The organism is Raoultibacter massiliensis, from assembly GCF_900199545.1.
GTDB classification, from domain to species: domain Bacteria; phylum Actinomycetota; class Coriobacteriia; order Coriobacteriales; family Eggerthellaceae; genus Raoultibacter; species Raoultibacter massiliensis.
In genome coordinates this window covers 2,611,373-2,663,586 of sequence record NZ_LT962671.1, presented here as the reverse complement: position 1 = coordinate 2,663,586, position 52,214 = coordinate 2,611,373, and the positions used below count along the sequence as shown (strand labels likewise).

Genomic DNA, 52,214 nt, shown 5'->3' with positions numbered 1-52,214 from the left:
AGGCTCTGGCGGCGGCGAGGCAGGCGGTTCGGGCGGCGGTGATTCCGGCGGCCAATCCGGCGGCGAAGCGAGCGGAATTTCGGCGGAGGCTGCATAACGCGTTCGCTGATGCATTTCGAAAAGCGGCTGGCAAACAATCAAAACGACCCCGTCATCAACTGCGATGACGGGGTCGTTCTCTTACGACGAGCAGTGCTGCGGCTCGCTAGTCGGCATACCCGTTCGGGTTTCCCGATTGCCACCGCCAACTGTCCGCGCACATGCGATCGAGATCGTAGAGGGCGGTCCAGCCCAACTCGTCTGCCGCTTTTTTGCACGCTGCGTAGTTTTCCGCGATGTCGCCTGCGCGTCGAGGCTTGATTTCGTAGGGGATCTCTTTGCCACAGGCTTTTTCGAAGGCGTGAATCACTTCGAGCACGCTTGTGCCCGTGCCGGTACCCAGGTTGAAGATTCCCACACCGTGACGCGTGCCGTCGGCATCGGCTTCGCCTTCGATGCTGCCGAGTCCGATGGCCTTGCCCGTGCCCACTTTGCCGCCCATCCATTCGAGCGCTTTCGCATGGCCGCGAGCAAGATCGACCACGTGGATGTAATCGCGGACGCCCGTGCCGTCGGGGGTGGGGTAGTCGTCGCCGAACACGCCGACTTTTTCAAGCTTGCCGGTGGCCACTTGGGCGACGTAGGGCAAAAGGTTGTTGGGGATTCCCTTGGGGTCTTCTCCGATGAGGCCGCTTTCGTGGGCTCCGATCGGGTTGAAGTAGCGCAACAGCACGATGTTCCATTCGTTATCGCCGATATAGAGATCGGTGAGGATTTGCTCGAGCATGCTTTTGGTTTGCCCGTAGGGATTGGTTGCCTGATGCTTCGGGCAGTCTTCGGTGATCGGGATGAACTCGGGATCGCCGTACACGGTTGCGCTGCTTGAAAATACGAGGTTCTTCACGCCGTGTTCGCGGGCGACTTCGCAGAGCACAAGCGTTCCCGCGATGTTGTTCCAGTAGTATTCGAGCGGCTTTTGCACGCTCTCGCCAACCGCTTTGAACCCGGCAAAATGGATGATCGCCGCGATGTCGTTTTCGGAAAAAATACGTTCGAGCGCCTCGCGGTCGAGAATGTCTGCTTCGTAGAAAGCAATGCGCGCATCGTCGGCCCCCGTAATCGTTTTTACGCGATCGACGGCCTTTTCGCTCGAATTGCTCAGGTCGTCGACGATGACCACGTTGTAACCCTGGTCGAGCAACTCGACGCAGGTGTGGCTGCCGATGAAGCCTGCGCCCCCGGTTACGAGAACGGTGATATCGCGAGGTTCCTTCGCCAAGCTCATGTTTGCCATGGATATCCTTTCGTGCAGCTAATCTGCAGTTTTCAGACTGGCTCCATGGTAGCAGCAGGAAGGCCCTTTCGGGGGTTCGTCAAAAAACGCTCATGTGGCCGGAGGCCATTCTTCGGAGCTCGGGAGTCGGGTGCGAAACATACGGCAAGTCGGCGTTTACGATGTGCGAGGAGGTGCATCGGCGTTTTCGAGAGCAAGCTTTCGAACTGTAATTAACCTTATCCAAGACTATTCTTGACAAAGGATAAATAGCAGGATATACTGCATTCCAGTAGACCGGTATCCTTCCTTTCTACTCGTCTTGCAGGAACCGTCATCCCCCTGGCGGTTCCACTTCGTCCAAAAGGAGCCCTTCGGGGCTCCTTTCCTTTTCGCGTGATCTCCCTTGCTTGGCATGCCCATGAATCCTCGATGCTTTTTGAGCGCGCTTCGCACGTGGTGGCTATAATGTTCGAGGTGTTTCAGCTATAGCGAACGAAGCCGCGCCGAACCGATTCGATGCGGTTGCGCTCGCGTTCATGTTGAGGAGACAAGCATGGCAGATGCAATACATTTCGGAACCGATGGTTGGAGAGCCATCATCGGCGAAGATTTCACCAACGAGAACCTTGTGCGCGCGGTCGATGCTGCTGCGACCGTGTTCAAACAAGAGGCGCTTGCAGCCGGCCGGCCGGCTGATAATCCGGGAACGATCATCGTCGGTCACGATTGCCGGCAAGATGCGCACGCCTACGCGCAGCTTGCTGCCCAGGTTGCCGCATCGCACGGATTCGCGGTCAAGCTCACGGCTGATTACTGCCCGACGCCCACGCTGTGCTGGTCGGTCAACCAGGACCCCGAAGCGGTCGGCGGCATCATGCTTACGAGCAGCCACAATCCCGCCGAATATCTCGGCGTCAAACTGCGCATGTCCGATGGCGGCGCTTCTTCCAAGGAGTTCACCGATCGCGTGGAGGCCCTTCTTGCAGACGAGCCAACCGAAGCGCGCGGAGCCTATGTCGAAGTCGATCTCGTCTCGCCGTATCTTGAGGCGCTGAAAAGCCGCGTTGACCAGGATGCCATCAGAGCGGCGAAGCTGCGCGTCGTGGTCGATCCCCTGTACGGGGCGGGGCGCAGGCATCTTGCCGGGCTGCTTGAAGATCTTGGCGTCGAGGTTGTGGAAATCAACAACGCCGAAGACCCGACGTTTGACGGCTTGCACCCCGAGCCCATTCCGCCATGGGTCGATCGCGGCATGGCGAAGGTGACCGAGCTCGGGTTCGATGCCTGCTTCATCAACGACGGCGATGCCGATCGCATCGGCGCGGTGGACGAGCACGGCAACTTCGTCAACCCCCATCGTATCATCACGTTGCTCGTATCGCATCTCGCCGAAGACAAGGGCGAAACGGGTACGGTCGTTTCCACCATCACCGCTTCCGCCCTGCTTGCCCGTCAGTGCAAGCGCCTCGGGCTCGAGCTGATAAGCACGCCGGTGGGATTCAAGTGGATCTACGCCGAAATGGAGAAAGGCGGCGTGATGATCGGCGGCGAGGAATCAGGTGGCATCGGCATCCCCTCCCACGTCATGGAGCGCGACGGTCTGCTTATGGCGCTGTTGCTTGCCGAAACCATGGCGCAGCGCAACATGAGCCTTGGCGAGCTTGTCGACGACATGTTCGAAAAGCTGGGGCGCCTCGAGTTCGCCCGCCGCGGCTTGGCTCTTTCCGAGGAGCAGATGAACGCGTTTCGCACCGACATCATGCCGGTTTACGAAACCGGGGAAATCTGCGGCAAAAAGGTTGTGGACGTGGATCGCCGCGACGGCGTGAAGTTCCTGCTCGAGGGTGATGCATGGGTCATGATGCGCCCGTCGGGAACCGAGCCCCTCGTGCGCGTGTACGCCGAGGCGGCAACGACCGAAGAGGTTGAGGCGCTGCTCGATGCCGCCGCAACGATAGTGGGCGCATAGGCGCCGTTGCGCGACGGTTTCGGTATGCACGGATAGATGCGGATAGAACTAGTTGCGCGTTGGGCCTGGGAGGCGCTTGAGCAAGCCCCAGGCCCGTTGTTTTTCTTCGGGTGAGGCGAGCATGGATTCGAAATCAGCAAAGCCGATCACCGTGCGTCCGAGAACGCGGCTTTTATCGGGTACGGGAATATCGCAGTGGTAGGCGCGTGCGCACGCCTGGGCGCTTGCCTGGTCGGTGATTACCATAGCAAGGGGATCGAGCCCCTCAACGGCCGAGAAAACATCGGTATCGGAAAGATCGTTCGGAGAAGCGCCTTCGGCAACGGGGCCGGTAACGAAAAAGGCGCATGCTCCGCTTCCGTATCCGAGCGCTTCAACGGAGTTTTCAAGGGCATGGCGGGCTTTGTCGGAAAGAGGGGCATGGCTCACGATGAGCACGGGGCACGAAAACGCGCCATCGAGCCGCGCTCCGAAGCGATCCCACGTTTCGACAAGAGAAACCTCATACATGTTACTGTTTGCGGATTTTTTCACACCGCTCCTTGAACTTACCGAGCAATCGCCGTATAAAGAAGCATAATAGCAAGAAACGGGCGGATGCCGAAGCGGACGGACGGTTCGATCGGTGCATTCGCATAACAAAAGAAGGGAAGGCGCCATGTGCACCAACGGAGTTAACGTTTCCCAGTTCAAGATGATGCTCGAGCAGATGGACGATCAGGTTGCCCTCAACCGTCGCTGGACCCATAAGCTGTACCATACTGCCGCCGATGCGGAGTACGCGAAGACCGCGGAAACCCTGAAGGAGATCCAGGGCCTGCTCGACGAGGCTCGCGCGCTTCTAACCGATGCTCAGGACGCTCTCGATAAGGATGCGAACGGCGCAAGCGGCGTAACCGTGAACCTGGTGTAGCCATGAGCAACGACCTCATGCGGTTTTCGGTCGCGATGCCCGAGGACTTGCTTGTGCGGTTCGATCACCTTGTTGCACGCCGCGGGTTGGCGAAGAACCGCAGCGAAGTGGTTCGCGATCTCGTGCGCGATGCGCTGGTCGAAGACGAGTGCGCAACGCCGGGGGCGGAAGTGGTGGGAACGCTGACGATCGTGTTCAACCACCATGCAAGCGATCTTCAGGAAAAGCTCCACGCGATTCAGCACGAGTTCTTCGACATGATCATCTGCTCGACGCACGTTCACCTTGATCAGCACAATTGCCTTGAAGCCATCGTGCTGCGCGGCGAAACGGGGCTCGTGCAGGATGTTGCGAATATGATTCTCGGAACAAAGGGCGTCAAGAACGGCCGTCTCGTTTTGACGACGACGGGCCAGTTCATTTAACGCGCCTTCCGTTTTACGGTTCTTCGATAGAAAGCACGGGATTATGGACGATACGGTATTGCTCGGCCACGGCAGCGGCGGCACGATGATGAAGCGAATCATCGACGAAGTGTTTTTCGAGGCGTATGCAGGCGAAAGCCTTTTAAGGGGCAACGATGCCGCTGTTTTGGCACCGGCTTCCGAAGCGAAGCCCTCGGCCGAGGCGCTCGCCTACAGCGGTTCGCTTTCGTTTTCCACCGACAGCTTCGTGGTCGACCCTCATTTCTTCCCCGGCGGCGATATTGGGCGGCTCGCCGTATGCGGCACCGTGAACGATGTGGCTACCGCCGGCGCCGAGCCTCGGTACCTCAGCTGCGGATTCATCCTCGAGGAAGGGTTTTCGATGGATGATCTGCGTCGCATCTGCACCTCGATGGCCGAGGCCGCTCGCGAAGCCGGCGTCGAAATCGTCACGGGCGACACGAAGGTGGTCAACCGCGGGCACGGCGATGGCATTTACATCAATACGAGCGGCGTCGGCTACGGCTATGCGGGGATCGATTTGGGCGGCGAGAAGTGTGCACCTGGCGATAAGGTGCTCGTCACGGGAACGATGGGCGACCACGGCATAACCATCATGAGCTGCCGTGAATCGCTGAGCTTTGCGGCCGATATCGAATCGGATGCGGCTCCCCTCAACCATCTCATCGCCGAAGTGATCGAAGCGGCTCCCGATGTGCGCTGCTTCCGCGATCCGACGCGCGGCGGCCTCGCGTCGACGCTCAACGAGCTTGCTGCCCAATCCGGAACGGATATGACCATCGAAGAGGATGCGGTGCCGGTGAAGCCGGCCGTTCTCGGTGCATGCGAGATGCTCGGATACGATGTTTTCCAGGTGGCGAACGAAGGCAAGATGGTGTGCGTGGTGCCGGCGGGCCAAGCCGAGGCGGCGCTTGCCGCCATGAGGGCGAACCCCTACGGCAAAGACGCCGCCATCATCGGCGAAGTTTCCGCGATGCAGCCGGAGCGCGGCCCGAAGGTTTTTCTGCGCACGGCGTTCGGCAGTACGCGTATTCTCGACATGCTGGTGGGAGAGCAGCTTCCGCGCATCTGCTAAACCGTGTTCGCCGTGCGGCTCAGCGCGCTGGGCAGGCGTCGCGCGGCTACCGATAGAGCGAACTGCGAAGGCGCAGCTTACGGGTTGCGCCTTTTTCGTGCATGGGCGCATGGGCACCGATTGGATACCAAGGCACAAGCAAGTACCTGATTTACTTCGCTCGCTTCGCGGCTCATACTGAGGCATCGATCGCGCGGGCGAAGCGGTTGTTGCGCATCCGCAGCTCGATGCGCGCCGTCTGCCCGGCGGCTTATGCAGCAGGACGCGTTTTCGCGGCGGCGATCGATGCGTGACTGGGTATACTGATATCGAAGGAAGGATGCAATGGACGCAAAAGCGAAAAAATACGTCGACCTATTCCGATCGGTCAAGATCGCATCGGCGGCGACGGTCGACGAGAAGGGGCATCCCCGCACGAGGATCGTCAACGTGATGCTGGCTGATGATTCGGGAATGTATTTGGTGGCCAGCAAGGGCAAGCCGTTTTACAAGCAGATGGTCGAAACCGGTGAAGTGGCGCTTTCGGCCATGTGCCCTGAATGCCAGAGCCTTAAGTTCCTAGGGAAATGCCGCATCGCCGACAAGGAATGGCTTGACAGGGTTTTCGAGGAAAACCCTGGGCTTAACGAGGTGTATCCCGGCAAGACCCGCTACATTCTCGATGCTTTCCACGTTTACGAAGGGCAAGGCGAGTGGTTCGATTTGCTGCATCATCCCATCAGCCGCGAAGCGTTCTCGTACGGAGGAGCGGAACCGGAGCATTCCGGATTTCTCATCACCGAGGAGTGCATCGAATGCGGCTCGTGCCTCGAAACGTGCCCGCAGCAGTGCATCGAGGCGGGATCGCCCTATCGCATAGAGTGGCAGCATTGCCTTCAGTGCGGCGCATGTTTCGACGCGTGCCCGGCTGGCGCCGTTCGAAGGCTGCATCCCTGATATGGAATTTCTGCAAGAAGTAGCTGCGCTGTTCGTCGATCGAGCCGACTGGTTCGCCTCTCTTCTCGTCGAGCATATAGCGCTTTCCGCTATCGCCATCGCAATCGCAGGCACGCTCGGGCTGGCGCTCGGCATCCTCATCGCCGAGCATCGTCGATTCGCCCCGTTCATCATCGGCGTCTGCAACGTGGTGTACACCATTCCGTCGATCGCGCTTCTCGGCCTGCTCATTCCCCTGCTCGGCGTAGGTGGCACCAACGCCATCGTCGCGCTCATCATCTACGCGCTCATGCCGATGGTGCGCAATACCTACGTGGGCCTTACCGATATCGACCCCGATATCATCGAGGCCGCACGCGGCATGGGGTCGACCCGCATGCAGACGCTTGTCCATGTGAGGCTGCCCATGGCCACGAGCGTGATCCTCGCTGGCCTTCGCTCGATGGTCGTGATGACTATTTCGGTCGCCGGCATCGCCGCGTTCATCGGCGCCGGCGGTCTGGGCGTCGCCATCTTCCGCGGCATCACATTGTACAATCCTGCCCTCACGTTTGCAGGTGCGCTCATGATCGCGCTGCTTGCGCTTGCAGCCGATCTGCTTTTGGGGCTTATCGAGAAGCGCTATAAGAAGAAGAGGAGACTGACGGTTCATGAAAAACAGTAGAACGAAAGGCCCGCAGGTGCGCAGGCGGCTGCCGCTTATGCTGGCCCTTGCGATGGTTTTCGGCATTGCGCTCTTCGCGCTTGCGGCATGCGCTTCGGATGGCGGCGAGGGGGGATCGAGCTCGTCTTCGGCAGACCCGATCGAGATCGCCACCAAACCCATGACCGAGCAGTATATCTTAGGTGAAATGCTCAAGGCTCTCGTCGAGGATGCTGGCTACGAAGCAAACGTGACCAAGGGCATCGGCGGCGGAACGAACAACATCCAACCCGCCATGGAGCGCGGCGATTTCGATCTGTACCCCGAGTACACTTCGAGTGGTTGGGTTTTGGTGCTCGATCATCAGGCCGAAGGCGTTGCCGATGACGAGATGCTCGAAAAGCTCAAGGAAGAATACCAGACTAATTTCGGCATGACGTGGGTTGGCATGTACGGGTTCAACAACACGTTCACCGTTGCGGTGCGCGATGAGGTTGCGCAGCAATACGGCCTCAAGACCACGAGCGATCTGGCAGCGGCGGCCCCCGAACTCGTTTTCGGCGGAAACCCCGATTACATCGAACGCGAAGACGGCTTCCCTGTGCTCACCGAAACCTACGGCCTTTCCTTCAAGCAGGTCATGGATATCGATATCGGACTCAAATACCAGGCCTTGCGCAATGGCGATATCGATGTGACGAACGGGTTCACAACCGATGCCCAGCTGGCTGCGGGCGGCGTGACCACGCTCGAAGACGATAAGCACCTGCAGGTGAACTACTTCTGCTCGACGGTCGTGCGCCAAGATGCGCTCGACAGCCATCCAGGGCTCGAAGACGCCCTCATGAAGATGGACGGCATCCTGAGCGACAAGGAAATGGCCGAGCTCAACTACAAGGTCGAGGTGGAAGGCCAAGACGAAGCGAAGGTTGCGCGCGACTTCCTCGTTTCGAAGGGAGTTCTCGAAGGCTAGCCATGGGAAGCGATGCGGAGAAAACCACGACTGAGCGCGCGATGAGCGCACCCGATGACGTCGATGCGATCATCGAACTCGATCATGTGGAAAAATCGTTCGGCGATACGGCGGTGCTGCACGGCATCGATCTGGCGGTGCGCCGAGGCGAGTTCCTTACCATCGTCGGACGGTCGGGCTGCGGCAAAACGACGCTGCTTAAGATGGTGAACGCGCTCGAGTACCCCGATAGCGGCCGCGTTCTCGTAAACGGCGAAGAGGTCAAGGAGTCCAACCGCGTCGAGCTCAGGCGCTCCATCGGGTACGTGATTCAGAGCGTGGGCCTGTTCCCGAACATGACGGTGGGCAGAAACGTCGCCTACGTGCCGCGCCTTACCCGTGCATGGTCGAAAGGGCGGGAGCGCCTGGAAGTGGCGCGTCTGCTCGCCGCAGTGGGGCTCGATCCCGAGCTTGCCTCGCGCTACCCCAACGAGCTTTCGGGCGGGCAGCGCCAGCGCGTCGGCATCGCTCGGGCCCTAGCCGCCGAGCCGCTCATCATGCTCATGGACGAACCGTTCGGCGCCGTCGACGAGATCACGCGCCGCTCGTTGCAAGATGAGCTTCTGAACTTGCAGCGCCGTCTCGGTTTGACGATCCTCCTCGTTACCCACGACATTCGCGAGGCCCTCAAGCTCGGCGATCGCGTGCTCGTTATGGAAGAGGGTCGCATTGCGCAGCTCGCCGAGCCTGACGAGCTCGTATCCCGACCCGCCGATGCCTTTGTAGAAGAGCTCATCGGGGGGTAAGCGAAGCGTGCTTGCTTGCGGAATCGCCTGGCGGGTTTTCGACAACCCAAGCATGGTCCAGCCGGACACCTGGCTGGACCAATTGCGGTAACGGCGCTTCAGGGCGAGAAGCGCCGCATTTGCGTTGCGGCGGCGTTGCCATCGGAAGATGTGCGTTGCATTGCGGAAGGGAATTCATGAACGAGGGCGCCCTTGCTTTCGAAACGATGCGCTTGATGCCCCGTCGATCAGGCGGTATGCAACTTCTACCCAAAATTCGCGCGCTGTAAAACCATGTCGTTTGTCCGCAATATCAGCCGAAACCTGAAAAATCTGCATTTTGCCTTGCAATTACAGTGAGGAATGGTATCTTGCGGGCAGAAAGTTTTTGGTAGGCGAGGGTTCCTCCAATAAGAATTCTTTCAGACGAGAAGGAGAATAATATGTCCCATCCGGTTATCGAAGCCGACGAGTGCGTCGGCTGCGGGATTTGCGTTGATGCATGCCCGCAAGAAGTGCTTGAAGTCGTTGGCGGCGTCGTTGAGGTTGTGAACGAGGATGCTTGCATCGCCTGCGGCGATTGCGTCGAGGAATGCCCCATGGGCGCCATCCCCGAGGTTATCGAAGACTAGCCGTCGAAAAATCTGCTTGAAGCAAGCTCCCGGTTGCAGAGGCAATCGGGAGCTTTTGCATTAGGGCTTTAGCCCGTCGGCCGCGCAAAGCGCGGACGATATCAACCACCCGCTATGCGGGTGCGCGACAGATGTTATACAAAATCACCTTCCTATACAATGGCGATTGTTCAGGTCGTCCAGCGAATTAGGAAGGTGATTAATTTGGCGCAACAGTCGCATAGCCTGTCGCACACGAAGTGGATGTGTAAGTATCACATCGTCTTCACTCCGAAGTATAGGCGCAAAATTATCTACAATCAATTGAGGACTAGCATTGGGAGCATACTCCGCACACTATGCGGATACAAAGGCGTTGAGATACTAGAAGGGCACCTCATGCCTGATCATGTTCACATGCTAGTGAGCATTCCGCCGAAGATAAGCGTCTCTAGTTTTATGGGGTATCTGAAGGGAAAGAGTTCCCTGATGATTTTCGACAAGCATGCCAATCTCAAGTACAAGTTCGGTAACAGGAAGTTTTGGGCCGAAGGTTACTACGTAAGCACGGTAGGTCTTAATGAGGCCGCTATTGCAAAATACATTCGCGAACAAGAAAAGCACGACATTGCACTCGACAAGTTAAGCGTTAAAGAATACGAAGACCCGTTCATCAAAGGACAAGGCAAGCTGCCACTTTAAGTGGCTTGTTGCGAGTCAAAAGCTATACGGCCTGAACACAAGTGAAGGCCAGCGTCTTTAGGCGCTGGCTGGTAATCCTTGGGGTTATACCCCTAGAGCAAACCACCCGTTTTCACGGGTGGTTCTGATTTCGGGACATGTTTCTTTCGCCTGGCTTGCCGCTAGCGATTCGGGAGCCGTTGGCTATTCGGATTCTCAACTGGCAACAGCGGATATTCGGAAAAAGCCCGGGCTTCGGTTTATCGATAGGGGTCGGCATCCGTGTCTTGGTGGCGGTCTGCGCCAGACGGTCGCTGGCGCAGAAGAGATGCTCGCCCAGGAGAAGCACCCGTCGCAGCGCATGCCGTTCGCCAAAGCGCGCCGCCCGAAGGCAGGCCTCTCGGCGAGCGAAACGCCAAGAGGCCTCGATGTTTGTTACGCCCAGCTATCAAGCTGCCCGGCGTGTTCGGCGGCTAGATAGGCGAAAACCATTCCGGGACCGTTCGTCCCGCCTGCGCCCGTGTAGTACTTTCCCGGCGTTCCGCATCCGGTTGTGTTGCCGCATGCGTAGAGACGGGGAATGGGGTTTCCCGCCGTGTTGATCGCTTGGCCGTTCTCGTTGATCTGGATGCCGCCTTTTGTTCCCTGGTACGTGGGGACGATCTCGGCGGCATAGAAGGGGGGCTGCGTAAGGCCGCCGAGCGTCGGCCCGCTGTTCATCATGTTGTAGTTTTCGAACTCCGATTCGCCCCGATGGAAGTCGGTGTCGGTTCCGTTTTCCGCATCGGCGTTGAACTTCTCTACTTGGGCCTTCAGTCCCTCGGGGTCGATGCCTATTTTCTCAGCCAGTTCTTCGATGGTGTCTGCCGTGTAGCCCCATTCGGGAAGGTCTCCGTCAAGGCCGACGCCGAAGAATATGTCTCCCTTCGAAGGGTCAGCCAATGATTCGCGCACGGATTGGTCGCAGATATACCAGGCGGGTACATTGGTCAGCTCCATATCGCCTGTCGTCGATTGCCCTTGGAATCCAAACCAGAGAGAATCGTAATCGGAAGCCTCGTCGCAAAAACGCTTGCCTTGACGATTGACGAACATCGATCCCGGTTTAGTTTGATAGGCATAGAGGGAAACCTTGGTAGAGCATACCTTCTCTTCGTAATACTGCTCGCTCAATGCTTTGAAGTTTATCTGGCCCCAGCCCCATGGCATCATGGTCAGGTTGGCCCCAACGGCTTGCGCCATGAGAATGCCGTCCCCTGTAGACTCGGGGACGCACATGCAGCCCTTGACGGGGATGGGGTGATACGCGTTGAGCATGTCTTCGTTGTAGGAGAATCCACCTGTTCCGACAAGGACGCCCTTGTTGGCCTTGATGGCAATCTGGTTGCCCTTCGCGTCTTCGGCGATAACTCCAAGCACCTCTTGACCGCCGTCTGAGGTTGGGCGCGACACGAGTCGTTTGGCAGGCGTTTCGGTCAAAATTTTACCGCCGAGGGAAACTATCTCATCCGCTTCAGGCTGGGTGAAGTGCGCCCCGGAACGCACGCCGTCGATTACGCAGGAAAGCGATCGCATGTCGCGGCTGGCACCCTCCCATTGGGCATGGTAGTCGATGCGAGGGCTGACGGACCATTCGCAACCTGTTTTTTCTGCAATGAAGTTAACCATTTCGGAAGCTCTGTCGATGTACGCATCGATGATCGCTTCGGTTGATAGTCCGGCGGCGACTTTGGTCATGTACTTTTTAGCAAGGTTTCTATCGTCTTTCTCGGTGGAGAAATCGTTGCAGGGAACCCAGACTTGGCCGCCCGACAAAGCCGTGGTTCCCCCGATGGTTTTTGCTTTTTCGAGTACGATAACGGACATGCCGTCGGCAGCAGCCTTGAGAGCGCCCGTCAGGGCCGTTCCCGTTCCCAGTACGACGAAGTCCGCCTCTTCGTCCCATGTTTCTGGAATGGCCGAATCGGCCGATGCGGAAGCCGAGCCCGCATTCGCTCCCGGCCCCGAGCACCCGGCGAGGCCGAAAACGCTTAAAGCCGCTGCGGACAACCCCGCCGTTGTAATAAACTGCCTGCGATTGATGTCTTTCATAAATGCCCTCCTAGTATATGGCGTGATTCGCTATCCGAACCTGTTGCCATGCTAGGCGCGTTTCGAGAGCCGCCCATCGACCAGAAGGGCTAAACCCATCGACCCTTTTGGTCTATATTCAAATACTTCGCGGAACAATCGGAGACTTTGCTACACTGTGGGCGAGGGGGTCTCTATGGGAACGCATTCGCCAGAAAAAAGCGCAAAGACGATTGCGGCGGTTTCGGCTAGAACGGCGGTACCGGCCGGGTTCGCGATCGCCTGGCTGTTCGTTGTCTTTCTCTCGGCAACGCTATATCGAAACAGCGCAGATGTTGGATCGGCAACCCTTTCGACGGTGTTCTGTTCGATCTTTTTCTTCGCTGCGTCGGCGCTTGCTCTCGGTTTTTTCAATACGCAGAAGCTGAGCGAGCACAAGCGGAAGCTGCATGGTGCGGGTCTTGCTGTTTTAACCGGCGCATCGGTGCTTTTTCCGTTGCGCGGCCTTGTCGGAATAAGCGATTGGGCCGCCCTTGCCGTCTTCGGGCTGCTTGCGGGAATCGGCTTGGCGCTCGTGGTTCTCTTCTACGTGTCCGTCCTATCGACCATGTCGTTTGCCGCCGTAGTCTCTTGGTACCTTATTTCTCTGACTGCGGGGGTTGGGTTGTTCTTCCTTTATATGATCGCAGTGCCAACCGACCTCGTCGCTTCGTTTTTTTGGCTTTTGCCGGTTCTATCGGCAGGTCTGTCCTTCGCCTTATCGCGAAATCGGCTCGAGAGGCAGAGCATGTTCAGCACGTATGCCCGTTCGCTTGCCAAGAGCCAATTGCGAGCTATGTTCGACCATAGGGCGTTTCCGTACTTTATCGTTGTAAGCGGGTTCTTGTTCGGCTACTGCTATAACGTCTATCCTAAATCGACTCGTTTCGCGGGCGTCTATACCGAAGCCGCGTTCGGGCTTGTAAGCTTGGCTGCGGTTGCCCTGCTTGTCGTTTGCCTTGCTGTTGTGGGCGTTCTCATTCTCGTTGGGAGATTGGCGAAACGCAAAAGCGCCTATGTTTTGGGCAGCATGCTTCTCGTCGCCCTCGCGGTCATGTATTTTTGCCTACCGAACATGCCAAGCAGCTGGATGCTGTTCGTCATGCTCGACGGTGCGGCCGTTTCTACCGCGCTGTTCGCGCTTCTCGGGGTTCTTCTGCGCTTCTCTTTGGGCGATGCAAAGCGCTTTCGACAGTTTTTTCTCTTGCTTGCGGGAAGCGTAGTCGCGGGTGCGAGCATCGCGGCCCTCTTCATCGAAACGACGATACCCGATCCGATGATCGTCGTTCCCGAGTTTCTTCGCGATGCCGTGATCGTCGGCACCCCGGCGATAGGGTTCATCATCCTCGCCCTCATGTTCTTTCTCTTGTCCCAAAACGCTTTTTTCCCCGCTGCGACGGGCGCCCAACCCGATGCAATCGGGGTCTCCGACATACATGCTGCACGTGAAGTGATTGCCGAGCGCTTTTCGCTGACCCCACGTGAAGAGGAGATATTGGGGATGCTCCTGCTTGGGCGAAGCGGACCTTATATTTCCGAAGACCTGTATTTGTCGAAGAGTACGGTAAAGACGCATATTCGCCATATTTACGATAAAACAGGCGTGTCGTCTCGACAGCAGCTGATCGACCTTGCCCATGGCGTGCGCGAAGGCGAATCCGGAAAATAACAGAAACCTGGCGCGGCCATCGAAACCGACTCCCTTGCAATAAATCTTACGCGAGCGGAAACGAAGCAACGAAACTCTTTTAACACGGCAACAAAGCGGTGAACATCCTTGCGCGCTTTATCCAAAAGTATAAGGTGTAACCAAGTTCAAGCCGTCGGACTGAGCCTGCTTGAGCGAAAGGGCGCCATGAGTCATCCCGTGGAACGTTCACATATCCTATGAAATGTGTACGAAAGTAACGTGAAGATGACAATTGAGAAATTCTCAAAAGTAAAATGGCAAGAAACTTGACAACATCAGACTTAGATTATATAGTTTCAGTCATCGGAAAGGTTCGCATGCGCGGACCTTTGCATATATGAGATTACAGGTTAAGCAACAGACGTAAGCACATAACGAAGGCAACAAACTCAGAGTGAGAGGAAGCAATAATGGCAAAGATCATCGGAATCGACTTAGGAACCACTAACTCGGCGATGGCGGTAATGGAAGGCAGCGAGCCCGAAATTCTGGTCAACGCCGAAGGCGATCGTACCACCCCCTCCGTCGAAGGCTTCCGCAAAGACGGCGAGCGCGTCGTCGGCAAAGCGGCAAAGAACCAGGCGGTCACCAATCCGGAAAACACCGTTTCGTCCGTGAAGCGCTTTATCGGCCGTTCCTACAACGAAACAAGCGAAGAGCAGAAAACCGTCAGCTACAAAGTCCAGAAGGGCAAGGACGGCCGCGCCGTCGTCGACATCGAGGGCAAGGATTACACCCCCGAAGAGATTTCGGCCATGGTTCTCCAGAAGCTGAAGAACGATGCGGAAAAGCAGCTCGGCGGCCCGGTCACCCAAGCGGTCATCACCGTCCCCGCGTACTTCAACGACGCTCAGCGCCAGGCAACCAAAGACGCTGGCAAGATCGCCGGCCTTGAGGTTCTCCGCATCATCAACGAACCCACGGCTGCAGCGCTTGCCTACGGTCTCGATAAGACGAACAAGGATCAGCAGATCCTGGTATTCGACCTCGGCGGCGGCACGTTCGACGTTTCGGTGCTCGAGCTGGGCGACGGCGTCTTCGAAGTTCGCTCCACCGCAGGCGACAATCACCTCGGCGGCGACGACTGGGATCAGCGCGTCATCGACTGGATGGCCGACAAGTTCAAATCTGAAAACGGCATCGACCTTCGCCAGGACAAGATGGCCCTGCAGCGTTTGAAGGAAGCTGCCGAGAAGGCGAAGATGGAGCTTTCGTCCACCACGCAGGCCAACATCAACCTGCCCTTCATCACGGCAGACGCCTCGGGTCCGAAGCATCTCGATTACACGCTTACCCGCGCGGAGTTCGAGCGCATCACCAAAGATCTGCTCGATCGCTGCAAGAAGCCCGTCGAGCAGGCGCTGAAAGACGCTGATCTCAAGGCAGGGGACATCAACGAGGTCATCCTCGTCGGCGGCTCCACCCGTATGCCCGCCGTGCAGGAACTCGTCAAGCAGATGACCGGCAAAGATCCGAACATGTCGGTGAACCCCGACGAGGTTGTCGCCATGGGCGCAGCTGTTCAGGGCGGCGTGCTTTCCGGCGACGTCGAAGGCATCCTGCTGCTCGACGTGACCCCGCTGTCGCTTGGCGTTGAGACCATGGGCGGCGTTATGACCAAGATGATCGAGCGCAACACCACGATCCCGACTCGCAAGACCGAGATCTATTCGACTGCGGCAGACAACCAGACCTCCGTCGAGGTGCACGTCCTCCAGGGCGAGCGCGAGATGGCTTCCGGCAACAAGACGCTTGGCAAGTTCCAGCTCACCGGCATTCCGGCTGCGCGCCGCGGCGTTCCTCAAATCGAGGTCACGTTCGACATCGACGCCAACGGCATCGTGAACGTGTCGGCAAAGGATCTCGGCACCGGCAAGCAGCAGCAGATCACGATTTCCGGCTCGACCGCGCTGAACGACGACGAAGTCGATCGCATGGTCAAAGATGCCGAAGCGCATGCCGAAGAGGACAGGCGCCGCAAAGAAGAGGTCGAGATCCGCAACAACGCCGATGCTCTTGTGAACGCAACCGAGCAGACGCTCGCCGAGGTTGGCGACAAGGCTCCCGAGGATGTGAAGAAGCAGGCCGAGGAAGCTATCGCCGAGGCGAAGACCGCTCTCGAGGGATCCGATATGGATGCCATCAAGGCTGCAACTGAGAAAATGCAGGCTGCTGGATACAAGCTTGCCGAAGTGGTGTACTCCACCCAGGGCGATGCTGCGGGCGCCGCGGCAACCGCTGCGGAGACGACCCCGGCTGACGATACCATCGAAGCGGACTACGAGGTTGTCGAAGACGACAAAGAAGGGAAGTAATCATGGCTGTGCCCGATAAGGACAAGGTCGTAGGAACTTCTCGCTCACAAGCAAACCCGGGCGGTGGCCCTGCCCCCACCCATTCCCCCTCCCCCAATGGGGCTGCCGCCAAAGACGAAACCCGTCAGGCAGCCGGTTCGAAAGAGCCGGCTGCGGACGGGGAAGCGTCGAAGGATCAGCCGGCGCAAGCCGACGAGGCCGAGGTGCTCGATCCCGAAACCATCAGCGAACTCGAACTCGAGTCGGCGCTCGTGGCTCAAGCCAAGGCCGAAGCGGCGGAATGGCAGGACAAGTTCGTCCGTCTGCACGCCGAGTGGGATACCTATCGCAGGCGCACTGCCGACCAGCGCGCCGAGGAGAAGGCCCGTGCGGCTGAAAAGCTCGTCGAGAACCTTCTTCCGGTGATCGACGATTTCGAACGATCGATCGACTATGCGCAGAAGAACGGCGAGACGGGTCTTCTGAGCGGAATAGAAGCGGTTCACGCCAAATTCGTCGATGCCCTCAAGCGCGATGGAGTCGAAATCATCGATCCGAAGGGTGAAGCGTTCGATGCGCTTGAAGCTCAAGCGGTCGCGACGGTACCCGATGCGTCGGTGCCTGACGAAACGGTGGCCGATGTTTATCAGAAGGGCTACAAAATGGGCAAGAAGGTGCTCAGGCCAGCTATGGTAACGGTAACAACTGGCGGACCGAAGCGGGAAGTCCCGAAAGAGACCGAAGAAAAGAAGTAAGCGAGAGGCGGGCGAGCGGGTTACATGCAGCCCGCTTCTGCTTCTAGGACAAATATTTGACATGCCGCCGGATAGGCGGCGAAGAAACATGAAAGCGAGGTGGACGCATGGCGACGACAACGACACCGGATTATTACAAGACGCTGGGCGTTCCACGGAACGCAACGGCCGACGAGATCAAGAAGGCCTATCGCAAGCTCGCGCGCAAGCATCATCCCGATGCGGGCGGCGACGAGGCGAAATTCAAAGAAATCAACGAAGCGTACGAGGTTTTGAGCGACGAAAAGAAGCGCGACCTCTACGATCAGTACGGAACAGCCAACGAAAACCACATTCCGCAAGGATGGGGAGGCGCCCAAGGCGGCAACCCGTTCGGCGCAGAGGGTTTCGGCGGCTGGGGCGATATTCTCGAAAGCATCCGTCGCGGCGAAGGCGCATTCGGCACCGAGTGGGATTTCGGCGGCTTCGGAGGCTTCGGCGGGCAAGCCCAACCGCGTCCCCAGCGCGGCCAGGATATGAACGTCACGCTTTCGGTGAGTTTCGACGAGGCTTTCAAAGGCGTCGAAAAGCGTGTGAGCGTGCGGGTGCCGGGCAAAGCCGACAAAGAAACGCTGACGGTGAAGGTCCCGGCAGGCGCCGTGGACGGAGGCCGCTTGCGCTTCAAGGGCAAGGGCGGTCTCGGCGAAAACGGCGGGGTGAACGGCGACCTGCTTATCACCACCAAGATCGAATCCCATCCGTACTATTCGCGCCAGGGCGCCGATGTGAACGTGGCCCTGCCGGTCACGGTTGCCGAAGCGGCACTCGGGGCGAGCATCGTGGTTCCCGCGCCCGACGGCACGAAGGTCCGCGTGAAGGTTCCGGCTGGAACGCAGGACGGCACCGTGCTTACCATCAAGGGCAAAGGCGCTCCCAAGGTAAAGGGCGAAGGCAGCGGAGATTTGAAGATCAACGTCGACGTTGTGGTTCCGAAGGCCATGAACGACGAACAGAAACAGGCCATGGAAGATTTCCTGGCTGCAACGAAGGACGACATCAGGAGTTGGTAGTGCGATGACTGACAGGAATAGACCGCTCTACATGATCAGCGTGGCGGCAGAGCTTGCGGGCGTGCATCCCCAGACCCTGCGCACGTACGAGCAGAAGGGCCTTGTGACCCCCCAGCGCACGAGCGGCAACACCAGGATGTATTCGCAGGCCGATATCGAACGGCTCGAGCTCATCAACGAGTTGACCGGCGAGGGAATCAACCTCGCGGGCGTCATCCGCATCCTCGATCTTCAGGGAAGGTTGGAAGAGCGGGATACGGAGCTGGACGACCTGCACAAAAAGGTGCGGCGCCTTGCCGACCGCGTGCATGAGCTCGAAACGCGCGAAAGCGTGAACTCGCTGGTTCGCACGGAGCCGGGTTCGCTTGCGCTCCGTCGGCTTCCCTGAGAACGAATCTGCGCCACCGCCTCCCGGCGCGTGGCGCGTCTTGCCGGCTGCCTCGGCTTCCGTTGCGCCGGCTGCTGTAAACCGATTTGCCTTCATCAGAGAATGAGGGCGAAGGAGGAATGTTTTATGAACATGGGCAATTTGAACAAACTCGCCCTGACTGCGCAGGAGGCGCTGCAGCAGACCATCGTCATCGCCTCCGAGAACGAAGCATCGCAGGCGGAGCCCATCCACATGCTGAAGGCTCTGCTCGAGTCGAAGGAGAACAACCTTTCGGCTATCATCAAACGTATCGGCGCCGAGCCGTTCAATCTGCTCGCCAACGTCGATGCTGAAATCGCGCGCATGCCGAAGGTCAGCGGCAATCCCAACATGATGAGCGGCGTGCCCGGTCCGGCACTTATGAACCTCATCGACAACGCCGTGAAGATCGCCGAAAAGCTCGGCGATAGCTATGCGACAAGCGAGCACATGCTGATCGCCTTGTCAGAAGACAAGGGCGCTGCCGGCAAGATCCTTTCCGTTGCCGGAGTCACCCGCAAGAACATCGAAGCTGCCTACGAGGATCTGCGCGGGGATACCCGTGTAACCGATCAGGCGGCGAAAACGCAGTTCGAAGCGCTGGAGCAATACGGCCAGAACCTGACTCAAATGGCGCGCGAAGGCAAGCTCGATCCGGTTATCGGCCGCGCTGACGAGATTCGCCGCACCATTCAGGTGCTGTCGCGCCGAACGAAAAACAACCCTGTGCTCATCGGCGAGCCGGGCACCGGCAAAACGGCGATCGTCGAAGGCTTGGCGCAGCGCATCGTTGCGGGCGACGTACCCTCTTCGCTGCAGGATCGCGATATCGTCATGCTCGATCTTCCCGCTATGATCGCAGGTGCGAAGTACCGCGGCGAATTCGAAGACCGTCTGAAGGCCGTGCTGCGCGAGGTGAAGGATTCCGATGGCCAGATCATCTTGTTCATCGATGAGCTCCACACCATCGTGGGCGCAGGCTCCACGGGCGATAGCTCCATGGATGCCGGCAACATGCTCAAGCCCGCGCTTGCACGCGGCGAGCTTCACGCCATCGGCGCAACCACGCTTGATGAGTATCGCAAGTACATCGAGAAGGATGCGGCTCTCGAGAGGCGTTTCCAGCCAGTGCTCGTGGGCGAGCCCACCGTGGAGGACACGATCGCAATTTTGCGCGGCTTGAAGGAAAAGTACGAGATCCATCACGGCGTTCGCATTACCGACTCCGCGCTTGTCGCCGCGGCCGAGCTGTCGAACCGCTACATTTCCGACCGGTTCCTTCCCGACAAGGCGATCGACTTGATGGACGAGGCGGCGAGCCGCTTGCGCATAGAGATCGATTCCATGCCCGAAGAGGTCGATGCCGCCGAGCGCAAGCTTACGCAGATGCAGATCGAAGAGCAGGCCCTCATGAAGGAAGAGGACCAGCCCAGCAAAGAGCGACTCGAAGCGCTGCGGCAGGAGATCGCAACCGCACGCGAAGCGCTCGATAAGCGCAAAGCCGAGTGGCAAAACGAGAAGGACGCCATCGTCAACGTGCAGAACCTCAAGGCCGATCTCGAAGGAGCTCAGCTTGAGGAAGAGCGCGCAACCCGCGAAGGCGATCTTTCGAAGGCGTCCGAACTGCGCTACGCGCGCATTCCCGAGCTGCAGCGCATGCTGCACGAGGCCGAGGAAATGCTCAACGTGCGCCAGCAGATGGGCGCGATCCTGAAAGAAGAGGTTTCGAGCGAGGAGATCGCCGAAGTCGTATCGACGTGGACCGGCATTCCCGTATCGAAGATGATGCAGGGCGAAATGGCCAAGCTCGTCGATCTGGAGGACAGGTTGCACGAGCGCGTGGTCGGTCAGGACGAAGCGGTGTCTTCGGTGGCGGGCGCCATCAGGCGCAATCGCGCCGGGCTTTCCGATCCCGATAAGCCGATCGGCAGCTTTCTGTTCCTCGGCCCCACAGGCGTCGGAAAGACCGAACTTGCGAAGGCCCTCGCCGAATATCTGTTCGACAGCGAGAAGGCCATGATCCGCATCGACATGAGCGAATACATGGAGAAGTTCAGCGTGCAGCGCCTGATCGGAGCTCCTCCGGGATACGTGGGTTACGACGAGGGCGGTCAGCTCACCGAAGCGGTGCGTCGCAAGCCGTACTCGGTCATCCTGCTCGACGAGATCGAGAAGGCGCATCCCGACGTGTTCAACATCCTGCTGCAGGTGCTCGACGACGGACGCTTGACCGACGGACAGGGTCGCGTGGTAAGCTTCAAGAACGCGATCGTCATCATGACGAGCAACGTGGGATCGCAATTCATCCGCGAGTTTGCGGAGCACGGCGACGAGAAGGCGATGAACCAGGCCATCGAAGGCTCGCTGCGCGCGACGTTCAGGCCCGAGTTCCTCAACCGTATCGACGATACGGTGGTGTTCAACGCCCTCACGATGGGCAACATCGAGCCGATCGTCGATCTGCAGCTCGAAGAAGTGCGCGAGCGCTTGCAGGAACGTCGTATTTCGCTCGACGTGCGTCCTGCCGCGATGGAACGCCTTTCGATCGACGGGTACGACCCCATTTTCGGCGCACGTCCGTTGAAGCGACTCATCCAGAAGGTGGTCGTGGACGCGGTGGCCGAGAAAATCGTTGCAGGCCAATTGCCTGACGGATCGACGGTTGTCATCGACATCGACCGCGATGGCAACTACAACTCCGAGGTGGTCCAGACCGCGCTTGCGGAATAGGCGGCACGGCGCGGCGCGAAGCCGATGTTTCACGTGAAACATTTGTTCGTATTCAGGACGGGAGAAGCAAACCTCCCGTCCTGTTGTTTTTTCACAGAACCGCATATCGGGCGCACTTGTACTAGAATACCCTCATGCGGAAACGAACCCGAAAGATCGAGCGCAGCATCAAGGCCCCAATTTTGGGGTTTGGCGTGCTGTTGACGAGCATACTGGTGTTTCTGCTCTTCCTTTGCATCCTTATCGTGTTGGCGCGCGTGGTGCTTGGGTAGCTATGGGCGGTTTCGGCAGAAGGGCTGGGCAGCGGGCGGCGTAGGCGGCTCTTTGCGCAAGAGATATGTGGCAGCGTTTTTCTTTATATGATGTACGGGTTATCGGACACTATCTTGGTGTTCTGATCCTGTTCTTCTCGTTCGCGCTTCTCGTTCCCTTTGTGGTTGCCATCGCGTGCGGCGAATGGAAGCCGGCTACCCACTATCTTCTTACGATCGGCATCGCGCTCGTCGTGGGAAGCGGGCTGCGTTTTTTGCGCATCGAACCCGGCCGTTTGAACCGACAGCAGGCGTTGGCGGTAACGGGGCTTGCTTGGATCGTCATCGCTCTTGTGGCGGCGATTCCGCTTCACCTTTCGGGCCACTACGCCAATCCGCTCGATGCGTTCTTCGAAAGCGTTTCGGGCGTTACGACGACGGGGGCCACGGTCGTCCAAGACCTCAACCACCTGTCCGTTGCGGATAACACGTGGCGCTTCGTCATGCACTATATCGGCGGCCTGGGCCTGATTGTCGTCGCGATGTCGTTTGGGCTGTTTGGAAAGCGCGCAGGGGCGAGCCTGTATTCTTCCGAGGGGCGCAGCGAGCACGTGGTGCCCAACGTCGTGCAGACCACGCAGATCATCGCGAAGATTTCGCTCGTGGTCATCTTCATTGCAACGGCGCTGCTCACGATTTTGTGCATCTTCCTCGGCATGGAGCCGATACGGGCGATTTTCCAGAGCCTCTGGCTTGCCATCTCGGGATTCACGACGGGCGGCTTCGCCCCTATGGGGGAGAGCGTGCTGTACTACCATTCGATCGGACTCGAGATCGTGCTCATGGTTCTCATGATCATCGGCACCATCAACTTCGTGCTTTACACCGAAATCATCCGCGGTCGAACAGCGGCGTTTTTCCGCGACCTCGAGATCCGCACGATGGTCGTGTGGCTTTCGGTCATGACGCTCGTGTTCGCCGCCGCGCTCACTGCTACGGCGTCGTTTTCCGACTTGGGGGCAATGCTGCGGCGCGGCCTGTTCATGATCATTTCGGCGTTCTCGACAACAGGTTTCCAGAACATCACGTCGAACCAGCTGACCACGGTGTTCTCATCGGGTGCGTTTCTCGTCATCGCCGTTGTGATGGCGGTTGGCGGCAGCTCGGGCAGTACGGCCGGCGGCATCAAATTCCAGCGCATCGGCGTTATCGCGAAGTCGATCGTGGTCACCATCAAAGAAGCGCTTGCCCCCGATTCCGCACGCGTGGTCGTCGATTACAACCATATCGGCCGTAGGCTCATATCGCCTGAGCTTGCGAAAAACGCCATGACGGTGTTTGCGCTCTACATCATCACCTACGCGATCGGGGCGCTTGTCGGCATCGCATACGGCTACGACGCGACGCAGGCCATCTTCGAATCGGTTGCCATGACGAGCAACGCGGGCGTTACTTCGGGCATAGTTGCGCCCGACATGCCCAAGGTGCTCGAGACGGTCTACATTTTCCAGATGTGGGCGGGTCGTCTCGAATTCGTAACGCTGCTCGCGCTCATTGTCGAGATCATCGTGTCGTTCAAGCCCCGTCGCAGAATCGGGGTGAACGCATCATGATCGGGCTTTCGGCTCCAATGCGCCTGGCCTCGAAGGGCGTTGCTGCGCTTGCTCTCGCGTTGTCGCTGTACATGTCTCCAGCGGTTGCGCTTGCCGAAGGCGAAGATGAGAACACCGTCAATCCCCAACAGCTGCCTGACAGCTCGTTCATCTTCGATACGAGCATTGCAGATTTAAGCTCGGCCGATTCGTATTACGACAATCAGACGGTGCAGATCGTCGGCGAGGCCGTCGGCGATTCGATCGCCGTTGAGGGAGATCCCGACCATCGCTGGATCACGCTCATGTCGCGCGATCCCTCATCGAACGCATCGATATCGGTTTTTATGACCGATGAACAGGCCGAACGCATTGATGCGTTTGGGAAGTACGGAACGACGGGAACGATGCTGCAGGTTCGCGGTACCTTCCATCTCGTGTGTCCCGAGCACAGCGGATTGACCGATTTGCATGCCGAACACGTGAGCGTGGTCGATAAGGGCAAGCACCACGAAGAGCCGTTCAGCCTCGAAGCGTTCATTCCCGGCGCAGTTGTCGTTGCGGTGGGGCTCGTGGTTACCGGCGTGTTCTACTGGCTTCGGGAAAGGCGGCGTTAAGTGCTCGAAGGCCAGGTTGTCAAGCTCGACAGGGGTTACCCGCTCGTTCGCACGGAAGCGGGAGACGAGCTTCGGTGCAAGCATGCAACGGCTCTGGTCAAAGGAGAGAAGGTGCGCGCCGTTATCGGGGACCGGGTTTTGCTCGACATCCCCGAGGCGCATGACAAGGCGATCATCGCCGAAATCCTTCCCCGCAAAACCGAATTCGTTCGCAAGGATCCCACCGAGCGGGCGCTTCCGCAGGTTCTTGCCGCCAACTTCGATACGGTGCTCATCGCCCAGCCCATTGCGGATGTGAATCTCAGACGCCTTGAACGCGAACTGGTGCTTGCCCATGAAACAGGAGCCGATGTTGCGGTCATTCTCACCAAGGCCGATCTTGCCGAAAGCGACGAGGATATCGAACGCATCGCCCGCAAAGTCGGCGATCTGGTGGGTGCCCGGGATCGGGTGCTGGTGGTTTCGGCGGAAGAGCCCGAAAGCATCGATGCGGTGCGCGACCTCGTGGCCCCCGGTACAACCACCGTGCTCATCGGGAAGAGCGGTGTGGGGAAATCGAGCCTTGTGAACCTGCTCGTCGGATGCGAGGTGCAGGAGACGGCCGAAGTGAGGGAGGTCGACGGGAAAGGACGGCACACCACGGTGAGCCGCGAGATGATCGACGTGCCCGGCGGCGGGTGCGTCGTCGATATGCCCGGCGTACGGGGACTCGGCCTTTGGGATGCGGAAAGCGGAATCGAAGCGGCGTTTTCCGATATCGAGGAACTTGCCGCCTCGTGCAAGTTCAGGGATTGCCGCCACGAAGCCGAACCGGGGTGCGCCGTTCACCGTGCGGTTGAGAAGGGCGAACTTTCACAAAGCCGCCTCGATTCCTACCATGCCTTGCGCAGCGAAACCAACGAGATTCGCGAACGCCGTGAAGAGGCGTCCCGCATACGGTCGAGAACGGGCCACCCCCGACGCCGGGGATAGCCCGAACCTTGGTTGCTTCTAGCCCTCGATCTCTTCGGCGAAGCGGGCGATCTCTGCGGATGTGAGCACCGGCTCGGTTGGCTTGCCTTCGATGCGACGGAAAAAGAATCGCAGGTAATGGCCCAGAACATACAGCACCATGACGGTTGCGAGAATGGTTTCGATCGAAATGAGCACGTGGGCGGCCATGAAAACGGGACCTCCGAAACCCAGCCCTTCGAAATACGTGACCGCTTTGAGCAGGGCCGAGGCCGAGATGACGAATGGAAAGGTCATCGCCGCATAGCTCGGGTAGAACTTGATTTTGAGCAGCTTGGGCAGCTGAGTGAGCACGAGCACGAGGAACAGCTGTGCCAGAACGGCCATGATGCCGACCATGACGGCATTCGGTTCCGCAGCGGATGCAAGGTATCCTGCAAGCGAAAGGCTCATCGGCGCCGCGTAGATGCAAAAGAGGGGCTTCGATGGTTCGGGAACTTCATGCTTGATGTAGCGAAGGCCAACGATGACGAGCAGCGCGAGGTAGAGCGCGAATCCAAACCAGAAAATGACAGCGCCCACGGCTTCCATGCCGAAGGTCGGCGAGGTGAGCGATGCTACGATGATGCCCACGTAGGCGATGAAGTGCGTGGGGAAGACCTGCTTGAGATCGAAGTGCAAGGTGAAGGCGATGGTGAACCACGCCATAAGGCAGAAGTGGCCGATGACGGCGATGCTCCAAATGACGAAGGCGGCATCGTAGGCAAGCGGTGCCAGGTAGGTTGCCAGCTGCATGGTGGTCATGAAGAGCGTTGCGCTGACCGCGGCGAACACGGGGTTTTTCAGATCCTCTCTGACCATGGCGGGGAACAGGATGATCTTTGCCTCGAGGAAGGCGACCATGATGAGGGAAAGTACGCCTGCGATGAGGTGAAACGCTTCCGAGAGCGGCTGGAGCAGGATGCCAAGGGCAGCAAGGCCGAGCGCTACTCCGGCAGTTGGAATCGGAACCTTTTGGATGACGCTTTTCACGAACTATCTCCTAACCTGGCCAGCAGCCCGAATCGTTCATATTGCTCGGTATTGTCCCACTGCCCTGGCAAAAATAGAACTTATTAATTATTATGTATCAATAATAAATTCTTATACAGAAAACCACTGATAAGAGAAACGGATATCATGCAGGATTTTAGGACAGAGACGTTCCTCGACGTGTGCGATACGCTGAGCTACACACGGACGGCACAAAGGCTCAATATTACGCAGCCCGCCGTTTCTCAGCACATTTCCCATCTTGAAAGCGCCTACGGGGCAAAGCTGTTCGATTATCGCAACCGTCGGCTTTCGCTGACCAAGGCGGGCGAGGTGCTGCGCGACGCGCTTGCGGTCATGGTGCACGACGAGAGGTTGGTCAAGGAGCGCATCGCTTCGCTGTCGGGCGCTCGCCGAACGCTTGGCTTCGGCGTTACGATGACCGCAGGCGAATACGTGATAGCCCGCCCGCTTGCCCGATTCCTGCTGCAGCGTCCCGATTTGCAGGTGCGAATCGTTGCTTCGGGCACGGAGGACTTGCTTGCGATGCTTCACGAAGGAAGCCTGGATTGTGCGCTTGTGGAGGGATTCTTCGACAAGGGGGAATACGATGGGAGCGTCTTTTGCACGGAGGAGCTCGTTGCGGTGTGCGCGCCCGGAAGCGATCTTGCCGAAGCGCCCCGATCTCTTGAAGATTTGCTCGGCGAGCATCTTGTTGTAAGGGAGGATGGATCGGGAACGCGCGCGGTGCTCGAGCACGCGCTGGCAGCGCGCAACCTTTCCCTTGACGGCTTCGCCCGAACCACTGAAGTCACAAGCATCAACATCATTAAAACGCTTGTCGCAAACGGGTACGGCATCGCGTTTCTCTACGAATCTGCCGTACGGGCGGATTGCGAAGCGGGCGTCCTGCAGAAGATCGAGCTTGCCGAGCCGCCCATTTCCCATGACATGACGTTCATCTGGCTCAAAGGAAGCCTGTTCGAGAGCGAGTTCAGAGGGCTTGTCGGGGATCTGGCAAGCTGCGCGTATGCAAGCGAGTGCGGAGACGCCCCGTCAAGCTAGCCGAACCAAACCTGGAATTTGGGGATGTATCCCATGACGAGGATCACCACGATGAGGGTCGGGATGCCGAATTTCACCCAGAGGTAAGCCCACTTCGGGAAAGCGATGCCCTTTCCCGTATCGGCTTCGGCGATGAAATTCTTCCAACCCCAGCCGCGTCTGCTCGTGCAGAAAAGCACGTATATGAGGCTGCCGATGGGCAGGATGTTGTTCGATACGATGAAGTCTTCGATCGACTGGATATCTCCGATGCCGGGAATGGCTGCTCCCGACAGCACGTTGAACCCGAGGGCGCAGGGCAGCGACAGCAAGATGACGGCGACGCCGTTGACCAGTACGGCCTTCTTGCGAGACCAGCCCCATAAATCCATCGAGAAGCTCAGCAGGTTTTCGAACACGGCGATAATGGTTGAAAGCGCCGCAAAACTCATGAACAGGAAAAACAGCGTCCCCCAAAGCTGACCCATCCACATTTGCTCGAACACGCTCGGCAGCGTGACGAACACCAGGCTTGGTCCTTCGCCGGGGTTGACGCCGAACGCGAAGCATGCCGGGAAAATGATGAGTCCGGCCATGAATGCGACAAGCGTGTCGAGCACGCCCACGCTGAGCGCCTCGCCGGTGAGCCGACGATCCTTCCCGATATAGCTGCCGAAGATCGCCATGGCCGAGATTCCGAGCGAGAGCGTGAAGAACGCCTGCCCCATCGCCGCATAGACCGCTTCGCCGAAAGAGGCCAGTTGTTCGGCCGTTGTGGCGCCCGCGAACAGGCGCGAGAAATCGGGGATGAGATAAAACGCAAGGCCTTCGCCGCCGCCTTCGAGCGTGACGCTTCGGACGCAGAGAACGGCCATGATGACGAAGAGGCAGGCCATCATGGCTTTGGTTATACGCTCAACGCCCTTCTGGAGGCCAAGGCTGCACACGAAGAATCCGATGATGGTGACAACGAGTAGCCAGCCGATCAGCCCGATGGGGTCGGCGAGCATGTTCGAGAACACGCCGCCCACCTGCTCGCTTGAAAGCCCGTTGAATTCGCCGGACGCCATCTTCACCACGTAGGCGAGCATCCAGCCGCCGACGGTGGTGTAGAACATCATGAGCAGGTAGCAGCCGCCGAATCCAAGCCACTTGTACCAGTGCCATTTCGTCCCTGCGGGTTCGAGCGTATCGAAGCTTTTCGCGCAGCTTTTCTGGCTGGCACGGCCGACGGCGAATTCCATGATCATGACGGGAAGGCCGAGTATGATGAGAAATACGAGGTACAGCAGGACGAAAGCCGCGCCGCCGTACTCTCCGGTGATGTAGGGGAATCGCCAAACATTGCCGAGCCCAATTGCGCAGCCAGCGCTGATGAGCAGAAATCCGAGCCTGCTTCCGAATCGTTCGCGTTGTTCCATCACGTTCTCCCGTGTCGCGTAGCCCGATGGGCGATGTCCCTGATTGCGGCGCTTTTCGCTCCGGTTGGGCGGAAGCAGAAAAGCACCCAGCCACTTTACCGTATTTCTCCATACGAGAAAATGGGGCATGCGGTAACCGTGCCGGGGGATAAGGTTTTTGTGCACGAAAACGGATGCACGAAAAAGGGCACGCGCACGCGCGTGCCCTTGAAAGGCAAATCAGAGGTTATTCTAGGCCTTCATCAAGCAGGCTGCGTTCCAGCATCCGATTCGTCGGCGTCTTTGAACTTCTCGTCGGTGCGTGCGCGCAGTTTCTTGACCGAGCGGCCGAGCATTCCTCCCAGTTTGGGAAGGTTTTTCGGGCCGAAGATGAGCAGTGCGACTACCAGAATCAAAACGAGTTCGGGAATGCCCAATCCGAATATTTTCATGGCAGCTCCTTTCGCTAACGGCATGCGGCGGTTCCATGCAGCCGTCGCTCACCGAGTCATTAAAGCACAGAAAAATTATAGTGACAATATTTTTATAGAGACTATAAAAATATACGACAAGTATGGAAGTGCGGGGGAAGCCTTCCGTATAATGCATGCAAGCGGTTGGGAAGCTGGCGGAAGAAGGCGCACGTGGGATCGAAAGGTGTCGAATGCAAGAGGGGCTGAGGGAACGCAAGCGCAGGCAGACGCGCGAATCGATCGAGCGGGCGGCGATCACGCTGGTGCGCGAATTCGGCTATGGCGGGGTGACCGTCGATGCCATATGCGATCGGGCGGAGATATCGCAGGGAACGTTCTTCAATTATTTCCCAACCAAGGATGCCGCTATCGTCGGCATCGGGAAGTTCGATTTGGAAGACCAAGCGGTTTTCGCGGCTCTCGACCGTTACATGCCGGCTACCTTTTTCCACGCGGTGCTAAGTCTTTTTCTCGATGTCGTGCGAAGCTACGATTGGGATGGGGATATCGCTCGAATGCGCGTGGAGCTCGTAAAGGAAACGCCAGATCTCATGAAGCTGTTTCTCAACAACAGCTTCGAATACGTTGAGGCGTTTCGGGAAAGGGCCGCGGCATACCTTGCGCTGCACGGGGAACTGCGGACGTGCGCCGAGGTTCTCGATGCAGCTGACGAGGCGAGCCTTGTCGTATCCCATGCGCTCGAGGCGGCCAAGTTCGCGCTCTACCAAGCAACAAAGGATCCTCAGGCGAAGCTGCCCGCCGCTGAAGACGTCGAAGCGATCCTGCGCGCGGCTCTCGGCTGAGATGCAAGCGCGCCCAGGAGGTGTCGATGATCGACACGGGCTGGTTTTCTGTCCAAATTAGGTAAAAAGTTATGAATTTTATAGAACAACCTATATAACTGTATTGCAAAACATGTTACGTTTCCGTAGACTGTTAAATGCCATAGAATCGGTAGCAAACTAGTTCGGGCGTTTTGACAATCTGATATCGCATGCAACTCGAAAGGCGCCTCCGGGCGTCTTTCGTCGTTTTCTGGCAAAGATGACCTGCTGGCATATACGAGGCGAATGACTTGCTTCGTTCGCTGCCGGTGTTTGCGCTGGGTGAGGGCGATATCGGCGCACACGACAGGAGGTAACATGGAAGCATTGAAAGGAGCGCGTACTCCGCTGGCAGTGCTGCTTGCGGTGACGCTTGCTCTCGGGGGATCGTTCTCAACGGTCCCGCTCGCCTATGCTGATCCTGAACCCGCAGTGACGGGCGACGCCGCTTCGCCGCAGGACGAAAGCGGCGATAGCGGCTCGGCAGAGGGATCATCCGAAGGGGCGGGCGCTGAAGGCGACGGCTCTCAGGGTGGAAACGCTGCCGAGGGAAGCGAAGACAACGGCCTGCAAGCAGGGCAAGATGAGGGAGTCCTCGGCGATAACGTCGATGGGCTGAACGATGACGAGGCGATCGCGGCGCAGGGCCTATCCAATGAAGCCGATGAAGCCGAGTTGCTTGCGGTAAGCCCGACGGGCGATGTGGTCGTCAGCGATATCGATGAGCTTATCGACGCAGTTGCCAACGCGGGAGAGTCGCGCACGGTTTCGCTGAGCGACGCGTTCGTTGCGGATATGGCTGGCAAGAACGCAACGATTGCGCTTAACAACCAGCAAGGCCACGACATCGTCATCGACGGCGGCGGCAAAACGCTCACAAGCGCCGGAGGCAACCGCTTCTTCAGCGTGACCAATCCCGCCACCGGCAGCGTCGCATTCCAGAATGTGTCATTATCGGGTGCGGGCGCGGGTGTTATCGCGAACGCCGCTACGGGCGGCAAGATCGTGCTCGACAACGTGCACATTACCGGGCATGCGGCCAACGGTTCTTCCGGTCAAGCGGTCGGTCTTTCCAACGGCGAGCTTGAGGTCAAGAACAGCTCCATCACAAACGGGGCAAGCGCGATTGCGGGCACGACGGGCAACGTGAAGACGATCACCGTCACCGACACGGTGCTGAACGGCAACACGGGCGGTTACGGCGCAGCGGTGTATCCCGGCGCCAATACGACTGCCACGGTGACCAGGTGCACGATCAACAACAATACGGGAACCTCAGGCGGGTATTGTGGCGGCGCGATTTCGATCGACCAGGACAGCAACGTGCTTCTGACGGTTTCGCAGTGCTATTTCGAGGGCAACGAGGCTCCTCCCGCTACGGGATCAGGCGGTTCGGGCGGTGCTATCGCGCTGTATCACAGCGACAAGAGCAAGCTTATCGTGAAGGATTCGTATTTCGTGGGCAATAAGGCAACCGCGAACCAGACCGTTCGAAACGACGGCGGTGCGATTTCGGTGTTCATGAACGGTGCCGAGCGTTCCGCTGAAGCGGTAATCGAGAACTGCGTGTTCGAGAACAACGTTGCCAACGACGATGCGGGCGCGCTGCTCATCGAGGGCGTTTCGAGCGGAACCGCGTCGATCAATGTGGAGGTTTCGGTTAGCAATTCGACGTTCATCGGAAACGAAGGCAAGCAGGGTTCGACGGGCGTTGCCGGCGGTGCCGTGCAGGTGTTCAGCAAAGCTCGGGCATCGTTCGATAACTGCACGTTCTACAAGAACATTGCGGGCAACGGCGCTGGCGGCGCCATCGGCTTGAGCGGAAGTTTGGCGGGCGGGTGGCTTCCCGTTCGCCCTACTGTGGCGGTCGAGAACTGCGCGTTCGTCGAGAATACGGCTGCGAAGGGCACCAACGTGAGCAACGTCGCCGGCTGGGGCGGATCGGGGGCAAGCGGCTTCACCAACAAGGGCGGCAACATCGGCTACGATGCCGGTACCGCTTTGCCGGCGGGCTTTTCGGCGCAGACGGTGTTTGGAACGGCGGCTGCAACGCTGCAGGTCAACGGATGTTCCACGCAGGTGGGCGCCGATCCCGACGTGCATTTGCCAAGCCTTTACCTTGCGCCTGCGGTTGATGATGAGGCCGGTCTGTACGCCGACGGCGCCGCAACGGCGAATGCCACGGCGCAGGATGCCCGCTACGTTGCCCGCAACGCTTCCGCTCCCGATGCGGGCGCGGTTGATATCGGCTGGATCAAGCTCCATCCGAACGGCGGAACGTGGGACGATTCCGTGATCGGTGATTACAACAACACGCGCATGCTGTCCCATACCGATGCGTCGGGCGACGTCTACGCTTACGTTGCCTGCGATACAGGCAACGACATCGCGCTTCCCGGGGGAGCCATGTTCTCGGCGACTCCGACGGACAAGGTGCTTCTCGGATGGGGCGAGTCGGCGACGACGCAGCCTGGCGATGCCGACTTCCATGCGATCGACGAAGACGTGCTCGGATGCGAAGGTGCCGTATGCGGCGTGTACTATGCGGTATGGGGAGAGGACGAGCCTCCTTTGCCTCCCGATCCGACGAGCTTGAACGTTGCGCGTCTGTTCGGCGTCGACCGCTACGGAACCTCTCATCAGGTATCCACCTACGAGCGCGCTGTGGCCGATGAGGATATCGTCATTCTCGCATCGGGCAACGACAACCATTTCCCCGATGCTTTGACTGCCTCGTCTTTGTCCGGGCATTTGGGCAACGCCCCTATCGTGCTTACCGATTACGCGAGTCTGACCGAGGATGCTCGGCAGGCGATCGTCGATGACCTCGATGCGAAGCACGTGATCATCATTGGCGACAAATACGCTGTTTCGGAAAACGTGGAAGCGGAGCTCAATGCTATTCCGAGCATCGATGTCGTCGAGCGCATCGGGGGCGTTGACCGCCAGGAGACCGCCGAGTTCATCTTCGAAGAACTCGGTGCGGCCGCATCGAAAACGGCGATCATCGCCCGATGCGACGATTTCCCGGATTCGCTGACCATCTCCCCGTGGGCGGCGGTAACCAAGAGCACCGTGTTCCTTTCGGAGTTTGGTCTGACCGATCTGACGCCTGAGACGAAGGCGGCCCTTGCGTCGGGAGGCTTCGATCGCATTCTCGTTTTGGGCGACGAGTTCGCCACGCCCCGATCGGTATACGAGCAGGCGCGCGACGCCGCGGGCCTCACCGATAGCGAGGTGATCAGGATCGGCGGCGACGATCGTTACGAGACCGCCGGCATGATCGCCGATTGGGCGACTTCGTCCGACCGCGATCCCAGCGAGCAGCTGAACTGGGAGAAACCCGCGATCGCACGCGGCGACCTCCATCCTGATTCGCTGACCGGCGGTGCCTTGCAAGGACGCGATCGTTCCGTCATCCTGCTCACCCCGCCCACCGAGGTGGGAGCCGAAGCGCATCCTCGTATTTCTACTCAGGATGGCACGGTGACCGAGATCCGCTTCTTCGGCGATGAATACGCGGTTGCCCTCGATGTGACGAAGGCGTTCATCAACGCGCTTACCTACGATACGATCGTTTGGAAGCCGTCGGATGCCATTGCAATCGATATGAGTTAGAGCCGAGCGATCGGCAGCGGCTTCGCAAAGGCGCGAGGCCTGGAAGAAGGCGGGCGCTCTCGAAACGAGGCGCCCGCCTTTTGCCGCGCGGGCTTCCCGGAGCGTTCGTCGCCGCGTCTGCCGCTACAGGTACATGACCATCATGGCAAGCAGGGGAATGGTGAGCATCGACATGACGGTTGAAACGAACGTGCCCTTGGTCATCGTCTTCAGATCGCCTCCGTACTGAAGGCAGAGCAGCGTTCCGTTCGTGGCGACGGGCATACCTGAAGTTATGACGATGGTTCCGAGCAGCAGGGGATCGGCGATGAACGAACGGAATATGAAGAAGATGGCGATCGGTACAACGACAAGGCGAAATATCGAGGCGATGTAGGGGCGCGCGCTCGAGACCATCTCGCGAATGGGCATCTTCGCAAGCGCAGATCCGATGATGAGAAGCGCTGCCGGAGTCGTCATCTGGCCGATGGTGTCGAGCGACTGCCCGATGATACCCGTTTCGGTTATGCGCAAGAGCGCAAGCGCCATGGCGATGAAACAGGAGATCAGCGTGGGGCTCAGCACGTGCTTGGCTCCATCGAGCAATCGCTCGCGGATGGTTCCCTCCCGTTCGGAAATCATGAACACGCCAACGGTGAAGACGAGCAGATTGAACGGGATGTTGAAGATTGCCGCATAGAGGATCGCCTGGTCGCCGAAGATCGCGGAGAGCACGGGAAATCCGATGAAGCCCACGTTGCCGAAGGCGATCATGAAACTGTAGGTGCCGCGCCTGTCTTTGGGGAAGCGCAGCAAAAACGGCACTGCGAAGGCAATCAGAAGGATGATCGCATAGCTTGCGCACGAAAGGAGAAAGATCAGGCCCACGGTCGATGCATCGGGTAGCTGTTCGTTCATGAGCACCGACGAAACGATGAGGCAGGGAAGCGTCACGTTGAGGAGCAGCTTCGAAAACTGTCCGTCGAACTGGTCGTTCATCACCTTCGCTTTGCGAGCGACGAATCCGAGCACGATGCCCAGAAAAAGAATGACCATTTGCGATTCAACCGATTCGAAGCTCACGGGAGCACCTTCCTATGCGGGCATTGCGCCGCAATGTTTCACGTGAAACATTTGTTCGTTTTATTGTTTCGTTCGTCAGCTATAGTACCGCTTTGCAGGCGATGGCTGGGGAAAAGCAATCGAGCGGTTGAAAACATCGCAGAAGGCAGATTGTGCGCGCGATGCGTGCAGACCGTACGAAGCGTGGGCCGGCAGCCTGGGGCCTGCTGCATGTCATGGTAGACTTTCTGCGAACGATGACGAAACAGAAGGATCGACTGCGATGAGAGATTACGATTCGGTTGAGAGCCTGCTTGCAGCCGAAGAATGCACCAGTTTGCACATCGAGTGCAGCACAGCGGTTTCCGAACAGATCCGCGAAGCGGTGCGCGTGCGCTATGGGAGCCGCCGCTGCGCGTTCATGCTGTGCGACGATCAGGGGTTCGAGCGCGAAACCGTTCGCTCGTATCTGGTTTTGTTCGCGCGCATCGCCGGTCAGGGACATAGTGCGGTCGAGAAGGCCGTTGCCCACTTCGGCCTTGCCGATATGGTGGAAAGGAAGCTGAAAGGCTGCACGAAGGCCGAGCGGACTCTCGTCGATCTGGCCCGCGTGAGTTTGGCCGAGCCCGAAGTTTGCTTCTGCGAGCGCCCGCTGTTCGATCTCGGCGCCGAAGCCCGAAGAGCCGTGCTCACCTGGATGGCGGAGCGCGTCGAGCACGGGACGATTTTCATAACGACGGCCGAACCTCTGCGGGAGGCCATGCTGATGCCCGGCATCGCTTTTTGGTACGAAGACGGGTGGTTCATGGCGGCCGATGTAAGCGAAGAGGACAGCGAACCCGAGGTCGGCGATGTGTTTCTTGGCGATGAGGTTCGCGTGTGCAAGATTCCTGCGAAAACGGAAGGCGCAACGCTCTTGCTCGATCCTAAAGACATCGATTTCGTTGAGAGCATGAACAAGGCGAATTACGTTTCGGTGCGCGGAAACCTTTATCAGACGGCGCTTACCATGGACGATCTCGAGGGCGAACTCGTGCGGTTCGGCTTCTTCCGGTGCCACCGTTCCTACATCGTTAACGTGCAGAAGGTAGCAAAAGTCGAACGCTACACGCGCAACAGCTTCAATCTGACGCTCAACGACGTGGCGGAGTCGAGCATTCCGCTTGCGAAGGGCCGCGCCGACGAGCTGCGCAAGCAATTCGGCTGGTAGCGCAGAAGTGCAGAAAACCGTTTCGGAGCGAACTGCGCCCCGGTCTGAAAACCGAGGCGCAGTTCAAAGCGAAAGCGGATCGCGTTTTGCCGCTATTCGCTCGGAAGCGAAAGCTCGATGCACTCGAAGTGTCTGTTGTCGGAGTCATCGACGAATGTGAGGAAGAACAGGCTCGGATCGTCGAGGATTTCGTTCGGCACGATGGCGACCCAGCGCACGTGCGAGGATTCTCCAGGTGTGAGAACGAGATCGGAATACTCGTTCGACTTGGCGCTATCCCAACCTCCGTTAAGGAGCGCGAACGAACGGGCAAGCGCGGTCGACACGGCTCCTTCGTCATCGACGATCGCGTACTCCCCGAAAAATCCTCCATCGGCGGTGAGCTCGCTGGATCTCTTCCCGACATTGGCAATATCGGCTTCCATGACCACCCAGGAAAAGTCGCCTTGGATCGTGCCGTCATCGTCTAGGGTGTACCCGTCGATTTGGCTCACGACGCGATTGTAGTACGCCCAGCTTCCCATGCCGCTGCGCAGGCTTTCGAGCGCAATTCCGTCGGGCATATCCGTGCTCCGTTCGAGCATGGCGAGATTCGAAATCGAAAACAGCGAATCTTGTTCAAAGGTGAATCGAGCGCCCTCTTCTGCCGAATGCAGGGTCTCTTCGCTGACGACGGGTGCGGAAGTTCCGTTTCCAACATCCAGAGGCCGCACGACGTCTTGCCGCTCGAACGTCATCGGCTCGCTCGCTGCATCCTCGAACTCGTTTGCGTTGTCGAGCGAATAGGGGAACGCTTCGTGGGTCGTTTGCTTTACGACGCCGTAGAGCGTGTGGATGTAATCGGCGTACTTTTCAAGTCCGTCTGCTTCGGGGTCTACGATTTCCGGTGTCAGCTCGATTTCGTAGACGCCGCTGTCGCCTTGCGTCATCGCTGCCTTGACGTCGGCGGCGTGCAGCTCTATCACCTGCGTGGTGGTGTGGCCGTCGGCAAACGTTGCGGTGATGGTAAGGGTAGCGCCGTCGAAAAGGTCGATGACCGCGTCGGGTGCATCCATGTCGCTTTCGACTTCCCCGTAATCCTCGTTGGTCCAGAATCCGAAGCTGCATGCAGGCGAATCTTCATCGACGGCGACGTCGATAGTCGAGCCGAGCTTTTTGGTGAGGGAAACGACCCATTGCTTGTTCGGATCGCTTTTTTCCAGGCCGTCGTTCGATCCGACCACCTGCACATCGTCGTAGGCGCCGTAATGTTCGCCGAGACCGCGCGCCGTCGGCTTCCACGACATGAGCTCGTTCAATTTGTCGGGATCGTCGCTGGCGGAGACCGTTTCGTTCGTGCGGCTGTAGAGAGCGCCGGTGGAAACCGTTGCTTGGATGCGGGCAAGCCCTTCTCCTTCGACGCGGAACAGGCAACCGGTGTAGTATCCCTCCGTGGAAAGGTAGGCTGCCTTGTCGCTAATGCCGTAGGTGTCGACGGTGCGGCTGAATATGATCTGGTTTTCGGTTCCCATCTCAAGGATGGAATCGCTGTCGGCTGCATATGCCTGTACTGCGAAGTCGGGCGTAGCTCCCCCGAAGCCGAAGAGGCTGCCGTTTCCGTTGAGCGTTACAAGTCCGACGGCCAGAGCGATTACGGCAAGGCATGCTGCTATCGGAAGCATGATTCGACTGCGGGGGCGGCGTTGCCCCGAGGGTGCCGCAGGAGCCGTCACGCTCGGTCTTTTCGCCTGGCCGCCCAATACGACGGCTTCATGCGAAGATGCGCTTCGCCCGTCTTTTACGTGCGGCCGTCGAGCCGCATTGACGATCGTGCGCTTCCGTTCTTTTGTGAGCTCGATTTCTTTTTGGGAATCCGTGTAAGCTGCCCAAAACTCGTTTTCATTCATCGGTTTCTCCCATCTTGAGTTTGAGCGAAGCCCGCGCGCGGTGAAGGTGCGAGCGCACCGTTGCGGGATTCTGGTCGGTGATCTGCGCTATCTCGTTAGTCGAATAGCCTTCGAAATAATGCAGGTGGACGGCAACGCGCTGTTTTTCGGGAAGGGCGGCAACCATCGCTTGGACGGCGTTTTCGCCCGACACCTTGTCCGCATCGCAAAACGGCACGTCGTTGCGCTCGATCGCGGCGCTTTCGAAGGCTTGGAGCGTTTCGCCGTTTGTTGCGCGGCGTCTTTTCCACGGGCTTCGATGCACGTCGGCGCAACAGGTGAGCGTGACGCGCAGAAGCCATGCCTTCAGATGCTCGTCGTCTTTGATCGGTTTAGTGCTTTGGCATAGCTTCATGAACACGGTTTGCGTGACGTCTTCGGCATCTGCGAGGTTGCCAACCCGACAGAGGGCGAGCCGCAACACGGTATCGCCCCACTCCTCGACGGCTTGCTCGATGTCGATGCAGCATGCCTGCACGTAGGTCCTTTCGTTCGGCTTCATGCGGGAGCTATGGCGTTCAGGCTTGGTTGTGGCCGGTGCCCACATGCAAGTGCGGGCAACATTCGTTTCATCCATAGTAGGAGCTCCTTTCATCCATAATACGGAGACGGAGGCGATCTTGTTGCACGATTCTGCGAAAAACTTGATGCGTGTACGGTTTGCTGCCCGAATGCCGTGCTCCTCCCGTCGCCCTCTGGGCTCCTTTCGTCATGATTCCATCTCCCGTCAGGCCATACGTATTGTTGCGCGCCGCGTGCCGTGGGAAAGTTGCGGCAAGCCAAAAACGGCGGCCGATCGGCGGCCCGATGAAAAGGAGATCAGAATGACACCTATGCTGACACGGTTGCTCTCGATGGACCGCGTGTATCTTTCGTTTAAAGAGAAGCGCGTGCTCGACAACCTCACATTCGAGGTGCGCCGTGGAGAAACCTTCGGTTTCCTCGGTCCTTCGGGAGCGGGGAAAACAACCACCATCAAGCTGCTTACGCGCCAATTGGTGAAGGATTCGGGAACGGTCGAGCTGTTCAGCCGTCCCATCGAAAACGCGCACGATGCCGATTACGAGCGCATCGGCATCCTTTCCGACACGAGCAGTCTTTACGAGCGCATGTCCATAGAAGACAACCTCCGATTTTATGCGAAGATCCGAGGCGTTTCCGATGCCGGCATCGGCGAGCTGCTTGAGCGCGTGGGCCTTGCCAACGATCGCAAGACGCTTATCAAGAAGTGCTCGAAGGGGATGCGCCAAAGAGCGACTCTGCTTGCCGCGCTCATCCACAATCCCGAACTTCTGTTTCTCGACGAGCCGACGAGCGGTCTTGATCCGGCAACGCGCCTCGAAGTGCACCGAATGCTCAAAGACATGCACGATAGGGGGACTACCATCTTTCTTACGACGCACGATATGACCGAAGCGGAAGAACTTTGCGATCGGGTGGGCATCCTCGATAACGGATCGCTTGTGGCGTGCGACGAGCCCGGCGCTCTGAAGCTGCGTTTCGCGGAAAACAAGGTACGTATCGTCATGAATGACAATGTTGCATTGGAAACCACCAAAGATGCCGCTGGAGCCGTTATCATTGCACAGGCGCTCGAAAGCGGCGGGGGNCTTGTGGCGTGCGACGAGCCCGGCGCTCTGAAGCTGCGTTTCGCGGAAAACAAGGTACGTATCGTCATGAATGACAATGTTGCATTGGAAACCACCAAAGATGCCGCTGGAGCCGTTATCATTGCACAGGCGCTCGAAAGCGGCGGGGTCGTATCGATCCACTCCGAAGAACCGAGCTTGAACGATGTCTTTCTTCGCCTTACCGGAAAGGAATTCGAATAATGAACGCTGCACTTCGTAAAATCGGCGCCTTGTCGGTCAAGGATGCCAAGGACATTTTCAGAAACCCCGCCATTGCGGTTTGCGCTCTCATGCCGATCGGCTTCATGCTGCTGTACCGCTTCGTCATGTTCTCGGATATGAGCCCGGAGGCCGAACCGGCTGTCGATGCCTTTCTGCTCGGCACGGCTCCGTGTTTCGCCGTGGGCATGATCTGCTCGATGACCATCCTCTACGCGCTTTCCGAAGAGAAAGAGAAGCATACGCTTCGCACGCTTATGCTTGCCAACGTGAGCGGCGGGCAGGTTATGGCCGCCAAGGTGATCGTTTCGCTGGTGGTGATAGCGATTGTCGACATCGTGTGCTTCGTTGTCATCGGAGCCGATTTCTCCATGCTTGCTCCGTTTATCGTGCTCACGCTGCTTGGTTCCGTGTCGACGGTGCTGCTTTCGCTTGTTCTCGGGCTCGTGTCGCGCGATGTCATGAGTTCGGGTGTGTTCGCGCTCCCCATCATCGTGCTCGCGCTGCTGCCGATGTTCAGCATGTTCGGCGACGGATTCGAAACGGTGGCCAGCTATTCTCCGTGCGGCGGCATGTACGACCTTCTGGGGCTGCTCTACGAGGGTCGGCTGTTCACTTCCGATGCGATTATGCCGCTTGTCGTTACGTTCGCGTGGATTGTTGTGTGCGCTTTGCTGTTCGTAGTCGTGTTCAAGCGGATGGGGAGGGACAATTAAACCATGCTCGAAACTCCTTGAGCACCGGCGCTCCTCCTCGAACTTTGTGTTTCTTTCCGTCGACAGCGGTGGCGCGGCATTCGTCGCCGCTGTCGGTGGTTTTGGAAGCGCTCACGGCTGTCAGGTAGTCGCGGCGAAAGGCAATGATGTTGCAGTTACTCACGGCGATGAACCAGCGCTGGTCTGCAAACGACGAGCCGTGGGCGCCGCTTTGCTGCATTTCACGGGCGAACGAGAATCCAAGCACCCGTTCCTGCCGTTTGATCTGGAGAATGCCCCGCAGCGGGAGCACCGAACATCCTCCGACGATGATGATGAAAAGCACAATGCATGCTGGAACGGTATCGAGGAGCAATACGGGCGGCGCCGATTGGGCAATGACCAGCACGATGACGATGACGATGAGCACGCCCGATATTCCCGCTGCGATTCCTATGAAAACGGAGATCGCCGAACGGTAGAGCGTCCCTATGGTGGTCGGACGCCGTTCGCGCGCAGTAACGGGAATGCCTTCTTTCTCACAGCGGGAGTAGAAGTTGTTCAGGTGGGTGACATCGCCGCTCAGGCTGGCAAAGCGCTTCTTGCTTGCGTATACGGAAACAAGCATGTTCTGGTTCGATTTTGCAACCCGGGTGATTTCGCTGAACGTCGCTTGCCGCGTGCGGCCGAAGATGGAGCGATACCGAAGCACATCGCCATCGACTTCGAGTCGCTGCATGACAGCGATGAACCAGATGATCAGCGAGACGAGGGCGAGAGCGTGCCCGAGCCACAGAAGGCTCGTATCCCAATCGCCGAACGATATGCCGTTGTACGCGTACGAAAATATCATGAGCGCCTCGAAGGCAAGCGCTGCACCGAGGAACACGCGAGCGTAGGTGCGCGGCGTTTTGAGGGTGAACCGATTGAGGCTTTTCGACGTGCTTTCGTTTTGCGCTCCCGATTTGAGCCAGCCGAGAACGGGGCCGACCACAAATACGAGAACGAGCGCCTGAGCGGCTGCGGAAACGAAGCTTTCTTGCATGGTGCGAACCTTTCGTTCAGGCATCGGGCGATGTTTGATGCAAGCCCGCTGAGCGATTGTGCGCAGCGAGCGCGTGCGAGCCGCTGTCGAGAATATCGGAATTGAAGAAAAAAGGGAAGAAGGAACCGGTTTTTGGTTCCCCAGCGAGATGGTCCTATGTTTTAAACGGGGCGGTGCTAAATGGCAAACGATGGGAAAACCTCTTTTCAGGCGACTATGCGAAAACCCGTTTCTCCGATAGGCTTTGGAAAAAACGCGGCGATGCGCTTGCTGTGATTCGCTGCCGCTTGAAAGGATGAGATGCCGAGTACGATTTTCTGTTTCGGGGCTGATTTGCACGAAAATCGAGACCGCCGCTTTCGAGGAGCGCAACGCCTCTCTAGCCGCTCATGGCTTTTGACAAATCGATAAGCTCTTGCTTCGAGTTCACATTCGTCTTGCGGTATATATGCCGAACATGCGTGTCGACCGTGCTTCTGGATAGGTACAAGGCATCTCTGATGTACGGGTGACTGCGGCCTTCGAGCAGGAAAACAAGGATCTCATGCTCGCGTTTGGTTAGTGCGTATCGTTCGGCCATCATTCTCGCGCGGTCAACTATTTCGATAGCGCAGCTCTCCCTTGATGATCTGGCTTCGTCGGCTCTTTCGGGGTTCCCTGAAAGAAATGCGCTTGCAAACACAAGCGCAACGAGCAATGCCGGTACGACGATGGTCTTTTCGTCAATGAAGAGGGGCTCTGCGGCAAGGAATGCCAGCTCGCCTATTACGGCGCCGAGGCTAATCGCCGCGAATCCCCACCCCATTATCTCAGGCGAAGGGAGGTTCGCTTGTTGATCGGCTCTTATGGCTTGCATTCTCATCGTGGTTTCGAGGAATGCGTGCGCACATGCGAACGCAAGGCAAGCGAGCGGAGCGAGAAAAGGCGCGTCAAGCAGTTCGCATAGCAAACCTGCTGCTATGATGGGGAAGGCCCATCTTGTCGATAGCGAAAGATCGATACTGGGAGAATATTGGGTGAACAGCTGAATAAGGAGTGCGGATAGAATGAATCCGAATGCGAAGAGGATCTCCTTTGTTGACGGTTCGATACCCAGAGTGCCCGCAAACATTTGCCATGTAAAACTGACCAAAGCGAAAGCCAGAACCGTCTTTGCCAAGCCCACTGCGAAATGTTTCGGATAACTTGTTTGAGATACGGGAGTTCGCGTTTTCGAAACAGCTCTTTTGCCAGGCAAGGCGGTTCGCAGATAGCATAGAAGCGACACTATCGGGAACGTGACGATTGCGATATAAGAATAGCTGTCCAGAAGCCCGATGGCGAGCGCTATTATCGTTCCGGTCAAGAGCAGCACAGAAAGAAGGGTCTTCTCGACATCGCCTTCTTCAAAGGTGGTGAGCAAAGCTCCCCATGCGAAAATTGCGCATGCATTTCCGGACCCGAGTAGAAAACTGCCGAAAAAGATATGCCATACACCGTTTTGCAGAGGCAAGGCAACGATAGCCGCCATGCCAGCATATTGAAGAACGCACGCGCAAACCTGCAGTTTTCGGTCAAGCCTACCGATCCCGAAGGCTCTTGCAAAAACGGGCAAGGCGACTGCGGCAAAGATTCCGGAATAAGCGATGACGAGAGCCGGAGGCCGTGACCCTTGTATCGCTCCGCCTAGAACCGAGGTCGCTTCTGTCGTAGGAAATGAGCAGAATACCAGGGCGAAGTAAAAGGCCATTCCGCAGATTGCGTACCGATGGAGCCAAGCAGTTTTCATACTATCCTCCCGCTGGCTATTTTATCAGGTTTACGTTTTGCTGGGTCGTTCGAACTGGCCCGCACGATACAAATCACGTGTTTCTATCGATGGGAATGGGGGGTTCTTATCGATGTGGGTGAAATGCGAAGCTCCTAGCATTTCTCATGTGAGCCGAAGCTGTCGACGCGGGCGTCTCTTTTAAGGCATGCGTTGAAAAACCGGCTCTGATGTAATCGCTATCGAATGGAGGGATGGGCAAATGAACGAATTAGACAAAAGGCAGGGTGATGAGAACGTCCAGGAGAAAACGGGATTATCGCGACGCTCCTTTATTGCTGCCGCGGGTTTTACCACCATGGGCTTCATGGCGGCAAGCCTTGCTGGCTGTTCTCCAAAGGAAAACATTCAGGACGTTCAGGCTGGTGCAAATGATGCGGCAGCCGCACAAGAAGACGAGCATGTGACGTACGATCCAGCAGAAGTCGTCGATGCCGATGTGGTTGTTGTGGGGGCTGGTCCGGCAGGAATCGGAGCGGTGATGGAGGCTCTGGACAGAGGCGCCAAGGTTGTTCTGATCGAGAAAACCGCCCAATTGGGAGGCATGGCATATGGAACCGAAGGCGTGTTCGGGTATGGAAGCAAGATGCAGACGGATGCGCAAGTCGAATTGCCGACAGTCCTCGACGTAATTGAAGAGGAGCTTACCTATACGAACTATCGAGTCGACGCAAATCTTTGGAGGGACTTCGTGTCTCAGAGCGGCGAGACCATCGATTGGCTGATGGAGCATGGAATTGAATTCGACCGTGTTGATACCTATCAAGGGGCAAGCTTCTTCGAGAGCTTTCATTGGTGGCCGGGAGGAAGCGGCAGCAGCTTTGCTCCCATTGTTACCGAATACTTGGATGGTCGCGAGGGACTTACGGTTTTCCTGGAGACGACAGGCAAGGATCTTGTCGTCGAAAACGGTGAGGTGATCGGCGTGTACGCAGAGAAAGACGATGGCACTATCGTGCAGGTAAATGGCAAAGGCGTCATCGTGGCGACGGGGGGTTTCTCTCAAGATAAAGAACTGATGACCGAGCTTTCGGGAATCGATTGGAGCACTTCGGGAGGTTTCGTTACTCCAGCGACGGGTGATGGCTACCGTATGATGAAAAAAGCGGGTGCAGCAACAGGCACGGTGTGCTTCATCAACACGATGTGCGTTCAGACGCCGACGGGCGCCCAGGACATGGTGCCGATCAACATCGCCACCAATTACCAATGCCTCCCTATGATCAACCAGATTGGCGAGAGATTCATGGCTGAAGACACGTTTGCCAAATACTTCGCCATGTTGACCTTGAACGCCATGTCGACTCAGAAGAAGACGTGGACGCTCATCGACCAGAACAGTATCGATCGGCTGGAGAATCAGGGTATCGATTACGGGTTCGTCAAATACCAGAAGGGCGATAAGCTCGAAGGTCTTCTGGGCGAACTCGAGGAATTTGCGGGAACGGACAATGTGAAGAAGGGCGAGACGGTCGAGGATATCGCTTCGGAGATCGGAGTCGATGCCGTTATTCTGCAGGCGACGATAGACCGTTGGAACGGATTCTGCGAAACGGGAGTCGACGAGGATTTCGGTGCGGGAGCCGAGATTCTCCATCCGATCGGCGATGGCCCGTACTACGCGGTTCATCCCGATCGGTTCATCAGCGCAACCATTGGGGGCATCAAGGTCGATCGGCAGAACCGCGTGCTCGACGAAACGGGCGAACCGATCTCGGGCCTCTTCAGCGCGGGTGTCGATAGCTGCTGTCTGTACAAGGAGACGTACAACATCCAGCTTTCGGGAGGCATGCAGGCGTACAACTTCTATTCGGGAAGAAACTCTGTCAGGGAAATCCTGGGCGAAAGCAAGTAAAGCGCGCTAGCGGGAAGGCGGCTCTTGGCGGGCGAAGCCAGGAGCCGTTTTTTGCTGTCGGTCTGTTCCTACGCGGGATCTTGCCGGCTGACCGTGTCGGGTTTCGCTTGGGAGAAGAAGTCAACGAGCGCGGTGAGGCCGCGGGTCATGGCGGTGCCCCGCGGGATGGCGATCGACGCCTCCCAACGTATGGGATCTTCGGGTATCGGGATCGTACGAACGTGGGGCCGATCGAGAACGGTTATGCTTTCAGGTGCGGTGAACAGGGCTTTTTCTCGCATGGCTATCGTTTCGAGGGATGAGAACTCATGGATGCCCTGCGTGTCTGCGATCGACGGGGCAAAGCCTGCGCTGCTGCACCATCGAAGAAACGATTCGTTTCCCTTTTGCTGGGGGCCCGGGCAGATGAATCGCTGGTTCTTCAGGTCGTCGAGGGATATCTCGGCTTTCTCGAAAAGGGGATGGCCTGCATAAACCTGTAGGTATACGGTTTCGGAAAACACGGGAAACACGGTGAACCTGGTTCGCTCTATCGGTTCGATGGCGAAGCATGCGTCGTAGGTTCCGGCGAGGGTTTTCTCTTCGACGGCAAGATCGGAATCGTCGCTGAGGATCAGGCGGATCGCAGGATGCTGCCGCTCGAAGTCTTCGATGAGCGAAGTTCCGAGCGCTCCCATCACGCCGTAGGCGAGCCCGATGCGCAGGTCTTCCTCTTGGTCTTCGGTATCAAGGGAGAAGGCGAGCATGCGAGCCCTCGAATCGAGAATGATCTTCGCTTCGGTGTAGACGCTCTTTCCTGCGGAAGTGAGTTCGACACCGCCCACGGATCGGGTGAACAGCGCGGCGTTCAGCTCCGCTTCTAAAGATGAGATGGCTTTCGAAACGGCCTGCCTTGAAGAGAACACGCTTTTGGCTGCCGAGCTGATGCTGCCGTTTTCGCACACGGCAACGAACATGATTAGCTGATCAATGGTCACGTCGGTTTCCTCCCTCAAGCCATGATACACCGCCCGATGCTTTGGGGACAGGGCGGGGCTTACCGCGCTTCGACAGCGCCGCGCATGTGGTCGCGATGCTGTCGAAGCGAGTCAGGCGATTTCGGGGGAGTTGGGCGCCTAGCTCATTTCGGCGAATTCCGAGGCGAGCAGGTGCGGAAGCGTCAGGCAGCATGCGCCGTGATTCTGTCCGAAGACGGCGAAGCTGTAGATGCCCGCATAGAAATCACCTGTCATGATGCCCACGTTGTAGAGGCCTTCGATGGGGTGGTTGTCGGAATCGCATACGCGGTTGTGCTCGTCGGTGCGCAGGCCTCCGCAGATGGTCAGGAAGCTGGGAAGATTGTTGCCCGAGCTGAAGTCGCTGCCGATCTTTGTCTTGGCCCCGTAGAAGGGCCCTTCGGCGATGGGGAAGAGAAAATCGGGATTCACCTGGTATTCCTCGTCTCGGCCGCTCTCCGCATAGCCGTTGTAGCGTTCGATGGTCGCTTTGGCGTTTTCGACGTCGAGGCCTTCCATTTGTGCGAGCAGTTCGTCGAGAGTGTCGCCCTTGACCCAGTTGCCGGCTTCGACTTCCTTTTCCCAGCGGGCGATTTCCTCTTCGCGGGTGAGGGGCAGCGTCCCGTTGGTGTCTTTGTACGAGCAGCCCCACTGCGACCAGCCATGTTCGCTGCGGCTTGCATATCCGGTATCCCATACGTAGTAGGCGCAGTGATCGGGGTTCATGAGGACGGGGTAGGCGGCGTAGGCGAAGTTCGTGGTTTCCCGCATGAAGCGATTGCCGTTCGCGTCGAGGTTAATGCCCCAGAAGTTCGCGGCATAATGGTACTTCGGTCCAATGGCTCCGCAGTTGATCATGGGTGCAACAGGGGCGTTTTGCCAAGCGGCTCCAACCCACAGGCCCATTTTATGCCCGTCGCCAGGGTATATGCCAACGAAGGAATCCATCAGGTCGTAGTTGACGTCGTCCTGTTTGTCGGTGAACGCCAGCACGTCTTTGAAAGCGTCGTAGGCGAACGGCGCGTACTTCGCCATCATTTCCCGGTTACTCGAGAAGTCGCCCGTTGCCATGACGATGCCCTTGCGCGCAACGTACTTCACGTAGGTTCCGTCCTTCCGCTCGGCTACGACGGCCGATACGCGGCCGGTGTTGTCGTTGTCGCGGATGAGGTACAGCGCGCGGGTCTTCCAGTGGATCTCGCCGCCCTGGGATTCGTACTCGGTGGCAAAGGCCTTGGCTACCTTGGGCGCACCGGTCACCGGGCCGCACGTATCGTCATCGGTGTAGAAGCAGTGCGAGGACGGCGGGGAGTCGAGGAAGCCCTCGGGATCCTCGTAGCCGTTTTCCAGCATGACGTGCAGACCCTGCTTTTCCATGATGTCGAGCATCCAGTCCATGGTTTCGGCAGAGTTCTCGATCCAGCGCGACCATTTCTGTTGGTCGGTCACATGGCCTGCGGAATACTGCTCCATCATGAGAACCCGTTTGAGTTCAGGGGAGTGCTTGTCGTACTCTACGCCCATTTCCTTTTGGAATTTCGATCCGAATGCCTGGTACGAACCGCCGCGCCCGATGGGCTGGGAGCTGGCGGTGAATAGGACGACGTCGACGCCTTTTTCCAGACAGGAAAGGGCCGTGCACAGCCCCGAGGGGCCGGATCCGATGACCACGACATCGTGCTCGGTAGTCTCTGCTATGTCGCTGTCGGCAATGGGCTCAGGGGGAATTTCGAAACTGTATTTCGCTTGGTTGTCGACCGATTGAATGAGCTCGCCGGTTGCTGTGGGCGCGGTTGCCTCTGCGCTGTCTTGGGCTTTGGGCGCGCATCCTCCGAGCATGCCGAGCGACAATGCGCCGATCGCTGCGCCTCCGAGAAAGCTCCTTCGTGTTATGTTGTTTCCTTCTTTCATGGCTCCTCCCATCGTTTCCGCTAACGAGCCGATCATACGAGGGCGCGGCAGGGTCGAATAGAAGGGCATGCGTTGCGGGGGTGCAGCGAGATGTTGCGGGATTGTGAAGCCCTGCGGTGCGTGCGTCCTGCGGTCTATTGTGCAAACTCCCAATAGGATGACGTTAAGAGTGTTCGCAATGGTGAGGAAAAGCACGATGGTGCAAATTAAAATTCTTTGCATCGCGTCGACAACGAAAGGATGATTCCCATGTGCTTCAGACCACCTGACATTACCATTGGCGATACCCCAGGTGCCCCAGGTGCTCCCGGTGCTCCCGATGCCCCGAAATCCCCCGGTGCCCCAGGTGCTCCCGGTGCTCCCGATGCCCCGAAATCCCCCGGTGCCCCGGGTGCCCCCGGCGCTCCCGATGCCCCGAAATCCCCCGGTGCTCCAGCGGCTCCAGGAAAGCCCGAAGGGAAGCCGACCGAGTAAAAGGCAAAACCTCCAGTGCAACGCGTCCGTCTTTTATGCGGCGGGCGCGTTGTGGTTTTCGTAGGCGCACGTAAGCGAGCTTGAAAAAGACGTAGCCCTGTTCCCCATTGGAGATTAGAATGATAGCGGAGTTTTATCCGTCCGAATTTCAAATGCCGTCGGATAGTCGCTTCGACTTTTTGGGGGAAGAGAGAATGGGAATCGACTACACCAACCTTTTCAGTCCGGTTACAGCTCCTACGATAAATGCGCTTGTCGATTTTCTGGCGGACTTCGAAGTTGTATCTCAGCCAGCCGACATGCGTCGCCGCATCACTTGGTGCTCCGTCCCGATAGCCGATGATCAGGACGAGCTTATGGGCGCGGTCGTTTCGGCGGAAAAGCAATCGACGTTGCTTTATCTGCTCCGACTCGATAATGTCGAGCAGGAAATGAGAGCGAACCCCTATGCGATCGGCATTTTGGTGCTCAAAAAGGGAGACAGGGAAAGATCCGCGCTTGAGGCGCTCGATTCTCAGGTGGTTAAAAGACTGCTCGTTCTTGTCCATAAGGAGAGAAATATTTCGCTTATGGAAGTGCAGTCCCGTATCCAGCTCATGCTTTTCAGGTATGGGTTTTGGATAGAAAGGCTCATGGGGATAATCGATCGTCGGGGTACGTTGCAAGAGATGGTTGATGTTAGCGAGGCGATACTGGGTACGTTTCTCGACATTTCCGACGCGACATACGGTTTGGTTGCGTACACCAAGAATACCGCTCCGCCCGATGCCTATAGTCGAGAGCTTATTCAGCTTGGGTTTCATGGGCCGTTTGTTATGGAGCAGGCTCAAGAGCACGGATTCCTCTCCGATTGGCGCGAGCAGAAGGGCATCGACGTTCTCGGTCCCACCGAACGTGTGCCGTTTCGGTTCATGACCGATATTATTCGTCTTGAGGGAAAATACTGGGGTCATATCGTATTGGTGTGCAGCAGCAAGCCCTATACGCCAGGACTCGAAGACATGTTCGCGTTGTTTACGGGCATGTGCAAACGGCTGGTTGAACATGCTGAGAAAAGGGATACCAAGCTATTCAGTCCAGGCAGTTCCGTTCTGTTGAAGCTTCTACGCGATCCCCTCTGCAATCGGGATTACGTATCCAATCAGATGTCCAACGTGGGCGTCGAAACGCGCGGATGCTTTTGCGTTGCTTGCGTCAATCGCAGTTGGGGCGATTATACGGATCAGCCGCATTACCTGATCTCTAAGCTGCGGGTCAAGTTTCCCTCTGCGCTCGTTTTCGATTACGAAGATCGAACGGTGCTTCTCTTTACAACAGAGTTTTGCGAAGGCAGGGCAACGTACGATTTGGCACAAGAGTTCGAATCGTTCAACCACCGCTATGGATGCCGTACGTTTTTATCCGATCAGTTCGAATCTCTTTTCGATCTGCCTCTTGCCTATCGACAGACGAAGCTTGTAGAGAAATACCGTCGTTGCATAAGAGCTTTCCGAAATCCTTTCGATGGAGAGAGCGAGAAGAGTTCGTTTTGCTTCGAAGAGGCATTCTGCATCTGTCTCGAAGACGAGAGCGTGCGCATAGACGACGATCTGCTCTCGTTTTGCTTAGTCAATTCGAAGATAGACGAGCTCATTGCTTCGACAGTTGATTCCGATGTTTCGGATCTGGTACTTCTCTACAGGTTCTTGGCATGCGAGAGAAAGGCCACTCCCACTGCGACGGCGCTCAATATGCATCGAAACAACGTGTTGTACCGCATAAAGAGCATTGAGCGAAGATTCGGGTTCGACCTGGACAGGCACCATACGCGCGAGAGGCTTCTCGCTTGCTATCGCTTGAGAGCGCTTCAGTCTGCTGAATTCAGATCGTCGTTGCATTGCTTGCAGGCGGCTCCACGGGAGCATCGATGAGGGGGTTTTCGTTGTGCAAATCTACAATAAAAAGCTTTTCTTATGAGGGAAAATGGGGGATCGTCTCGTTGCTGGTGATGCCATAATCGCCCGAAAGCCCAGGTTCGAGTGCGAGGCGGTCTCATGAAAAAAGTTACTTTGCCCGGAATGACCGAGTTTTCGGAGATAAACCTTCTGTTTCTTTCGTTTTACCGCGATGCCCGGGATATTTTTTTCGACGACGTTGCGATCGAAAGCGTATACGGAGGCTTTTCCGGAAGTCGGTGGTGCGGTGGTAGAAACAATTTCGGACCGTTGTCCGATATCGGAAAAATTCGTAATTTGATCAGCATGTATAATGAACTCGGTGTCGGATGCAACGCCACGTTTACCAATCAATATGTCGATGCTGCCGCAATCGAAGACGATGCGTATAGTCGACAGATAGCCGAGGCTCTTGCAGCATCCTCGCCGGTACGCAACGGGGTGATCATTTTCTCGAATGAGGTTAACGCGTACGTCAAAAGCAATCATCCGCAGCTAATCCGCGTTTCTTCGACCACTAAGGAAATCGAAAGCAAAGAGGCGATCGAGCAAGAGCTCGCAGGGTTTGATAGAGTGGTTTTGAGCTACAATCTGACGAAGGACGAAGGATTCATTCGTGAGCTTTCGCGCCCCGATAAGATCGAGGTGATGGTGAACGAATATTGCATGCTGCGCTGTCCGTTCAGGAAGGTTCATTACTCCAAAACAAGCGAAGATCAGGTGAAGGGAAGGCCTTCAGGATTTACATGCAAGCACGAGGCATCGCCTCAGGCGTATGGGTTCCTGCAAGGGCTTTTGTACGGTGACGCCTTTTTGCGAAACGAAGACGCGTCCCGCTATTCCAAGGATCTCAACATCGAGCATTTCAAAATAGTCGGGCGCGGCCTCGCCCGGTACGACATCGTAGATTCGTATCTCTACTACCTCGTCAAGCCCGAGCATTGGTACGAGGTTCGTGACTATCTCATTCATCGGAACTACCTGTAAGGCTCATTGTATTTTCGCCCAATGAAACCGTATTCATAGTGGAGAAAATAAGGCCACGTAGCGTAGTGGCGCTCTCTAAAATACCTCCCATGAAAGGTGGGTCGAGAAGTCGGCGAGTGGTTTGGCAGCGTTTTCGACTTCGTTTTTCATCTGGCTTGCGCAGCCTTCATCAACAGGTGCTCGCGAAACCGAAAGGCTTCCGGGCGTACACTCAGAGAGGAGAAGATCGCATTGGAGAGGAAATCACTTGAGGAGCTCTACCATAAGGGCGAGCTTCAATGGGAGGAAGATGAGTTCACGGTTTGCCGTAGCTTCCAGTTCACTCCTCCTGGATGCCACAACAGTTGCGGCATTCTTTACTATATGAAAGATGGAAAGCTTGACCACGCAGAAGGGGATCCGCTGTTCCCTTACAACAACGGTAGGCTTTGCGCACGTTGCTTGAATTTGACCGAAGCGGCTTACGGCGAAGGTCGCCTGAAGTATCCCATGAAGCGTGCCAAGGAGGATCGCGGTAAGGATAAATGGGAGCGGATCAGCTGGGACGAAGCGCTCGATCTCATTGAAGAGAAGTACAACGAGCTTACCGGCAAGTACGGTCCTGAAACAGTTTTCGGTTTCGTAGGCACAGGCCGCAACGTGTGCTTCCATATGCCGTGGGTGGTGCGCAATGCGTTTCGCAGCCCCAATGTGTTCTGCTCGCTTTTCTCGGGCGATTCGTGTGCCCTTCCTCGTTCTGCATCAACGGGCGCGATCATGGGCGGTCTGCCTGAGCCCGATATGGGTCAGTTCAACGAATCACGCTACGATCATCCTCAGTATGAATTCCCTGGTACGATTCTGATCTGGGGGTCTAATCCTCTCATCTCCAACGCAGACGCTTTCTTCGGCGCATGGATTACCGACTGCATGCAGAAAGGCGGCTCGAAGCTGGTAGTGGTCGACCCTCGCGTCAACTGGCTTGCATCGCGCGCTGAGGTCTACATCCCGATTCGCCCCGCTGCCGACGGCGCGGTTGCCATGGCCATGAATACTGTCATCATCGAAGAGGGCCTTTACGATCACGAGTTCGTCGAGTATTGGTGCTACGGTTTCGAAGAGTATGCTGCGGCTTGTGCGGAGTGGACTCCCGAGCGCGCAGCGGAAATCGCCTGGTGCGATGCCGAGGACATTCGTCGGGCCGCTCGTCTCATCGCGACCAACGGTCCGTGCGCCTTCCCCTTTGCCGTATCGAACGACCACAAGCGCAACGGCGTTTCTGCGTACTTTGCGATGTTCGGAATGCTTGCCATCACCGGCAACTACGAAAAGCCCGGCAGCA

42 protein-coding genes (1 of these 42 cut by a window edge) are annotated in these 52,214 nt (G+C 57.6%); 29 read left to right on the top strand and 13 right to left on the bottom strand.

Annotated features, from left to right (window positions below):
* Positions 1-205: 205 nt before the first annotated feature.
* On the bottom strand, positions 206-1,333 hold the full coding sequence (gene galE / locus C1719_RS15485) for a UDP-glucose 4-epimerase GalE (RefSeq protein ID WP_102375915.1): 1,128 nt from the start codon (positions 1,331-1,333) through the stop codon (positions 206-208).
* A gap of 535 nt (positions 1,334-1,868) precedes the next feature.
* Here galE and C1719_RS15480 point away from each other — a divergent pair.
* Positions 1,869-3,284, top strand: coding sequence for a phosphohexomutase domain-containing protein (locus C1719_RS15480; RefSeq protein WP_102375914.1), 1,416 nt, complete (start codon positions 1,869-1,871; stop codon positions 3,282-3,284).
* 48 nt (positions 3,285-3,332) lie between these two features.
* Here C1719_RS15480 and C1719_RS15475 read toward each other — a convergent pair whose 3' ends face one another.
* Positions 3,333-3,818 carry a hypothetical protein gene (locus tag C1719_RS15475; protein WP_245874569.1) on the bottom strand — a complete coding sequence of 162 codons (486 nt, stop codon included), beginning with the start codon at positions 3,816-3,818 and terminating at the stop codon, positions 3,333-3,335.
* A 124-nt stretch (positions 3,819-3,942) separates the two neighbouring features.
* On the opposite strand from C1719_RS15475, the gene C1719_RS15470 reads away from it, so the two are divergent.
* From C1719_RS15470 to tnpA, 9 genes are all read left to right on the top strand, one after another.
* The gene (locus tag C1719_RS15470; protein WP_102375912.1) at positions 3,943-4,197 is read left to right on the top strand and encodes a dynein gamma chain protein; all 255 of its coding nucleotides are present in this window, start codon (positions 3,943-3,945) and stop codon (positions 4,195-4,197) included.
* Positions 4,198-4,199: 2 nt separating this feature from the next.
* Complete coding sequence (gene nikR, locus C1719_RS15465; RefSeq protein ID WP_102375911.1) at positions 4,200-4,622, top strand: nickel-responsive transcriptional regulator NikR; 423 nt, start codon at positions 4,200-4,202, stop codon at positions 4,620-4,622.
* Between the two features lie 43 nt (positions 4,623-4,665).
* The gene (hypE, locus tag C1719_RS15460) at positions 4,666-5,718 is read left to right on the top strand and encodes a hydrogenase expression/formation protein HypE (RefSeq protein WP_102375910.1); all 1,053 of its coding nucleotides are present in this window, start codon (positions 4,666-4,668) and stop codon (positions 5,716-5,718) included.
* Between the two features lie 324 nt (positions 5,719-6,042).
* The gene (locus C1719_RS15450) at positions 6,043-6,654 is read left to right on the top strand and encodes a 4Fe-4S binding protein (protein ID WP_102375908.1); all 612 of its coding nucleotides are present in this window, start codon (positions 6,043-6,045) and stop codon (positions 6,652-6,654) included.
* Position 6,655: 1 nt separating this feature from the next.
* Positions 6,656-7,318, top strand: coding sequence for an ABC transporter permease (locus C1719_RS16145; protein ID WP_102375907.1), 663 nt, complete (start codon positions 6,656-6,658; stop codon positions 7,316-7,318).
* Positions 7,305-8,270 carry a glycine betaine ABC transporter substrate-binding protein gene (locus C1719_RS16140; protein ID WP_245874568.1) on the top strand — a complete coding sequence of 322 codons (966 nt, stop codon included), beginning with the start codon at positions 7,305-7,307 and terminating at the stop codon, positions 8,268-8,270. Before C1719_RS16145 ends, C1719_RS16140 begins: the two co-directional genes overlap by 14 nt.
* A gap of 2 nt (positions 8,271-8,272) precedes the next feature.
* A complete protein-coding gene (locus tag C1719_RS15435) occupies positions 8,273-9,055 on the top strand; it encodes an ATP-binding cassette domain-containing protein (protein ID WP_102375905.1) in 783 nt (260 codons plus the stop codon).
* A 422-nt stretch (positions 9,056-9,477) separates the two neighbouring features.
* Positions 9,478-9,666 carry a 4Fe-4S binding protein gene (locus C1719_RS15430; RefSeq protein WP_102375904.1) on the top strand — a complete coding sequence of 63 codons (189 nt, stop codon included), beginning with the start codon at positions 9,478-9,480 and terminating at the stop codon, positions 9,664-9,666.
* Positions 9,667-9,825: 159 nt separating this feature from the next.
* Positions 9,826-10,347 carry an IS200/IS605 family transposase gene (gene tnpA, locus C1719_RS15425; RefSeq protein WP_180963402.1) on the top strand — a complete coding sequence of 174 codons (522 nt, stop codon included), beginning with the start codon at positions 9,826-9,828 and terminating at the stop codon, positions 10,345-10,347.
* Between the two features lie 414 nt (positions 10,348-10,761).
* Here the strand turns inward: tnpA and C1719_RS15420 are convergent, their stop codons facing one another.
* Entirely contained in the window at positions 10,762-12,417 is a 1,656-nt protein-coding gene (locus tag C1719_RS15420) for an FAD-dependent oxidoreductase (RefSeq protein WP_102375903.1), read from the bottom strand.
* 175 nt (positions 12,418-12,592) lie between these two features.
* On the opposite strand from C1719_RS15420, the gene C1719_RS15415 reads away from it, so the two are divergent.
* From C1719_RS15415 to rsgA, 9 genes are all read left to right on the top strand, one after another.
* The gene (locus C1719_RS15415; protein WP_102375902.1) at positions 12,593-14,104 is read left to right on the top strand and encodes a helix-turn-helix domain-containing protein; all 1,512 of its coding nucleotides are present in this window, start codon (positions 12,593-12,595) and stop codon (positions 14,102-14,104) included.
* Positions 14,105-14,535: 431 nt separating this feature from the next.
* The gene (gene dnaK / locus C1719_RS15410; RefSeq protein WP_102375901.1) at positions 14,536-16,440 is read left to right on the top strand and encodes a molecular chaperone DnaK; all 1,905 of its coding nucleotides are present in this window, start codon (positions 14,536-14,538) and stop codon (positions 16,438-16,440) included.
* A gap of 2 nt (positions 16,441-16,442) precedes the next feature.
* On the top strand, positions 16,443-17,174 hold the full coding sequence (locus tag C1719_RS15405) for a nucleotide exchange factor GrpE (RefSeq protein WP_102375900.1): 732 nt from the start codon (positions 16,443-16,445) through the stop codon (positions 17,172-17,174).
* Between the two features lie 107 nt (positions 17,175-17,281).
* On the top strand, positions 17,282-18,223 hold the full coding sequence (locus C1719_RS15400; protein ID WP_102375899.1) for a DnaJ C-terminal domain-containing protein: 942 nt from the start codon (positions 17,282-17,284) through the stop codon (positions 18,221-18,223).
* A 4-nt stretch (positions 18,224-18,227) separates the two neighbouring features.
* Positions 18,228-18,611: a heat shock protein transcriptional repressor HspR gene (locus C1719_RS15395; protein ID WP_102375898.1), complete on the top strand. Its 384-nt coding sequence runs from the start codon at positions 18,228-18,230 to the stop codon at positions 18,609-18,611.
* 126 nt (positions 18,612-18,737) lie between these two features.
* The gene (gene clpB, locus C1719_RS15390; protein ID WP_102375897.1) at positions 18,738-21,362 is read left to right on the top strand and encodes an ATP-dependent chaperone ClpB; all 2,625 of its coding nucleotides are present in this window, start codon (positions 18,738-18,740) and stop codon (positions 21,360-21,362) included.
* A gap of 337 nt (positions 21,363-21,699) precedes the next feature.
* Positions 21,700-23,226 (top strand): TrkH family potassium uptake protein, encoded by a 1,527-nt coding sequence (locus C1719_RS15385; RefSeq protein ID WP_102375896.1) that lies wholly within the window; start codon positions 21,700-21,702, stop codon positions 23,224-23,226.
* On the top strand, positions 23,223-23,822 hold the full coding sequence (locus C1719_RS15380; protein ID WP_102375895.1) for a hydrolase: 600 nt from the start codon (positions 23,223-23,225) through the stop codon (positions 23,820-23,822). The genes C1719_RS15385 and C1719_RS15380 overlap by 4 nt, the downstream gene beginning before the upstream one ends.
* Entirely contained in the window at positions 23,823-24,794 is a 972-nt protein-coding gene (gene rsgA / locus C1719_RS15375; protein WP_102375894.1) for a ribosome small subunit-dependent GTPase A, read from the top strand.
* Positions 24,795-24,812: 18 nt separating this feature from the next.
* Here the strand turns inward: rsgA and C1719_RS15370 are convergent, their stop codons facing one another.
* A complete protein-coding gene (locus C1719_RS15370) occupies positions 24,813-25,805 on the bottom strand; it encodes a TDT family transporter (RefSeq protein WP_102375893.1) in 993 nt (330 codons plus the stop codon).
* Positions 25,806-25,952: 147 nt separating this feature from the next.
* Between C1719_RS15370 and C1719_RS15365 the strand changes: the two genes are divergently transcribed.
* Positions 25,953-26,870: a LysR family transcriptional regulator gene (locus C1719_RS15365; RefSeq protein ID WP_102375892.1), complete on the top strand. Its 918-nt coding sequence runs from the start codon at positions 25,953-25,955 to the stop codon at positions 26,868-26,870.
* Here C1719_RS15365 and C1719_RS15360 read toward each other — a convergent pair.
* Both C1719_RS15360 and C1719_RS15355 read right to left on the bottom strand, forming a co-directional pair.
* Positions 26,867-28,270, bottom strand: coding sequence for a sodium-dependent transporter (locus tag C1719_RS15360; RefSeq protein ID WP_102376127.1), 1,404 nt, complete (start codon positions 28,268-28,270; stop codon positions 26,867-26,869). The two genes, C1719_RS15365 and C1719_RS15360, sit on opposite strands and share 4 nt — an antisense overlap.
* A 242-nt stretch (positions 28,271-28,512) precedes the next feature.
* Positions 28,513-28,701, bottom strand: coding sequence for a twin-arginine translocase TatA/TatE family subunit (locus C1719_RS15355; RefSeq protein ID WP_102375891.1), 189 nt, complete (start codon positions 28,699-28,701; stop codon positions 28,513-28,515).
* 212 nt (positions 28,702-28,913) lie between these two features.
* Between C1719_RS15355 and C1719_RS15350 the strand changes: the two genes are divergently transcribed.
* Both C1719_RS15350 and C1719_RS15345 read left to right on the top strand, forming a co-directional pair.
* Entirely contained in the window at positions 28,914-29,525 is a 612-nt protein-coding gene (locus C1719_RS15350) for a TetR/AcrR family transcriptional regulator (protein WP_102375890.1), read from the top strand.
* 339 nt (positions 29,526-29,864) lie between these two features.
* Positions 29,865-33,164, top strand: a complete 3,300-nt coding sequence (locus C1719_RS15345; RefSeq protein ID WP_180963663.1) for a cell wall-binding repeat-containing protein — start codon at positions 29,865-29,867, stop codon at positions 33,162-33,164.
* 123 nt (positions 33,165-33,287) lie between these two features.
* Here C1719_RS15345 and C1719_RS15340 read toward each other — a convergent pair whose 3' ends face one another.
* On the bottom strand, positions 33,288-34,226 hold the full coding sequence (locus tag C1719_RS15340) for an AEC family transporter (protein WP_102375888.1): 939 nt from the start codon (positions 34,224-34,226) through the stop codon (positions 33,288-33,290).
* Positions 34,227-34,488: 262 nt separating this feature from the next.
* Here C1719_RS15340 and C1719_RS15335 point away from each other — a divergent pair, with 262 nt between their 5' ends.
* Positions 34,489-35,415, top strand: coding sequence for a LytTR family transcriptional regulator DNA-binding domain-containing protein (locus tag C1719_RS15335; RefSeq protein WP_102375887.1), 927 nt, complete (start codon positions 34,489-34,491; stop codon positions 35,413-35,415).
* 92 nt (positions 35,416-35,507) lie between these two features.
* Here C1719_RS15335 and C1719_RS15330 read toward each other — a convergent pair whose 3' ends face one another.
* Together C1719_RS15330 and C1719_RS15325 are read right to left on the bottom strand one after the other, a co-directional pair.
* Entirely contained in the window at positions 35,508-37,301 is a 1,794-nt protein-coding gene (locus C1719_RS15330) for a hypothetical protein (protein ID WP_102375886.1), read from the bottom strand.
* Positions 37,294-37,917, bottom strand: coding sequence for an RNA polymerase sigma factor (locus tag C1719_RS15325; RefSeq protein WP_180963662.1), 624 nt, complete (start codon positions 37,915-37,917; stop codon positions 37,294-37,296). Before C1719_RS15325 ends, C1719_RS15330 begins: the two co-directional genes overlap by 8 nt.
* On the opposite strand from C1719_RS15325, the gene C1719_RS15320 reads away from it, so the two are divergent.
* A complete protein-coding gene (locus C1719_RS15320) occupies positions 37,841-39,172 on the top strand; it encodes an ABC transporter ATP-binding protein (protein WP_425439823.1) in 1,332 nt (443 codons plus the stop codon). The two genes, C1719_RS15325 and C1719_RS15320, sit on opposite strands and share 77 nt — an antisense overlap.
* Positions 39,172-39,906: an ABC transporter permease gene (locus C1719_RS15315; protein ID WP_102375883.1), complete on the top strand. Its 735-nt coding sequence runs from the start codon at positions 39,172-39,174 to the stop codon at positions 39,904-39,906. The genes C1719_RS15320 and C1719_RS15315 overlap by 1 nt, the downstream gene beginning before the upstream one ends.
* Here the strand turns inward: C1719_RS15315 and C1719_RS15310 are convergent.
* Both C1719_RS15310 and C1719_RS15305 read right to left on the bottom strand, forming a co-directional pair.
* Positions 39,881-40,930 (bottom strand): DUF6560 family protein, encoded by a 1,050-nt coding sequence (locus C1719_RS15310; protein ID WP_102375882.1) that lies wholly within the window; start codon positions 40,928-40,930, stop codon positions 39,881-39,883. The two genes, C1719_RS15315 and C1719_RS15310, sit on opposite strands and share 26 nt — an antisense overlap.
* A 379-nt stretch (positions 40,931-41,309) precedes the next feature.
* Positions 41,310-42,332 (bottom strand): helix-turn-helix transcriptional regulator, encoded by a 1,023-nt coding sequence (locus C1719_RS15305; protein WP_180963661.1) that lies wholly within the window; start codon positions 42,330-42,332, stop codon positions 41,310-41,312.
* Between the two features lie 607 nt (positions 42,333-42,939).
* Here C1719_RS15305 and C1719_RS15300 point away from each other — a divergent pair.
* Positions 42,940-44,592, top strand: coding sequence for an FAD-dependent oxidoreductase (locus tag C1719_RS15300; protein ID WP_102375880.1), 1,653 nt, complete (start codon positions 42,940-42,942; stop codon positions 44,590-44,592).
* A gap of 68 nt (positions 44,593-44,660) precedes the next feature.
* Here C1719_RS15300 and C1719_RS15295 read toward each other — a convergent pair whose 3' ends face one another.
* The gene (locus C1719_RS15295) at positions 44,661-45,569 is read right to left on the bottom strand and encodes a LysR family transcriptional regulator (RefSeq protein ID WP_146007926.1); all 909 of its coding nucleotides are present in this window, start codon (positions 45,567-45,569) and stop codon (positions 44,661-44,663) included.
* A gap of 138 nt (positions 45,570-45,707) precedes the next feature.
* Positions 45,708-47,498 carry an FAD-dependent oxidoreductase gene (locus C1719_RS15290; RefSeq protein ID WP_102375878.1) on the bottom strand — a complete coding sequence of 597 codons (1,791 nt, stop codon included), beginning with the start codon at positions 47,496-47,498 and terminating at the stop codon, positions 45,708-45,710.
* A 668-nt stretch (positions 47,499-48,166) separates the two neighbouring features.
* Between C1719_RS15290 and C1719_RS15920 the strand changes: the two genes are divergently transcribed.
* The 3 genes from C1719_RS15920 to C1719_RS15270 form a co-directional block, all read left to right on the top strand.
* Positions 48,167-49,882: a helix-turn-helix domain-containing protein gene (locus C1719_RS15920; protein WP_219717886.1), complete on the top strand. Its 1,716-nt coding sequence runs from the start codon at positions 48,167-48,169 to the stop codon at positions 49,880-49,882.
* A gap of 123 nt (positions 49,883-50,005) precedes the next feature.
* Positions 50,006-50,893 (top strand): hypothetical protein, encoded by an 888-nt coding sequence (locus C1719_RS15275; RefSeq protein WP_146007925.1) that lies wholly within the window; start codon positions 50,006-50,008, stop codon positions 50,891-50,893.
* Between the two features lie 231 nt (positions 50,894-51,124).
* Positions 51,125-52,214, top strand: partial view of a molybdopterin-dependent oxidoreductase gene (locus C1719_RS15270; protein ID WP_102375875.1) — the beginning only. The gene runs 1,286 nt beyond the window's last position; the window shows 1,090 of its 2,376 coding nt (coding positions 1-1,090); the start codon lies at positions 51,125-51,127; its stop codon lies beyond the right edge, outside the window.

What these genes read in the sequence shown, in the direction of transcription:
- galE (WP_102375915.1), bottom strand. Translation starts at nt 1,333, where the DNA reads ATGGCAAACATGAGCTTGGCGAAGGAACCTCGCGATATCACCGTTCTC.
- C1719_RS15480 (WP_102375914.1), top strand. Translation starts at nt 1,869, where the DNA reads ATGGCAGATGCAATACATTTCGGAACCGATGGTTGGAGAGCCATCATC.
- C1719_RS15470 (WP_102375912.1), top strand. Translation starts at nt 3,943, where the DNA reads ATGTGCACCAACGGAGTTAACGTTTCCCAGTTCAAGATGATGCTCGAG.
- nikR (WP_102375911.1), top strand. Translation starts at nt 4,200, where the DNA reads ATGAGCAACGACCTCATGCGGTTTTCGGTCGCGATGCCCGAGGACTTG.
- hypE (WP_102375910.1), top strand. Translation starts at nt 4,666, where the DNA reads ATGGACGATACGGTATTGCTCGGCCACGGCAGCGGCGGCACGATGATG.
- C1719_RS15450 (WP_102375908.1), top strand. Translation starts at nt 6,043, where the DNA reads ATGGACGCAAAAGCGAAAAAATACGTCGACCTATTCCGATCGGTCAAG.
- C1719_RS16145 (WP_102375907.1), top strand. Translation starts at nt 6,656, where the DNA reads ATGGAATTTCTGCAAGAAGTAGCTGCGCTGTTCGTCGATCGAGCCGAC.
- C1719_RS16140 (WP_245874568.1), top strand. Translation starts at nt 7,305, where the DNA reads ATGAAAAACAGTAGAACGAAAGGCCCGCAGGTGCGCAGGCGGCTGCCG.
- C1719_RS15435 (WP_102375905.1), top strand. Translation starts at nt 8,273, where the DNA reads ATGGGAAGCGATGCGGAGAAAACCACGACTGAGCGCGCGATGAGCGCA.
- C1719_RS15430 (WP_102375904.1), top strand. Translation starts at nt 9,478, where the DNA reads ATGTCCCATCCGGTTATCGAAGCCGACGAGTGCGTCGGCTGCGGGATT.
- tnpA (WP_180963402.1), top strand. Translation starts at nt 9,826, where the DNA reads ATGGCGATTGTTCAGGTCGTCCAGCGAATTAGGAAGGTGATTAATTTG.
- C1719_RS15420 (WP_102375903.1), bottom strand. Translation starts at nt 12,417, where the DNA reads ATGAAAGACATCAATCGCAGGCAGTTTATTACAACGGCGGGGTTGTCC.
- C1719_RS15415 (WP_102375902.1), top strand. Translation starts at nt 12,593, where the DNA reads ATGGGAACGCATTCGCCAGAAAAAAGCGCAAAGACGATTGCGGCGGTT.
- dnaK (WP_102375901.1), top strand. Translation starts at nt 14,536, where the DNA reads ATGGCAAAGATCATCGGAATCGACTTAGGAACCACTAACTCGGCGATG.
- C1719_RS15405 (WP_102375900.1), top strand. Translation starts at nt 16,443, where the DNA reads ATGGCTGTGCCCGATAAGGACAAGGTCGTAGGAACTTCTCGCTCACAA.
- C1719_RS15400 (WP_102375899.1), top strand. Translation starts at nt 17,282, where the DNA reads ATGGCGACGACAACGACACCGGATTATTACAAGACGCTGGGCGTTCCA.
- C1719_RS15395 (WP_102375898.1), top strand. Translation starts at nt 18,228, where the DNA reads ATGACTGACAGGAATAGACCGCTCTACATGATCAGCGTGGCGGCAGAG.
- clpB (WP_102375897.1), top strand. Translation starts at nt 18,738, where the DNA reads ATGAACATGGGCAATTTGAACAAACTCGCCCTGACTGCGCAGGAGGCG.
- C1719_RS15385 (WP_102375896.1), top strand. Translation starts at nt 21,700, where the DNA reads ATGTGGCAGCGTTTTTCTTTATATGATGTACGGGTTATCGGACACTAT.
- C1719_RS15380 (WP_102375895.1), top strand. Translation starts at nt 23,223, where the DNA reads ATGATCGGGCTTTCGGCTCCAATGCGCCTGGCCTCGAAGGGCGTTGCT.
- C1719_RS15365 (WP_102375892.1), top strand. Translation starts at nt 25,953, where the DNA reads ATGCAGGATTTTAGGACAGAGACGTTCCTCGACGTGTGCGATACGCTG.
- C1719_RS15360 (WP_102376127.1), bottom strand. Translation starts at nt 28,270, where the DNA reads ATGGAACAACGCGAACGATTCGGAAGCAGGCTCGGATTTCTGCTCATC.
- C1719_RS15355 (WP_102375891.1), bottom strand. Translation starts at nt 28,701, where the DNA reads ATGAAAATATTCGGATTGGGCATTCCCGAACTCGTTTTGATTCTGGTA.
- C1719_RS15350 (WP_102375890.1), top strand. Translation starts at nt 28,914, where the DNA reads ATGCAAGAGGGGCTGAGGGAACGCAAGCGCAGGCAGACGCGCGAATCG.
- C1719_RS15345 (WP_180963663.1), top strand. Translation starts at nt 29,865, where the DNA reads ATGGAAGCATTGAAAGGAGCGCGTACTCCGCTGGCAGTGCTGCTTGCG.
- C1719_RS15335 (WP_102375887.1), top strand. Translation starts at nt 34,489, where the DNA reads ATGAGAGATTACGATTCGGTTGAGAGCCTGCTTGCAGCCGAAGAATGC.
- C1719_RS15330 (WP_102375886.1), bottom strand. Translation starts at nt 37,301, where the DNA reads ATGAATGAAAACGAGTTTTGGGCAGCTTACACGGATTCCCAAAAAGAA.
- C1719_RS15325 (WP_180963662.1), bottom strand. Translation starts at nt 37,917, where the DNA reads ATGGATGAAACGAATGTTGCCCGCACTTGCATGTGGGCACCGGCCACA.
- C1719_RS15315 (WP_102375883.1), top strand. Translation starts at nt 39,172, where the DNA reads ATGAACGCTGCACTTCGTAAAATCGGCGCCTTGTCGGTCAAGGATGCC.
- C1719_RS15310 (WP_102375882.1), bottom strand. Translation starts at nt 40,930, where the DNA reads ATGCAAGAAAGCTTCGTTTCCGCAGCCGCTCAGGCGCTCGTTCTCGTA.
- C1719_RS15300 (WP_102375880.1), top strand. Translation starts at nt 42,940, where the DNA reads ATGAACGAATTAGACAAAAGGCAGGGTGATGAGAACGTCCAGGAGAAA.
- C1719_RS15290 (WP_102375878.1), bottom strand. Translation starts at nt 47,498, where the DNA reads ATGAAAGAAGGAAACAACATAACACGAAGGAGCTTTCTCGGAGGCGCA.
- C1719_RS15920 (WP_219717886.1), top strand. Translation starts at nt 48,167, where the DNA reads ATGGGAATCGACTACACCAACCTTTTCAGTCCGGTTACAGCTCCTACG.
- C1719_RS15275 (WP_146007925.1), top strand. Translation starts at nt 50,006, where the DNA reads ATGAAAAAAGTTACTTTGCCCGGAATGACCGAGTTTTCGGAGATAAAC.